This is a genomic window from Leptotrichia massiliensis, from assembly GCF_900104625.1.
GTDB classification, from domain to species: Bacteria; Fusobacteriota; Fusobacteriia; order Fusobacteriales; family Leptotrichiaceae; genus Leptotrichia; species Leptotrichia massiliensis.
In genome coordinates this window covers 57,672-115,342 of the sequence record NZ_FNVZ01000003.1, presented here as the reverse complement: position 1 = coordinate 115,342, position 57,671 = coordinate 57,672, and the positions used below count along the sequence as shown (strand labels likewise).

Below are 57,671 nucleotides of genomic sequence, written 5' to 3'. Positions count from 1 at the left end.
AAAAACGCTTGCTACAGCTGAAGGATATGAAACTTTTGTTGTACCTGACAATGTTGGAGGAAGATTTTCTGTATTGACTGCAGTAGGACTTTTACCAATTGCTGCGGCTGGAATTAATATTGATGAATTGATGGCTGGAGCAAAAGATGCAATGAATGATTTTGCAAACAAAAATATGGATGAAAATCAGGCTTTACAATATGCGGCTGCGAGAAATATCTTGCATAGAAAAGGAAAAGACTTGGAATTAATGGTAAATTATGAGCCAAGAGTTCACTATTTGGCAGAATGGTGGAAACAATTGTTTGGAGAATCTGAAGGGAAAGATGGAAAAGGATTGTACCCAACTTCGGCAGATTTTTCAGCAGACTTGCATTCATTGGGACAATATATTCAGGAAGGAAAAAGATTATTCTTTGAAACAGTAGTTTCTATTGGAAAACCAGAAGTGGAATTTGTCATTGAAAGTGATAAAGATAACCTTGACGGACTAAACTTTATTGCTGGGAAAACATTGGATTATGTAAATAAAAAAGCAACTGATGGGGTAATTTTGGCACATATTGACGGAAATGTACCTAATTTAGGCGTAAACATTCCTGAAGCTACTCCTTATCATTTAGGGTATACATTCTATTTCTTTGAAAAAGCATGTGGAGTGAGTGGATACCTTTTAGGTGTAAATCCATTTGATCAGCCAGGAGTGGAAGCATACAAGAAAAATATGTTCGCATTGTTAGGAAAACCTGGATACGAAGAAGCTGGAAAAGAATTGGAAAAAAAATTGAACGAAGTTAAATAGTATTTTAACTGGGATATTTCTAAAATATCTTGCATTATGTTTTATCTAGTTTAATTTTGAAAAATTCTAGTAAATTTTAATAAATTTGATAAATTGAAAAGTTAATTTAGTTTGGAAAGAAGGTGGCTGATTTGGGACATTTTTTCAAGTAGCCATCTTTTGTTGTGTATTTTGTGAACTTTGGAAAGGATGTAGAAAATGACAAAGGAAAATTTGTGGAAAAATTATACAGATGAACAAAAAAAAGTGATTTTTGACTTTGCTGAAGACTATAAAAAATATTTGGATTCTGCCAAAACAGAGAGAGAATTTGTGGATTTGACAGAAAAGGAACTTGAAAAAAATGGCTTTGTCAATATTAATGAAAAAAGCGAATTGAAAAAAGGGGATAAAATTTATTTTAACAACAGAAATAAAAATATCATTGCAGTAATTGTCGGAAATGATATAAAAAGCGGAATTAATATGATTGTTTCCCACGTAGATTCTCCAAGACTGGATTTGAAACCAAATCCGATAATGGAAGAAGAAGAGTTTGCACTTTTAAATACACATTATTATGGTGGAATTAAAAAATATCAATGGGCTGCAACTCCGCTTGCATTACATGGTGTTGTTTTCTTAAAAAACGGAGAAAAAGTGACACTTTCTATTGGAGAAAAAGATGACGAGCCTGTATTTAGCATGCCTGATATATTACCGCATCTGTCTTACAATGTGCAGGATGAAAGAAAGGCAAGAGATGTTATTAAAGGTGAGGAACTAAAATTATTATTTGGGAATATGCCTTTAAATGATGAAAATGTAAATAAAAAAATAAAGCAGTTTGTGCTTGATAAATTGAAAAAAGATTACGGAATAGAAGAAGATGACTTCTTTACAGCAGAGCTGGAAGTTGTGCCTACTGGAAAATTGCGGGATGTGGGGCTTGATAAGAGTATGATTGGAGGATATGGTCAAGATGACAGAATTTGTGCATATACTTCGTTAAGAGCCTTGCTTGATGTTAAGGAAACTGAGAAAACTGTTATGATTTATTTGACAGATAAAGAAGAAATTGGAAGTGAAGGTTCTACCAGCTTGAAGTCAACATTGCCTGAATATGTTGTTGGGAAAATGCTTTCACTTACAGAAAAAAATTACAATGATCAGATATTGAGGGAAACTTTGTGGAACTCAAAAGCCTTGTCCTCAGATGTTACGGCTGCGTTAAATCCTGTATTTAAGTCAGTTCATGATGTGGAAAACGCGGCAAGATTATCTTATGGACTGGCATTTGCAAAATATACAGGAAGCCGTGGAAAAGTTATGGCAAACGATGCCGATGCAGAATTTATTCAGGAAATAAGACAAATATTTGACAAAAATGAGATTAAATATCAGTCGGGTGGCTTTGGAAAAGTAGATGAAGGTGGTGGAGGAACTGTTGCTAAGTTCTTGGCTTACTATGGAATCAGAACGGTAGACGCAGGGCCTGCACTTTTATCAATGCACTCTTTATTTGAAATCTCATCAAAAGCAGATTTGTATGAAACATACAGAGCATATAAAGTGTTTTTTGAATTAGATTAAGGAAAGAGCAGATAAATTAGGAGATAAAAATGGGTTATAAAATTATAATTTATAAGGATAATAAATTTTATAAAGAAGAGAACTTGAAACAAAATTGGGAAAATTTTATATATAAATGGGGAAATATCGAATCAGGAAGCTATTTTTTTGAAATAAAAAATGAGGAAACAGATGTTATAAGTGGCGTAACTTATAATCACACAGCTCCATTTGCAAAAAGATTTGAGGCTGTGGTGGATGAAGACTTGCCACCAAAGTCAATAACAGGATTTCAAAAAGGAATAGATATTTATATAGAGTATTATCCTTCTAAAAAGACGATTTCATTCACAAAAATGAAATTTTACAGAATGAACTTGGATATTGCTGATTTTGGATTGGAAAAGGCTGATAAAGTTGAAATTGCAGGGAACTTTAATAACTGGAAGCCTGATACTGAGCCTATTCATCACTTTGAAGGAACAAATTATGAAGTAATATTGGCTTCACCTGAGGGAGTTTATGAATATAAATACCTGATTGACGGTAAATGGTATCCTGAGAATGAAAATAAAAAATTAATAGTTGGAGAAAATGGAGCATTGTTTCCACAAGGAGATTTAGGAACTGGAAAATTTGTATATGAAGCCATTGACAAAAATACAAATTTGAAGGCTATCGTACATAATTATGACAGCTTGCAATATTTTAACAAACTTTCAGATAATGAATACGAATTTAAAATAAGAACTCAGATGAATGATGTAGAACGTGCCTATATTAGTGTTGTTTTACATGAAGAAGATAATTATGAAATGATTTATGAGCTGGAAAGGTATCAGGATAAGACAAACGGATTTGATTATTTTGAAAGAATAATAAATTTTGGTAAAGAAGCAAAAAAACTTTTGTATTATTTTATTCTTGAAGATAACGGCTCAAGAGCCTATTTTAATGGAAAAACATTGAGTTACAGCAAGCCAAAAAGATTAATTGTAAACACAACTTCTAAGGATATACAGCTATTTGATGTACCAAACTGGGCAAAAGAGGCAATCTGGTATAATATTTTTCCAGACAGATTTTATAATGGAAACCACTATAACGATCCTATTTTTAATGAATTTGGACCTGAAGCTTTTAAGCCTAACAGACTTCATGAGCAGAACTTTATCGAAGATTATAAATGGGAAAAAAGCAATAATGTGATAAGTCAGTTTGATAGAAATCGTTGGACTGCTGATTTTAGGGAACAGGTAATTTGGGAAAAACTGGGAGAGCGTGAAATTGACTACAGCTTAAAATATGCCAGAATGTATGGTGGAGATTTACAAGGAATAAAAGAAAAAATACCGTACATGAAGGAATTGGGAATTAATGCAGTGTGGCTAAATCCAGTATTTTTCTCATACCAAAATCATAAATATGGGGCAAATGACTTTAGACATATTTCACCAGACTTTGGGACAATAAAGACAAGTGGAAAAACTCATGGCGTGGAAATTAATAAAAAAAATAAATATGGAAATAAGTCGTATGTGGATATACTTGGCAACAAAGCTTCAACAAGCAGTGAGCTAAAACTTCTAGAAGTAAATCTGAATGGTAAAAACCGTGGGAAAAATGGCTATGGGGAAACAGAAGATCCATCAACATGGATCTGGACAGAATCAGACTTGATAATGGTTGATTTGATAAAGGAATTTCATAAAAATGGTATTCGTGTAATATTTGACGGGGTTTTCAATCATAGTAGCAGTGAGCATTGGACATTCAATATGGTGCTTGCGGATGGAGAAAATTCTAAATATAAGGACTGGTATAAATTTACGGATTTTGGACAGCACGTTCCAATAACTGATGAAATGAGTGAGGAACAGGCATACGAAACTCTTATTGCAAATAGAAAAAGAACTATCTACAATGCTTGGGGAGGATTTGATACATTACCTGAATTTAACTCGTTTAATCAAGAATATAAGGAATATATTTTTAATATTACAAGAAAATGGATGTATGGGCCTGATGGAAAAGAAAGTGAAAACTGGATGGAAGATGATGGAATTGATGGATGGCGTCTTGATGTTCCAAACTGTCTTGAAAATCAGAATTTTTGGAATGAATGGCGTGAAGTTGTAAAAGGCAGCAAGAAGGATTCCTACATAACTGCTGAACTTTGGGGAAATGCAGCAGGCGATATTAACGGTGGAAATAAATTTGACACTGTAATGAACTACGAATGGTTAAAAACAGTTATTGGATTTTTTATTAATCAAAGTCCTGAAGGTGGCGTAAGATACAAATTAAAGGCACAGGACTTTTTCAATGAGCTTCGGGAAAAAAGAACTTGGTATCCATATCAGGCATTGCAAGCGAGCCAGAACTTAAACGGTTCGCATGATACCGACAGACTTTATTCTAGAATTGTAAATGATGTGCTTGGAAGAAATCTGGAGGAAGGAAAACAGCTGGAAAAAGGTTATAACGGAATTCGCCCGGATTTAGCTTCAAATTATCATCCAAACACAACAATAGACTGGCGAAACAGCCCAATTAAACCAAAAGACATATTAAAATTAATCTCAGTATTCCAAATGACATACATTGGAGCACCAATGCTATTTTATGGTGATGAAGTAGGAATGTGGGGAGCAACTGATCCATATTGCCGAAAACCGATGTTATGGAAAGAATATTTGTACGATGATGAAAAAAATCCATCACACATTAACCAAAATGAAGTTTACCAGCAAAAAGTTGACAGTGATTTATTTGAATGGTATAAAAAGTTAATCAGAATAAGACTAGAAAATAAAACGCTTGTCTATGGTAAATTTAGAGAAATTATGGCAGATAATGAAAAAGATTTAATTGTTTATGAAAGAGTGATTGAAGATAATTCCATAATAGTTGTTATAAATAATTCTTTTAATGATTGGGAAAATTTGGAATTTGAAACGCATTATCAAGATGAAAGGTTTATAGATCTGGTAACAGAAGGAAGAACATTCAGAACAAGTTCTAACGGGAAAATTAAACTAAATATAAAAGCTAAAGAAGGAATGATTTTGCGAAAAGTTAGAATAGATGGAGATTATGAATAAGAACCTTGTAAAATAATGTGTTGAAAGTACATAAAAAATTAAGGAGCTAAATATATTGGCTCCTTATTTTGTATAAAATTATTTTAATTGAATAGTATTTGTTAAGTTTAATTTTTAATACTTGAAAAAATAGTAAATAAAAAACAGTCCACGAGAAAGAGGTATATGGACTGCCTTTTATGACCAATTTTTTTCTTCGGTTGTGATATATGAAAAGATTAATAATAATATTAACATTGTAATTATAACAAACTTTTTTTGAAAAATCAATACTTTAAAAATAAATTTTTATTTTAAAATTCAATTCTGATTCCAGTTGTAACTATGCTGTTGTTACCTTTTGAATTATCAGTTGAATGTTTGTAGTCATAATTTGCATACCAGCTCATATTTTCAGTAACTTTTGTGTTTATTCCAATTCCTGCTGTTAATTTATTTCTTGAATAATTTATACCTTTTACTTCAAATTTGGCATCTGGCGCAAAATTGTATGAAGCATCAAAAGTCAAGTCTTTTTTATTTAATCCATGAGTATATCCTAAATACCCTGTTATATCTGTATTTCCAACAGTTTTAACTGCTTTTATTCCTGCTGTTGTGTATGGCATGTTATAAGTTTTTTTATTAGCAGTCATTCCAAAGTTTGTATTTTCTTCAGAAAATTTACCACGTGTTACACGGTCTACACCTAATGCAACGTATGGAGTAACTGCGAAATTACCTGCTTTATTTTTTATGTCATATCCTGTTTCAAAATAACCTGCAAATATTTTGTCTCTGTGATTCACTTTTGAATGTTCAATATAGTTATTATTTAGGATGATATCACGCTCAACTTTACTGTCAACAAATCCTATACCTGCACGTCCTGATAAATAACCATTTCCAAGATTTTGTCTACCATAAATAGAAAATCCTGTCATATCAGCTTTGGAAATTCCGTTATATCTATTAAATTTGACTTTTCCTTTACTGTAATCGGCAGCCACACCTAAAATTGTATTTTGATTTATTTTCATATCAAATCCAACTTGTCCACCTTTTACATTTGTCTTACCTTTTGCAAAACCATTTTTTTCAATTTTTCCTTTTGAATAAATTCCAGCAGTCCATACTCCAAAAGTATTGTCATTTTCCAAACTTTTACTTAACATTGTCATTCTATTTGATAAATTTTTATTCACCGTTTCACTTTGTTCAAAAGTCAAAGCCTGTGCAGAAGCATAAATTTGCCCAGACATACTGTCAAGAGTGTTGGAATTTAAAGATTGCAATTTTGCTCCAAGTTTTCCAGCTTCAGTTTTTCCAGCTTCATAATTTGCATCTACATTTTCCAATGCTGTTTCAATTTGTGTTGCGGTATTTAGTTGTTCTGTATCAGCATTTAAGGTTTTGGCATATTCGACTGTATCTGTTCTGGAAGCATTTGCTGATAAATTTCCAGTTTCGGTTTTATTGATAGTCATTAGTCCGTTATCACTCTTAATTTGTGCATTTCCTTTAACATTTCCAGTAATTATATCAATATTTTTACCATTTTTTGTCAAATATTCTCCGTTATTATTTGTAATTGTTACTGTACCGTTTACTTCGGCATTTTCAACCTTTAAGTTAGCATTAATATCAGAATACATTTGAGAGTCAGTTGACATTATAACTGTGTTTGCTGCAGAATTTCCATTATTTATGAAAGTACCATCATTTTGGATATTATTTATATTTGAATCAGATACTTCCACTATAGCAGATTTTCCAATAGAAAGTTTACTTGGAGAAATTACTTTTTTCATTTTTAGATAAACGTTATTTCCTACGTTAGTTTCACCTGTATAAGTTGAAGTTCCATTTAATATGAGTGTTCCTGAGCCACGAAGAACAAGTCCTGCATCTCCCGAAATATCATTGTCAAATTGATAAGTCTTATTACTTCCGTCAAGAGTAATGTAAACATCATCACCAAGTGCAAGCCTCTTGTCAAATAATGCAGGTCCTTTCAAAGCTTTATCAATATTCAAAAGTCCCCATCCATAAACATCGTCTACTCCTTCATCTCCAATATCAGTCGCAGTTGAAAGAATCGTTTGTCTTAATAAATCTCCTGTCATAAATGGATACTTTTCTTTTATTAAGGCTGCTGTTGCAGTTACACGTGGTGCTGCAAAAGATGTTCCAGTATGAACTCTTCTATCTCCATCCACTTCTATAAAATAATCTGCAATTGTGGTTACAGTCCAGTTTTTTGCTGCTCCTGCTCCTGCTAAAGGTTTTAAATTATCCCAACTTAAATCACCTTTTTTACTACTGCTTTTAGAAGTAAGACCATTTACATTAATCCAGCCTTCCTCTAGTTCAGGAACCCAGTATGGAAGTGTTGCAAGAACTCCAGAAGTTCTATATTCTTTATTTCCAGCAGAAAATACAAATAATGCTCCGTTATGTACTGCCTTTTTATAAAAATCCTCTACACCATCATTAAGCTGATCTTTGTAAAAATTGTAGGATTTATTAGAATAAGTTTCAATTGTATATCCAAAAGATTGATTAAATATTCTTACTCCTCTTGAATAAAGAGCTTCGTATAAATCAACAGTATCTTTAACTGATCCGCTTGAATAAGGATGTGTTCCGTCAATTACATACATATTGGCGTCTCGTGCAATACCTTCTTTTCCAGCGATAAGACTTGTTACCATATAAGCATGATCTTCATCTTGTGGGTCTCTTTGGCTGTAAATCCGTGTTATATTTTTGACTTCGTTGTACAAATCATTGTAGTAGTTCCCATTAAAACCACTATCAATAACCCCAACTTTTACTCCGTATCCAGTATAATAAGTTTCTGAATTTTTCTGTGGATTGTGTCTATTATAGAAAAAATTTCCATGCCATTCAATATTTCCGTCATATCCAAACTTATAGTCTTCTCCTCCATCTATATTTGTCAAATTTCTCACATAAGGCTTGTTATAAGTGTAGGAATTTTCAGCATCTATAACTTCTCCATTATAAGTTTTGTAGCCAGCGACAACCGAAGAACTATTGTTACTAGTTGAACCACTATTTCCAGTATTACTATTTCCGCTGCTGCTATTATTGTTAGTACCACTGTTGTTATTATAGGATGGCGTTGTTGAAGGAGTTGGATTATTCGTAGAACTTCCACCACCTGATCCACCTCCACCACCGCAAGATACAAGTGCAAACAAGGAAACTAAAATAAATACAAATTTTTTCATTTTTCATCTCTCCTTTTTATTTTCACGTTCTAATTATTATATATTTTTAATTTTTGTATATTTTAACAGTAACTTTATTTCTGTTATAATTATACAACATATATTTACTAATATCAAGTTATTTTTTCAAAAAAATAAAAAAATTTGATCATTACACTATATTTAGTTCTAGTTATTTTTTTAAATTATTCGATTTTTATGTTTTTTTAAGGTATAATTATATTAAAGTTGCTTAAAATAAAACATAAAATATATGACTATCTAAATAAATATAATTTTTTAATAGTTTGATTTTTAGTATGATTAAAAAAATAGAAAGTATTTAAAATTATATAAAGGAGGAAAATAAAATGTCAGGTTTACTTTTGTTTGCATGGATTATGGTATTGGCAGTTATAATTGCTACTATAGTAATTTTTTTTAAAAACAGAAAAGAAAAGAATGAGTTTGATGATTTTTCGTGGGAAAGTGAAAAGAGAAAAGAAAAGAAACTTTTTGATAGAACAAATGATGAGACGAGATATCAAGTAAGGGATTCTAACTATGAGGAACAGCAATACAGTAATTCAGATGTTGAAAATAAATTGAATGATGATAAAAAATATAAAAATAATGACTTTAACCATGAAGATGAAAATAATTTACATAATCAAAATAATGAAATAAATAATCCTAGTAATAATTGGGAAAATAGAAATAATACGTATGTAACTAAGGAGAAGTTAAAATATCAAATTAAGAAGAATCAATATGATCAACCAAAAAAAATAAAAGAAAATGATTGGATGATAAAACCCAAAAGAAAGAAATCTCCATGGTGGGTAGTGTTTGGAATTATTGTTGCACTTTTTCGTTTTTGTAACAGTATAGATAATGCAAATAGGAAATCTTATACATCAAATCAGGAAATAGCTAGTCAAAGCATAACAAGTTTATATGGAGAGTGGATGGAAAAAGCTGAAGAATACGAAAATAATGGAGATTATGAAAAAGCTGAGGAGTATTACCAAAAAGCTGCTGAATATAATAAAGAGATTTATGCGGTTATAGGTACGATGTATTACGATAGCGGAGATAAGGAAAAAGGAATAGAGAAATTAAATGAAGCCTATGAAAAAGGTGCTTATTCAGCAACTGGTATGCTCGGAAGAGCTGAGGAAGAAAAAGGGAACATAGATAAAGCGAAGGAATGGTATGCAAAAGGAATTGAAAAACAAGATATTTTTTCACAACTTTCGATGGCTTTTTTATACAAAAAAGAAAAAAAGTGGGATGAAGCAGAAAAACTGATTCTTAAAGGAGCCGAGAAGGATGATAAAAGTTCAATATATCAGTTAATTTTGTTGTATTTTGAAACAAATAAGGAAACGGAAATGCAAAAATGGAAGGAAAAACTTTTTGACATGCCTCAGATAGGAAATCTTTCAGTTAATGAAAGAGATATGGTATTGTATGCTACGGGAAATGAAAATGACAGGAAATATGTAAAACTTTTATTAGAAGCAGGTTATTTGAAAGATGAGGGAAAATATAAAGAAGCAGAAAAATTATACAACGAAGCAATAAAATATAATAAAAGAGCATACAATGACTTAGGAGATTTGTATTATCTATATTATAACAAGGAAGACAAGGCAATAGAAATATACAGAAAAGGCCATGCTGAAGGTTCTTCACATGCTACGTATTCACTTGCAATATTAGAAAATAATAAAGGTAACAAGAAAGAGGCAGAAAAATTATTAAAGATGTGTGCAGAAAAAGGAAATTTAGAATGTCAGGAATCTTACGGTGAAATACTAACTGAAAATAATCAAAAGGAAGAAGGATTAGAATGGTTTAAAAAAGCTGCTGAACAGAAAGATAGTATTTCAATGTTTAAAGCAATGTATTACTATTATGAAAAGAATGACGAAGTAGAAGTTAAGAAATGGGCTAGAAAGATACTGAATGAAAAAGGAATATTGAACCTAAATTATAAAATACAAAATTATGCAGAAGAAATTATGAAGTCATAATTTTTTATAAAAAATATTATAATAAAAAGATCCTACTCAACTAAGAATGGGATCTTTTTTATGTGTTAAAATAATCTTGTGTTGATTGTTTTTGTTCAAATTTGTTGTAGTATTTTGTTTTAATTTTTTAAAGAATATTTTTTGATTAACTTATACAAATTTTAAGAAGAATATTTGTATATGCTATTTTCCTCTTTTTTTTACATCATTTTCTATTTCTTTTTTCCAGTTTTCATTAAGTTTACTGTTGGATCTAAACTCTTTTACTGCGTTATTTATTGAATCATAGTTTAGTTGAGTTCCAATGCTGTCAGATTTATATTGGGCGGCTCTTGATTCGTCTATTCCAAAACTTCCAGCTGTTTTTATTGCATCTATGTTTGCTCCTAAAAACAGGAATTCCCAATTTTCTTTTTCTTTTTGTTCACTAATTAGTTTTTTTACTGAATTTACTGTGTACTCTTTACTTGCATTTTCCATTCCGTCAGTAATTATTACAAATAGAACTTTACCAGATTTTTCCTTGGTATCCAATTTGTTTTGTTCAGATTTTACTTGGGAAATAGTTTTTCCAATGGCATCTAAAAGAGCTGTAGTACCTCTTACAAAGTATTCTTTTTCAGTCAAAGGTTTTATCATTTGTATTGGGATTTTGTTGTGCAGCAATTCATATTCGTTGTCAAATAAAGCAGTTGTTACGTTTATTTGTCCATTTTGATTTTTGTCTTTTCTTTGTTTTTCCAGAACAGAATTAAAACCTCCGATAGTATCAGACTCCAGTCCACTCATTGAACCGCTTCTATCTAAAATAAATACCAGTTCCATTTTGTTTGAATTTTTATTTTTTTTAATAAGAGGTTTTTTAGTTTTTGAAGCTGGAAAAATAATTAAACTTAATAAAAGAAAAACATATAAGTAAAAAACTTTTTTCATAAAAAATCACATCCTTATCTTTTTAATAAAATTAATGTTTCCAATTAAAGTATATCCAATTAAACAAAAAAGTCAATAAAATATTATTACAATATAAAATAAAAAGATTTAAGAAAATAAGATTTAGTTAACAGAAAAGGTAAAAAAAGATAATAGAGATGTATCAAATTTTTTCTCAAACTACAAGAAAATAATCAAATTTTTGTAGATATGATAAAATTATAGAAAAATATTACTATATTTCCTTTTTTTTTATAAATTTTTGTACTATACTATTGTTGTAGATACAAAAATATTTAAATATAAATCAGGAGGCGGTTTTATGAAATCTAGAAGTCTACTATTATTTTTAATACTATCTTTAGCTTTATTTTCAGTAGTATTATCAAATAAAAATAAAAATCGTAAAAACAGAAATGAAAATAAACCGAAAAAAGAAAATATGATTCAGACAGGAAACGAAAACATCAGGGAAATCTATCTTGCTGGTGGCTGTTTCTGGGGACTTGAGGCATATATGGAAAGAATCGACGGGGTAAAGGATGCTACAGTTGGCTATGCGAACGGTAAAACTGAAAAAACGAGTTACAACATTGTCGCATCAACGGATCACGCAGAAACAGTTCACGTAAAATATGACGCAAACAAAATTTCTTTGAGCAAACTGCTTAAATATTATTTTCAAGTTGTAGATCCTACTAGCATTAATCAGCAGGGAAATGATAGAGGCAGACAATACAGAACAGGGATTTATTATACTAATCCCAAAGATAAAGAAATTATTTTACAGGAAATTGAAGAAGAGCAGAAAAAATATACAGATAAAATTCAAGTTGAAGTTCAGCCTTTGAAAAATTATATACTCGCAGAAGAATACCATCAGGACTATTTAAGAAAAAATCCTAACGGATATTGCCACATTGATATTACTAAAGCAGATGAAGTTATCATTGATCCAAAAGATTATCCAAAACCAAGTGATGAAGAATTGAAAAAACGGCTTACTCCACTTCAATACAGCGTTACACAGAAAAAAAATACTGAACATTCTTTTTCAAATGAGTACTGGGACAATCATGAAGCTGGAATTTATGTGGATATAACGACAGGAGAGCCATTATTTTCCTCAAAGGATAAATATGATTCTGGCTGTGGCTGGCCAAGTTTTACAAAACCTATTTCAAAAGATGTTGTAACTTATGCAAATGATACAAGTTTTAATATGGTAAGGACAGAAGTGCTTAGCCGAAGTGGAAAAGCCCACTTGGGACATGTTTTTGATGATGGACCTAAAGACAAAGGCGGGCTTCGTTATTGCATAAACAGTGCTTCAATTAAATTTATCCCATTAAAAGATATGGAAAAAGAACATTACGGATATTTAATAAAATTAGTTCAATAAAATGAACAGGATAGGAGATAATTTATGTTTAATCAGCCATTACTGGTAGGAAGCGTATTCTTAGGAGGAGTAGCAAGTTTTCTATCTCCATGTATTCTTCCCATTGTTCCTGTATATTTGGGAATTTTAAGCAAAGGAAAAAAAACTGTACTTAATACCTTTTTATTTATTTTAGGACTTTCGCTTACTTTTGTAAGCATAGGCTTTAGTTTTAGTTTCCTTACGGGAATTTTCTTTAATGACACTATAAAAGTTTTGGCAGGAATAATTGTAATAATACTGGGATTACACCAGACAGGTATTTTAAAATTTAACTTTTTAGAAAAAAATAAATCTGTAAATTTGGATTTAATTGGGAAAAATTCTTCATTGCAGGCTTTTTTGCTAGGACTGACATTTAGTCTAGGGTGGACTCCATGTGTAGGCCCTATTCTTGCCTCAGTGCTTGCTCTTGCAGGGGAAAAAGGATCTGCAGTCTATGGAGGGTTAATGATGTTTATATACGTCTTAGGGCTTGCCACTCCATTTGTTCTATTTTCCTTTTTCTCTCAGGAATTACTAAAAAAAGTACGAGCTTTAAATCAATACACAAATTATTTTAAAATCTTTGGAGGATTTCTAATTATATTTATGGGAATTTTGCTAATAATGAATAAGTTTTAATAATTTTATTTTTTAAATTTTATAAAACAATTAGTAATCAAAATAACTAAAAAAAATAATTACAAAAAATATTTTAAATTTGATATAATACAGAAAGGAAGTAATTTTTATGAAAAAATTAATTGCAGCAATTGCAACTTTATTGAGTTTTGGAGCGATTTCATTCGGAAATACACTGCAGGGAGTTCAGTTAAAGGACATTAATAATAAACCTGTTTCCCTTAACAAGTACAAAGGTAAGAAAATATATATTAAAATGTGGGCTTCATGGTGTCCTATCTGTCTTTCAGGATTAAGCGAAATTAATTCTTTGAGTGCAGATAAAAGTAAGAATTTTACAGTTATAACAATTGCTTCTCCAGGGCAAAAGGGAGAAAAACCTACAGCCAAATTTATTCAGTGGTATAAAGGGCTCAATTACAAAAATACTACTGTTTTGCTGGATGAAAAGGGGGAAGTGCTAAAAAGGGCAAAAGTTTTGGGATATCCTTCAAACATTGTATTGGATGGGAACTTAAATATTGTTAAAACTTTGCCGGGACATCTGACAGCCGCACAAATCAAAGGAGCTGTTAAATAAGTGTATAGTATTTTAATAATTGATGATGAACCGATTATAAGAAGAGGTATTAAAACCTTTATTGATTTTGAAAAATATAAGATAAGTGATGTTTATGAGGCAGAAGATGGTAATTCTGCCTTTAAGACTTTTTCTGAAGTCTTGCCTGACCTTGTCTTGCTGGATATAAATATTCCCTTTAAAAATGGGCTAACTCTTGCCGAGGAGATGAAAGAGCTGAAAAGTGATGTTAAAATAGCCATTATTTCTGGATATGACTATTTTGAATATGCTCAAAAGGCTTTAAAAATCGGAGTTGAAGACTATATTTTAAAACCTGTTTCAAAGACAGATATAAATGAGATAATTTCAAAACTTATCTATAAGCTGGAAGAAGATAAAAAATATAACGAAGCAAGAAAAATTATTAATAAAATTAGTCAAGCTGAGAAATCTGATAAAAATATTTCTCATAGCAAGTATAAAGATATTTTAACAAAAAAAATTGAAGAAAAATACAGCGATATTTCCTTTAACTTAAATTCTCTGGCGGACGAAATGAATTTGTCTTCTGGATATTTGAGTTCACTTTTTAAAAATTTGTTTGGCATTCCTTTTCAGGACTATTTGAATAATATGCGGATGGAAAAGGCAAAGCTACTGCTTTTGACAACAGATCTGAAAAATTATCAAATTGGAGAGCTTGTAGGAATGGAAAACTTTAATTATTTCAATTCAAAATTTAAAAAAACTTTTGGAATGACACCGAAAGAATTTAAGAAAAGTGTGTTGGAGAAACTATGAAATTAAAAAGAACTATGAAAAACTCGATGCTGCTTCAGCTGTTTTTTTACTATATTATTGGAAATCTTCTGTTTGTACTTTTTTTAAGCAGTATTTTTTACTATACTTCAAAATACATCATAATGAACAAGGAAATTGAATATACTAACGAAAATGTTATAAGCACATCCCGTTATATTACACTCTATGCAGATAAATTGAAAAATATAATTAATCTCTTATCTGTTGATGCCGATGTTAGAAATTTTTTAATATCAGGAAATGAAGATTCAAAAAAGAGCATTGAAAAAATGATTTATTCTATTCTTGATAGTAATAAAGGAATTAAAAATATTACTGTAATCGGAAAAAATGGTAACATTGTATCCAGTGACAAAAATAATGATATGAAAATATCAGAAAATATGATGAAGGAGAAATGGTATGTCGATGCTATAAACAATTCCGATATGCCCGTTTTTAATCCCAGCAGAAAAAATTCCACCTCCTCTATGAATTCAGCTCTCTGGTTTCTTTCAATCAGTCGGGACATAAAAAATTCAAAGGGAGAAAATCTTGGTGTTATTGTTTTTGACATTAAATATGAAACTCTTGAAAGATATTTAAATTCTATTTCTTTTGGAAAACAAATCGACAATATTATAGTAGACAAAAACAACAATATTATTTACTACAAAGATGTGAAATGCTTTGCTGATAAAAAGTGTCTTGCAAAATTTTCAGAAAAGAATAAAAATAAAGATACATATTTATACGAAACACAGATTGAAAATACAAACTGGAATTTAAGAAGCCTTGCAAACACAAATGACCTAGTTACCTTAAAGAAAAATTTTTCCCACATAGTTATTATCATTTTCCTAGTTTCACTAGCTTTTTCATCCATTATTACATTTATCGTAATAACAAAGATTCTAAGACCTTTAATAAAACTGGAAAATCATATGCAAAACTTTGAAAATAATCTACGGGAATTTCATTTAAGCGAAAAAACAGGCTATGAAGTTCAGAACCTTGTAGAACATTTTAATGTAATGGTTGAAAAGATAAAATATTTGCGAGAATATGAAATAAAGGCTCTTCACAGCCAGATTAATCCACATTTTCTTTATAACACGCTAGATACAATCATTTGGATGGCAGAATTTGAAGACAATGAAAAAGTAATCAGCATTACAAAATCACTTGCAAACTATTTTAGGCTTTCCCTTAGCAACGGTCACGAAAAAATACCGTTAAAAGATGAAATTATGCACACTAAAGAATATTTATTCATACAAAAGCAGAGATACGAAGACAAACTTTCCTATTTTTTCAACATAGAAGATGAAAGGCTTCTTTCCATCGAAGTTCCAAAAATCATAATCCAGCCAATTGTAGAAAACTCCATCTATCACGGAATAAAAAACCTTTCTGGAAACGGAATTATCACAATCGACGTTTACAGAGAAAATAGCACTGTCAATATCTCAGTCAAAGACAACGGAATAGGCTTTGAAAAAGCCAAACAGTTCAAAAAAAGCAAGACAGGCGGTGTAGGATTTCAAAATGTCGACAAAAGAATAAAATTCTATTACGGCAAAAATTATGGCGTATTTATAAATAAAGACAACAAAACCGAAGGAGCAGAAGTAATTATAAAAATTCCTTTTAAATCAAGTTTGTAATGTATTCTCCTACTAAACTTCATTTAAAAAATAACAATAAAATCCTATAATAATTAATTTGATTCTTGTTAAAAAAATTAAAATCTAATTTTAAAGTATTCATCTCAAAGACTTTTATAATATTTATAAATAAAATTAATGCTTAAATAATTAAATTTAATTAAAGATTATTCCGATTGTATAACAGTACAATCTTATAAAAAAGGATTTAATTCCATTAGTTTTCTAGTTTTTACTATTTAGACAGGAAATAGTATAAATCCCTTTTAAAATCAAAAAAATTAAACTCTTGTTTAAAAACAGTTTTTTATAATGTTATTCTAATTTCAAAAAAAAAAAAAAAGACAATTATCATAAAAATGTGTTATAATGTAAAAAAAGAAAATACGGAGATGATAAATATGAAAAAATTGATTTTACTTGTAATTTTTGCTCTGACTACAGTAAGTTGCGAACTGTTCAGTCCTTCAAGATGGGCAGAATATGAAAAAGATAGAACTGAAAAAGGAGTAAAATGTTATAGACAATATGGAAATGTTTATTGTGAAGATAAATATGGAAATCGTTATTAATAAATCATTATGTGGAGAAGTGGAATTTTTGAGATTCTGCTTCTTTTTTTGCTTTTTGAAGAAAAGAAAAAACATTATTATACTAAACCTCGGTTAAATAAGAAATTTATTACAAACTTTTCTAATAAAGAATAACAACCCAATATTTTTAAATAATTAAAATATAATTTTTACTCTTTAAAATCCGTCGGAGCATTTTTCTGTGCTGACAAAACTGTTTGAGCATAGCGAGTTTTTTGTCAGTTCAGAAAAATGTCGTAGACTAGCCATAGGTTGTAGGATTTGCGGCAATGAGCAATCCTACAGAAATAAAAAAGAAAAAACATAGTAATATGGAAAAATATTTATTAATCAAAATATACAAAAAATACCCTAATTATTTTAATTAGAGCATTTTCCTAAAAAATCCATTTTACTATTTTGTTCCAAATATTCTATCTCCCGCATCTCCCAATCCTGGATAGATATATGCATGTTCATTGAGTCCAGTATCAATTGCCGCAATGTACAAATCTACATCAGGATGTTTTTCAGTAAATTTATTTATTCCTTCAGGGGCTCCAATAATGCTTAATACCGTTATATTTTTTACACCTCTGTCTTTTAGATAATCAATTGTGTAAATCATTGAACCACCTGTTGCAAGCATTGGATCTGCCACGAAAACTTGACTTTCGACAACATTTGTAGGCATTTTTGCGTAATAGTAGACTGGCTCTAAAGTTTCTTCGTTTCTGTAAACTCCCAGATGCCCTACTTTTGCGTTTGGAAGAAGCTGCAATATTCCATCTATCATTCCAAGTCCTGCTCTTAGGATGGGAACTAATGTTATTGGTTTATCCAGAACTTTTGTAGTGGTTTTTTGAATAGGAGTTTCTGTTTCAATCTCCTTGAGCGGCAAATGTTTTGTTGCTTCATAAACCATAAGTCCTGCTATTTCGTTTAAGCTTTCCCTAAAAAGTTTAGTGTCTGTATCTTTATTTCTCAAATTTGAAAGTTTATGTTCAATTAGTGGATGTTTCAATTCAAAAACTGCCATTAATAATCACTCCGTTCTTTTTTATACTGAAACTGTTTTTTCTTTAAAATTCATATTTTTTACAAAATAATATCGTCTACTGGTAAAAGTGCCGCTCCCATTGAGATTGACTTTCCTAAATCGATTTTCATAATTTTAATAAGCCGCATAATTTCCTTTGCCTGATTATCTTCCAGATACGTTACAAGAACGCTGTCAGTTCCAGGCCAGACGTGGCTATTAAAATGTTTTAACGTTTTGCTCCAACGACTGTAAACTTGTGGAATTATTATATATTGCTCAATTCCATATTCACGCATTTCCTCCTTTATTTTATCCATAAAGTAGGAATCAAAATATATTTCTATCCTCTTCAAGAAAACACCTCCTTTTCTTTAAAGTTTATTATTATTTATTTTGTGATCTTTCAGCCATTTTTTTTGCTTTTCTTGCTTCCTCTTTTGCCTTTTGTCTTCTTTCTTTTCTTTCCTCAACTATAGAATAAGCCACGGGTATAAAGAATAATGTCAGCAATGTACAGAACGAAAGTCCAAACATAACTGCTACCGCCATTCCTTGATAATAACCCGAACTTCCCTTGCTTGAAAATACCATTGGAATCCATCCAAGCACCGTTGTAAGTGTTGTCATAAGTATCGGACGAAGCCGTGAACCTGCCGCTTCCACAAGGGCCTCTCTAATTTCCATCCCCTTTTGCCGTAAACTTGATACGAAATCCAGTAACACAATCGCATTATTAACCGCCATACCAAACAGCATTAGAATACCAATCATAACAAACATGCTCAGCTGTATTCTTGTTACAGCCAGTCCAAACATTACTCCAATCATCGACAGTGGCAAAGCCAGCATCATTATTATCGGTAAAACAAATGATTCTAGCTGTACTGCCAGTACGACGTAAATAAGCGCTACTGAAATCATAAGGGCATTCATAATTTCTCCACCCATTTCCTGTTGGCTTTGAGCATTTCCTGCTGGAGCTATTCTATATCCTGAGGCAGGATTTGTTTTCTGGAATGACTGGTTTACAAATTTTGATGCATCATTTAGACCTTTTGATTTATCCAGATTTGCTCCTACTGTTACAATTTGAGAACCATTGTAAGTTTCTATAGAGGCTGCCCCTTCCACTTGTTTCATTGTGGCGATGTCTCCTAATCTTACAAATTGTCCTCCATTTGTTTTTATCATTATATTCAGTATTTTGTCAAGCGAATTTTTATACTGCTCTTCAAATTCCATATAAACTTTTAATGTTTCTGTGTTTTCAGTAATTTCTATCGGATCTACTCCCAATACAGTCTGATTTAACATTCTAGTTATGTCTGTAACACTTAGTCCATAACTTTCTGCTTTCACTCTGTTTACTTCAAGCTGTGCCTGAGGGTATCCACCTTCTGATGATGATTTTACATCTTTAAACCATGTCTGCTGTTTCATATCTGCCATAATCGCGTTGGCAATTCTGTTAATTTCTTCAGCATTATCCCCTTCCACTTGGAATGAATAATCTTTTGAAACAGAACGTCCTCCAGCTTTTGATGGGGAAACAGCGATTGTAACATTTGGAATATCGCTCATTTTTTGACGCATTCTTTCCATTGCTTTCATCGTGTCTTTTTTTACATCAACATTGATTATTGCTGATTGAGCATTTACTATAGTAGTATAATTTTTTGTAACAGGATCTTCTTTTACAATCTGTTCCATCTGCTTAGAAATTTCGTGTGCCACTTCCACATCAAGTCCTGTCGAAAGCTGTGCAACTACCGAATACTCGTCATTGTCAATCATTGGGAAAAATGCCGTTTTTACAGTTTTTCCAAGTCCAAAGACAACTATAAAAAATAGTACAATTACTCCGATTATAACTGCTTTTCTATGTTCCAAAGCTTGCTTTACAAGCTCTTTATATTTATCTCTAAACGCATTAAATCTATGTGCTTTCCCTGCCGCTCCTGATATTTTTTCAATATTTAAGAAAAGGCTTGATGCCATTGGAATAAACAGCATTGCTACAACAATCGAAGTTGACAGCGCAAACATCATTGAGAGCGAAATTCCCGCAAATACTTCCTTTGCAAACCCTGGAAATAATACAATTGGCAAAAATACGCAAACTGATGTTGCCGTTGAAGCGATCATTGGAACTATTACTTCATTTGTTCCACGTACCGCCGCAACAAGTGCTGGCTCTTTATTAATCTGAATATGATCAAATATGTTATCCAGTGTAACGACTGCATTATCAACCAGCGATCCTATCGCAAGCGCCAGACCCATAAGTGAAATTAAGTTTAGTGAGATTCCCTGTGTATTTAAAAGGAAGAAAGTAAATGCAGCTGATATTGGAATTGACATTCCAACTACAAGCGAAGCTCTTAAATCCTTTAGGAACACCAATAAGACAAGTACTGCTATTACTAATGCCTGTAAACCATTATTTGTTACGTTGGAAATCGCGTCTTTTACTTTTATACTGTTATCAACTATTATTTCATACTTTGAACCTGATGGAAATAACGGTTTCATATTTTCCAATTCTTTTTTTGCAATATTTGCAATTTCAACTAGATTTCCATCCTTACTTTTTTGAATTACAACAGAAACCATGTCTTGACCATCATATTTTGAATAAGAAGTTTTATCTTTAGTTCCATATTCAACAATAGCAATATCGCTTAATCTTACTGTCTGATTATCATTGTTTGAAATAATGATATTTTGTATTTGCTCTAGCTGTTTTAATTCTCCATCAACTCTTAGGATAAATTCTTTTGAACCATCCTTTACTGTTCCGCCTGGCACAATTGTATGAGCCGCTTTAATTTTAGCGTATATTTCACTTGGAGATAAATTGTATGCCTGCAGTTTATATGGATCCAGCTTTACTTTTACCTGCCTTGTGGCATTTCCGAATACTGATATATTTCCGACTCCCCTATTTCTTTTCAGCCTTGGTTCCAGCGTTTCTTCTATAAATGAAGTGATTGTCGATTCATCTGCTCCTCTTATCGCAATCATCATCGCCATATCCGAATTTCCCCCAGCTGTATTCAATTTTGAAACTACTGGATCATTGGCATCAGACGGCAAATCCTGTTTTATTTTATCAATTTCAGATTGAATCTGTACTTGCTTTATATCCGTATCTGTACCAAAGTTAAATTCTATCATTACACTTGAACTTCCATAAGTTGAACTTGTAGAAATATTTTTAATACCGTCAACATTAAGTGCCGCATCTTCTATTTTTTTTGAAATTTGAGTCTTAACATCCTCGGAAGCTGCTCCAGTCCAAGTCGTATTAACAGCTACTAGCGGAAAGTTAAAGTCTGGTATCAATTCCTGCTTCATTGACCGCATAGCTACAACACCTGAAAAAACCATGAATATCAGTATCATAGTTGTAGAAACGACCCTTTTCGTTGCGAAATCTGCTACTGTCATTTTTTCATTTCTCCTTAATCTTTTTGCTTTATAAAACAGCCAAACAAATTCAGAAAGTATAAAATTTTCAAAATTTGCCTGACTGATTATATTTAAAATATTAATTTTCTGTTTTTTGAGTTATAATCAATAATTTACTGTACTTTTCTAACGGTTTCGTTAGCCTGTACAACATTTTGTCCATCTATTATAAGTTCTGCACCTGCAGTAAGACCATTTCCAGTAACTGCCGCCATTTCCTGATTTTGATTTGTAATTTTTATTGGTATTGCGATTGCTTTACCATTCTGAACTATATAGACCACTTGTTCCACTCCTCTTACAACAATGGCTTTTTTAGGAATTATTAATCCATTTTCTGCTCCAGTGTCTATGCTTGCTGTTCCATACATTCCGCTTTTTAGCCTTCTTTCAGGATTAGGAATTTTGATTTTTACAATAAACTGTCTTGTTGCTGAATTTGCTGCAGCTGATACTTCATATACTGTTCCTACCATCTCTTCCCCTTGCAGCTCATCAATTTTTACTTTTGCCTGTGTTCCTACATGGATTTTATTTATTACTTCTGCTGAAACTCCCACTTCCAGTTGCATTTCCGATTCATTTACCACAGTAAACAAAGCACTTCCAGCTGATGTTTGCTGATGAAGTTCCAGCTTCATATTTGCAATAGTTCCCGTTGTATTTGTCTTTATTACAGATTTTCTATTTGTGTCATTTGCCGAATCCAGTGCTGCCCGTGCTGAGCTTAGGCTGTTTTTTGATGCATTTAACTGGGCTCTTGCAGCATCATAATTAGTTTTTGCTTTTAAATAATCTGTTTCAGTTACTAGCCTTTTATTATAAAGCATATTGTATTTTTCGTAATTTATTCTAGCTTCTTCAAGTGCGGCAGCGGCTGAGCTGATATTTGATGAGGCGGTATTCACATTTGAAGTTGCACTTGCAACATTTGATCTTGCAGCCTGATTGTCAATTGATACAATTACCTGTCCTGCTCTTACACTATCCCCATTTTTTGCATTTATTACAACTATTTCTCCAGAAGAAGTCGCTGTATAAGGAACTTCCTCGATACCTTTCAAAGTTCCGCTCGCTGTATAGCCCAAAGAAATTGAGTTTTGTCCAATAACTTGGACTTTTACTGGTCTTGCATTATTTGTTGCAGCTTGTTTCTTCTTTCCGCAAGATATGGTAAACATCGCAAGTATTGCCAATGCTACTACGATTTTTTTATTATATAATTTCATTGTTTATTTCCTCCTGTTTTCATATTTTCAAATCCGATTAATCAAGAAAAGCTCCATATTGTGATACAAGATAGTAGTATTTAAGTCTTGAAGTTGCATAATTTACACGGCTCTGGCGTAATTTTGCCTCTGCATCAAGTAAATTATTCATTGTTATCAAGTTATAATTGTATCTTTCTTTTTCCAGTTCGTACGTTTCTTCTGCACTTTCCACTGCAATTTTCAATGCTTCTAGACTTTTTTCAAGCGCTTGCAGCTTATAATATGTTTTTCTCATATTCGCCTTAACCTGCTCCAATGTCTGCTCTGATTTTACTTCTGCGATTTCTTCAGTTTTTTTAGCATATTTTACATCTTCTTTTCTTTTGCCCCAGTCAAAAATATTCCAAGTAAATGTCACTCCAGCAGCCGATGAAAAATCCTTCACTTCAAATACATCCTTTAATTTATTTCTCGAATCTAATGCCCCGTAATTTAGAGTTCCATTAATTGTTGGAAAAAAACTGGCTCTTTCCAGTTTTGTATTTTTTCTGCTTATATCAATTTGTTTTTGTGCAATTTTATACTCAGTATTTTGTGTTGTTAATTTTTCCATATCCTTTGCCAAATCAATTGTCTTGGTAAAATTGTCTTCCACTCCAAACGGCACTATTTCAATGCTGCTTGGATTTGGCACTCCAATTAATATTCCTAAAGATTCTTTTGCTATTTCAATGTTTCCTTGCTGTTCTACAATTTGGGCTTCCATAGCCTTTAGACTTCTTTCTGCTTCTTTGTATTCAGGCTGTGTAACCATTCTCAAGTTATATTTTTCAGTCTGAATTTTATAGTTTTCATCCAATGCTTCCTTTGATTTTTGCAGTACCCCAAGCGTACTGACTGCCTCATATACGTCAATATATGCCTGAACAGTACTTAATACTGTATCTTTCTTTGTTTTATCCAATTTCAGCTCAGTTAATTTTAAGCTGTCTTTGCTTATTTCGTTTCCTAATTTTAGTTTCCCGCCTGTGAAAAGTGGCTGTGACAGTGACAGATATTGCTGGTACGCTTCCCCTGTCTTTTTCGAAATAATATCTTTAAAATAAGCATTTGCCGAAGCATTATAGCTTACTGTAAAAAATTTTTGTTTCCAAGTTCTGCTTACATCAATTTGCCCTCTATCCATTTCTAACATTCCTATTTTTATGTCTTTGTTGTTTTTCACAGCCATTTCAGCAGCTTCTTGAATTGTTATTTTTTGTGCAAAATTGGGAATTGCAATTAATAACAGCAATATTGACACTGCTATTTTATTTCTGTTTTTTTCCATTTTCCCTTCTTCCTTCCTGAACTTATTTTAACGCATTATTTATAAATTTTATTATTTCCTTCAACGAATTTTCGACTTTTCTTGTATTTTGGATATTAATCAGGTCATCATCTTTCATCTTTTGCAAATTTTTCAAGACAAATTCATCATATAAAAATTCCTCTATTGAAATTAATATAAATTCTGATATAACATCTGTATTATATTTATTGCCATTTTTACTGTTAAATTTTTCAACAATATTTATTTTTATAAAATCAGTTGATTTTTCTTTCAATTCTTCAAAAAAGTTTCTTAATTTCGGGTCAATTGAATATTTTTCAACACTGTTTAATCGCATATTATTCAAAATTTTAACAACATAATTCATTTTAGCCTTTACGTAGTCTTCTAGAACTTTTTCTGGTACTTGATTAACATTTATATTTTCAAGATTTCTATTAATTTCTTTTTTTATTTTTCCTAGAACTTCGTAAAGTAGTTCATCCTTAGTTGCAAAATATGTATAAAAACTCCCTTTAGATATTCCTAGGTCCTTCGTAATATCCTCAACTTTAGTTTCCTTATACCCATTTTTTGCAAACAGTTCCCACGCTTTATCTACTATTTTTTTTCTTTTCTGACTTCTTGCACCCTTCTTCTTTTCCAAGCGTCTCCCACCTAACAAATAAAATTGACCTGTAAGTCATTTTTATATAATATACTGTTTTTTCTATTTTGTCAATTAATTTTGTATTTGAAATTATATAGTAAAATTTTGTTATTTTTCTAGGTTAAGACAGGAAGAAAAAAATTTTTTAGAGTTAATATATTATGGATTTAAAGACATTACATGTGTAGCTACTTTTGTTAATACATATTTTACTGCTAAAAACAAGTCTTTTCCTGTTAACTCATTTTTTGAATATGTAATTTCCAATTTTGAATTTCCTAAAAATTTATCTGAAGTTAAAAATTCTTTAGTCGAAGTTAATACAGGGTATTTTATTTTTAAATTATCAAATCTAAGTTCTTCAAAACATTCAATTGCACCTAATAATATGTTTAATGATATTTCTTTAAATTTAATTGTCTTAATATTTGTTTTGATTGAAGTATTTGCACTATCGTTATGAAATAAATCAATTAAATTTCCGTTTCCAGTAAGAACTTTATAGTGGTAAATTTTATTTCTCATGTTGGATTCAATAGTATCGATATTTTTTCTATCTTTAAGTAACTTTTTATTTGAAAAAGCAAGACTTTTTTTATAAAAATCATTTTCTTTTGATTTATTTTTAATCTTTTGTTCAGGTATAGCAGGAGTTTCTGATTGAAGTCCTGTTTTAATAAGTGCTTGTTTTAATTCAGAAATATATTTTGAATCATTTTTACTATGAAAATACATTGTTTCTAAAATACGATTTTTATTTGATACATCATTATCATATTTTCGCTTAAATTTTAACTCTTCATCTTCTATTACAAATGGACAGTATCTTGCTCCTCGTCCTATAAGTTGTGCTTCTTTAATTGTGTAAGAACCAATTTTACCTGATTTTCCACTAGATTGCCTTGTGTCATATAATCGTACAATATCAAATAAATTTAATACATCCCATCCTTCGTTTAGCATGTCTACAGCAAACACGATTCTTATAGGATTAGAAATATCTTCCAAAGAATTTACCAAAATTTGTTTTTCTTTGTTATCATCACTTGTACCATTTATAATTAAAGCAGTGTCTTGTGAAAATCCATTTTTAATAGAATGTAATAAAATTTCTAAATTTTCATCTTTTTGTTTAAAATAATGAATTGCTTTACTTAAAATATCAATTCCAATTGATTCTAAATTTGAAAGTTCATAACTAGTTAGATTTTTTATTTTCTTAAAAAAATTATTATAAAATGATTTTGATTCTGTAATTTTTCGTGATTTTAAAAGAATTACAGGTTTAATATTTAATTTCAAATCAGCAAATAAAAATTTACGATATTCACTTAGTACAAGTGCTATTACCGTTCTAGTCCACAAATCTGTATCTGTTGCGAAATTTTGAAAATCTTTTGTGTATTTGCTTTCTCTAAAGGAAACAAGTGAGTAATTAAATACTGTTTTGTCTTTATATTTATTATTTACATTAGCATCTTTAAGATCGCAAGTCGCTGTAAATTCGAGCATAATATTATTTTTATTTTGTATTAGTGCATTCATTACTGAATATTCCCATTTTCTATTTGATTCTTCTTCATTTTTAGTAGTTTTTTTGGTTAATGAATTTACATGATGACTTTCATCTGAAATAAATACAATTCTGTTATTTTCAAAATCGTCATATGTCAATGAATTTTCCTTAGCTTCAAACAAATCAATATGAAGTTTTTGGATAGTTGTAAATAAAATTTCTATATCTTCAGTCTTGTTGTCACTAAAATTATCTACTTTTTTTATATTAATTTTATTACCCAAATATTCAATAACGTCATTAAATAAATATTTACTTGATAAAGGGTTAGTAAAATTTTCTATTGTTTTTTCCAGAATATTCGTTTGATTTACAAAAAACAAAAATTTTCTATATCCTTTTGTGTATAAGTATAGTATAAGTCCTGCCATAATAACAGTTTTTCCACTGCCTGTTGCCATATGAAATAAAGTATGTACTTGTTTATTTTTCTTTAGCTTATCATTTTCATAATACACTAAAAAGCTTTTAAATGCTTCTATTTGATATTCTCTAAGTATAATTTTTTTAGATAAACCTTTTGTAATAATTTCAGGTATATCAATGGAAATAGCTTCTTCTTTTAAAATATCTACTTTTTGGTATAAAAATTGTTCATTCATTTACTTAACCTCTATTTTATTTTTTATATAACTTAATAAATCTTTGTAATTTTTTAATTCTGTTATATAATTATTAATTTGGCTTTCTGTATCGAATCTTGTACAAGTTCCCTTTTTTTGAATTTTTGAATTTTTAATTTCTCGATAATCAATAGCACCCATAATATAAGCTTTAGTGTAAACTTTGTCGATATCATTTTTAATTATATATGTTAAAACTACAAAATAATCATCAGACTTATTTGCCTGGATAACTGGATATAAGAAATTCCAATTTTTATTTGGAGTATAAATAGTTTCAGCAGTTTTTACATCTAAATAAAAAGTTTTGTTCTTATTATTTATCGCAATATCATATTTATCATAAAAATATTCTCTAATTACATTTATTTCTTCTGTAGTAGGTTTAACTTTTTTTAAAATATTTTCTATTTTTGAAAAATTGAATTGTTCTTTCCAATGATTAATATTGAATTTAGAAAGATCTAAGTTATTTTTTAAATAATTCAATACAATTTGCTCAGATATATATCCTAATTCACTATCATGTTCTACAACTGTAAATTTATTATGATTTATTCCATTATTTTTTAAAAATTCCTTACATCTTTGTCTAAAATTTGAAAATTTTTTAGCATTTAAAATTATATTTTTATACTTATTTTCCTTTAAATCAAAATTAATATACATATTATATTTTCCCCCTAATTAAATTTTATAAAATGATTCTGAGAATTTTTTGTCATTCTTAGTTATCTCAAAAGTTTCATCTTCTATATCTGAGTAATTTACATACAGTTTATTTTTATCCACTATATTAATAAGAACCATTTTTTTCTCTTCCAATGATAAGTATCTAAAATTTTCATCTGCTTTTTTTAGTTCTTCCCTTGTAACGTATGGAATAATTCTTTCATCACTGTATACTTCTTCTTTTACTTCTAAAATATTATTTTCAGTTGCTAAGTTTATTTTATTTATAATTAAATTTGCATTTTCAAGAAGTTCACAATATACAAATGAACCTCCACCCTTCCAATTTAAAGCTTTAGAAATACCTGTCTGCTCACCTTCGATAACTTTAGATAATCTTTTCACAGATATATCTTCCACATAATTCATTTGTTCGATTCCTATATATCTACGCCCCATTTTGTGGGCAACAGCACAAGTTGTTCCCGAACCAAGGTGATAGTCTAGTACTATATCATTTTCTTTTGTGGAAATTTCAATTATTTTTTTTATCAAATCTTCAGATTTTGGATAATCAAAAATATTTTTGCCAAATAATTCTTTCAAATCTTTATTAGCATCTTGATTTGTAGCGACATCATCCCACCAAGAATTAACAATAACCCCTTTTAAATTTTTTTCTGATAAAAATAACTTGTATCTAGGTTTTCCTTCTCCTTTTTTAGGGAAAACAATTCTATTATCATTTAAAAGTTCATAAAATGTTTCTTCTTTAAATCTCCATTCGTCTGTTATTTGTTTTCCAGTAGGAGTTGTGATAGTATATAAAGAACCGCCTTTATTAGTGCACGGCATTGTCTTATACGCACCTCTAATATCATTATCTGGGTTTTTATAATCTTTAGAGTCTGTATTGTTTAGTATATTATTAAGAGTTGCTAGTTCGCTTTTTTTATAAATTAGTATATATTCATGGATAATTGATAAATTTTTACTTAAATTAGCCTGCGACTTTCTTCTTCTGTAAACAATTGTTCCAATAAATTTTTCTCTACCAAAAATCTCATCCATCAAAACTTTTAAATATGCCTGTTCATTATCATCAATTTGAACAAAAATAAAACCATCATTACTTAGCAGTTTTTTAGCCAATTCTAATCGATTTTTCATGAATGTTAGCCAAGCTGAATGGTTAAATTTATCGTTATATTTAAAACTATCAGAACCTGTATTGTAGGGTGGGTCTATGTAGATACATTTAATTTTTTCGCCGTATCTTTTTAACAGACTAGACAATACAATTAAATTATTACCTTTAATTATTAAATTATCATTATCATTAAAAATTATATTTTTTTCTATTCCATTTTTTGTATATCTTTTAGCATTTGTTAATATTTTTGGATTAAGCATACGAGTTATTTCATCACTTGCAATTATTTCATTATGAAAAATTTCGTTATTTTTTTGATCCTCTTTATTTTGACCTCCTTGAAGGACACAATCTTTATATGGAAAATTCAATACTACATCATTGGATTTAGAAATAAATTCTTCATTTTTAGTTAAACCAATTTTATTTATATATCTTGTGTATGAGTTTGCCAAAAATTCTTTTGATTCTATAAACCAAGCAAATTTTTGCTTATCAAAAACAAGTGTACCGTTTACTTCTTGAAAAAATCTTTCTTTAATTTTGGGGTTAGAAATAAGTACAAAAAGCAAGTCTTTATCCATGTTTATTATATCCTGATAAACACTAGCTTTAAGTAATTTTCCATCTTCTGATACGTACTTTTTTAATGTTAATAGTACATCAATTACTATTTCAAAAATATTTTTATTCATTTTTTGCCTCCCAGTTAGAATATATAATGTTTTCCAAATTCATATTTTAAATTTTTATTATTGTATTTATCAATTTTAATAATTTAGTAATTATTGCTACTAAATAATGTTAAATTTATTATAAAATTATGTTTGTTTCTTGTTTTGATTATACTATTTCAAAAAAATTATTTCAAGAAAAATCATTTTAAGAAATTTTATTATAAATTATTTTGCGTTTGAAACAACTGATTTAGTGAGAATTTTAGATATTTATAAGTTAAAATTTACATAGTTTTAAAATAAAAAATAAAAATAATAGTTTTTAAAATGAAAAACAAAGATTTGTATGCTATACTTCAAAGCTGCATATAATAAAAAAAGAAAGACTTTTGTAGTAAGATTATTTGGGAGGATAGGACAATGTGGGACATTGCCGAAAATGTTGAAGAAAGAAGGGATATTGAGCAAAAAACGTTAAATGGGGTAAAAATAAAAATTATAGGAATAGGGAAAATAGGGAACAATGTAATAAATAAAATGGCAGTAAGAGATGATATAAAAGCTAATTTTATAGCAGTGGATGCTGAAAAAATTAATCTAGATAATTCAAAAGCTGATACAAAAATATTTGTATCTTCGATGATTTCTTATGAAGCCGTAGAGGGTTTAAAAAAACAAATTAAAAAAGACCTAGAAAAGACAGATATGGCATTTATTATAGCTGAAATGGGTGAAAAAACTGGAACACCTGCCTCAGCTATTATTGCAGAAATTGCAAAATCAATGGATGTATTAACTGTTGCTATTGTATCAAAACCCTTTAAATTTGAAGCTCCTAATAAAATAAAACTTGCTAAAAAAGGAAAGAAAAGATTAAAACATTTCGCTGATACTGTAATAGTTATTCCATATCAAAAATTAAATGATTTATACGCAAACTTTTCATTGGCAAATATCTATGAAAAAGGAGAAAAAGCCTTTGTAACAATTGTAAAAGGAATATTGGACTTAATAAAAAAACAAGGAATTGTAAATTTAGACTTTGCAGATATTAAATCTATATTGCAAAATTCAGGCAAAACAGTATTGGGCTTTGGGAAAGCAGACGGAGAGGATAGAGCAAAAAAGGCAGTAGAACAAGCACTAAATCCCCCACTTCTAGAACGTTCAATAAAAGGTGCAGGAAAAATACTAATGAACATAACCTCAGGAAATGACATACGCCTCGAAGAAATTAGCCAAATTGCCACAGCAGTAGCCAAAAGTTCCGAAAATCCAGAATTATTTCTCGCATGGGGAACAGTCTTTGAAGAAACTAAATTTGAAAATTCTGAAGATTTTGAACAAAAAGGGAGCTGTGTAAAGGTATATTTGATTGCAACAAATTTTTCGGATTAATAAAAAAATTAAAAATTTATAAATAAAAAAAGAAAAAACATTGACTAATTAATTAGATATGATATAATTACATTGAAAGAAAAGTTTAAAAACAGGTGTTACACTACCTTAAAATGAAGCAACTTTAAATGCAAAGCTACCAATTATGGTAGCTTTTTGTTATTATTAGAAGAAAAAGCGAAATTGTATAAAAAATAGTAAAAAGTTCTAATATATTTGATAAAAATATGTTAAAATCTAGAAAAGAAAACTTTATATATAAAGGAGAAGAAAAATGGACGGTGTTGGAATAAAAGTTGTCGGAATCGGTACAGTGGGAAATAATGTATTGAATAAAATAATGGAGAAAAAGATTGCAGAAGTTGAACTTGTGGGAATTGATGCAAATCAACGGAATTTGGATAAACTGAATGTAGGAACAAAAATATTGGCTTCTGAAGATTTAAGTGAAAAAGTGCAGAGTGCATTGAAAAATACTAATTTAGTATTTATTTTGACAGAAATGTCGGAAAAGAAAAATAACGAGATAGCCTGCATTGTTTCAGAAGTTGCCAAAACAATGGGAATATTGACAGTAGTTGTAGTTGCTACATCAATTAATTCAAATGGAGAAAATAATGAAATCAAAAAATTAGAAGAAGTTTCTGATACTGTTATAGTTTTGCCTCTTAAAAAATTAGTGGAAGCAGATTCTAGTGCAGCTTTTGATAAATTATTTGAAAAAAGAGATGAAATTTTTATAAAAAATGTAGAATTTATAACAAATCTAATAAAAAAACAAGGGATAGTGAATCTTGATTTTGATGATGTAAAAATAATGCTAGAAAATTCAGGGGAAGGCATAACAGCATTTGGTAAAGGTGAAGGGCAGGATAAGGTAAAACTTGCTACAGAACAAATAATAAACAGCCCTTTTATAAAAAATCTTCCAAAAGCGAAAAAGATACTGTTAAGCGTTACAGCAGGACCAGACATTGGATTAACGGATTTACAGGAAATAACTATGATTATAAATGAAAAAATTGGAGCAGACCAAACAAATATACTATGGGGATACATTATGGATGTTAAGCTTGAAGATAAAATTGAAGTGGAAATGTTGATAACGGATTTTTCTAAATAAATGTATATAAAATAATACTAAAGTTGAAGTGTGTATTATAGAAAAAAGTAAATATGAAAAATTAGAAGTTATAGAGGTAAAAGTGTGATAAGAGAGATTAATATACTAGATGCGAAGGATATACAAGAAATTTGTAAAGATGAGTTAGGATATAATGTTGATATTAAGACTGTCAAGACACAAATTGAAAAATTATCTATTGATTATGAACATCATATTATCGCAGTATATGAAGATAAAGAAACAAGTAAGGTTGTTGGTTTTGTTCATGCAGAGATGTATGAAAGTTTATACAGTGATATTGGATTAAATATATTAGGATTAGCAGTAAGTTCCAATTTTCAAGGCAAGGGTATAGGAAAAAAACTGATGGTTTTTGTTGAAGAGTATGCTTTAAACAATAATATTAATTTCATTAGATTAAATTCTGGTTCTCATCGTTTAGAAGCACATAAATTTTATGAAAATATTGGTTATACTTGTAATAAAACTCAAAAACGTTTTATAAAAATATTTCGATAAAGAGGTGCTAATAATAAAATTTTAAAATTTAAGAGAAGTAAAAGCAGTAAGCTTATGCTTCTTTTTCTTTTTTGATAAAAAAATTGTGAGAATATGCTTAAAACTTCTTAAAATACAATTGTTAAAATTAGAAAAAATAAAAGTTGAAAAAAAATAGAAAAATTTTCTTTTTTTGGAAAAAATGTGGTATAATTTGATGTATGCTCAAACCTTTTTAAAATTAAATAAACTTAGGGATTGAGTAAATTATGAATTAAAAACATTATAATGATAAATAGAATAGATGAATATATTGGAGAGAAAATTGGAAAAAAGTTTTAAGGATAATTTGCTGACTGCTGATGAAATGAGAAATGAAATAGTGAGATTGCAGAAGGCTGGAAAAAAGGTAGTTTTTACTAACGGGGTTTTTGATATTTTACATGTTGGGCATTTGACTTATCTGGAGGAAGCCAGAAATTTAGGCGATATTTTGGTTGTAGGTGTAAATAGCGATGCTTCAGTTAAAGTGAACAAGGGAGATAAAAGACCTATAAATAGTGAAACAAATAGAGCATTTGTGCTTTTGGGTACAAAATTTGTAGATTATACAGTAATTTTTAATGAAAAAACACCAGAAAAACTGCTGGATATTTTAAAGCCAGATATTCACGTAAAAGGCGGAGATTACAAAAAAGAAGACTTGCCAGAAACAAAAGTTGTTGAAAAAAATGGAGGAGAAGTAAAGATTTTATCCTTCGTGGATAATATTTCCACAACTGAAATTATTAATAAAATTATTGAAGTGTATAAAAAATAAAAAATTTTAAAAATTATAGAAGAAATATTTGTTAATGAAATATATTTTTATTTAATACTAAATTTCATTTAAAAATAAAAATTTATTTTTATAATAAGGTTGTTTAATAACTAATTTATAATCATTCAACTAAATTATTTTTATATTTTGATTAATAGATATTTTTCATATTACTATGTTTTTTCTTTTTTTATTTTTGTAGGATTGCTCATTGCCGCAAATCCTACGACCTATGGCTAGTCTACGACATTTTCCTGCACTGACAAAAAACTCGCTATGCTCAAACAGTTTTGTCAGCACAGAAAAATGCTCCGACAGATTAGCTAAATTAGACTATATTAAAAAAATGAAAATTATATTTTAATTATTTGAAAATATTAGGTTTATATCCTTTAATTAGAAAAGTTTTTAATAAATTCGTTATTTAAATGGACTTTAGTATAAAAATATAATTTAATTGAAATTTAGAAGTGAGAAAAATTATGAAAAAGAAAATATTGACATTTGATAAGATAGATGAATTAGCAAAAAAATTAGCAGAAAAGTTAAAAAACGGAGGTTGTCTAGGACTTATTGGAGATTTGGGAGCGGGGAAGACTACGTTTACTAAGAAGATTTGTGAATGTTACAATGTTACAGAGAATGTGAAGAGTCCGACGTTTACTTATGTGATTGAGTATAGTTCTGGAGATATGCCTGTGTATCATTTTGATGTTTACAGGATTAATGATTCTGAAGAGATTTATGATATTGGGTTTGAAGATTATATTGGGGAAGATGGAAGTGTTGTGATTATTGAGTGGGCGGACAAGATTTTGGATGAGATGCCTGAGGATGCGGTGTTTGTTGAGATAAATCATTATTCTGATACGGCTCGTGAAGTTTCTGTTTATACGCTTAAAAATGATAAAAAAATAGATTTTGAAATTGAATAATTTAATTTTTAATAGTTTAATTTTAAATGGGTTTGAGCAAGTGAATAAAAATGAAAATGGAGAAAAATATGTTGATATTTGCGATAACGACTACAACTAAGCTGGCTGGATTGTCGCTTTATGAGAAAGATAAATTGCTGGGGGAAATACATGTGGAAATGGCAAAAACACATTCTACTACGATTTTGGAGCAGATTGACAGCCTTTTGAAATGGACAGGGAAAAAGCTAGATGAAATTGAAGATGTAATTGTTTCGATAGGACCAGGTTCGTTTACAGGGGTTAGAATAGCAATTTCAGTTGTAAAGGGGCTTTTTTTTGGACGGAATGTGAATTTTTATGAAGTGAATGAGCTGGATGCACTTGGATTTCAGGGGTATTATAATTTGAAAACAAGTTTGGGAAATGATGAAGATGTGAAAATATATTCGATGATTGATTCACGAAAGGAAAAGATTTATTGTGCGGGTTATGAAACTTCAAGTGAAAATAAACTAAAATTGGTAAAAAATTATGAAGTTACAAAACTTGACAATGTAATTGATGAAATAATTGAAAATAAGGGAAATAATAAAAAAGTTTATCTAATTGGGGACGCAGTTTTTAATTATAAGGCTAAGATATTGGATAAATTGGGAAATTGTGTAAAAATATTTGAAGATAAGAATTTGACAATTAATACAACGACATTTGTGCAGATGTTTTTGGATAAAAATTTGGAAAATGCTGGTGTGATAAGAAAGACTGATATTTTTAATCTGAAACCAGATTATCTGGAGAAATCACAGGCGGAAAGGGATAAGAAATAATGCTGAAAAATTTTTTTAAATTTGGAAAAAAGAAAAAAGATGAAGACCAGAAGGACACTTTGGAAAATCAGATAGAAAAAGAAATTGAGGAAAGCCAAAGTGAAATAGATAAAATTAAAGCTGAAACTGAAAAGGAAATAAAAGAAACAGCTGAAGAAATTTTAGGAAAAAATGCTAAAAAAACTGAAAATAATGAAAAAAGCTTTGAAACTGAAACAGAAAAAATTGAAGGTACAAAAATAGAAAAAATAGAAGAAACATCAGATGAAAAAACAAAAATCAAACCTAAATTAAAGCCTTTAAAAGATAGGCTGGCAACTCCAAAAAAAGGATTTTTTGGAAAATTGAAGGAAATGCTTTTGGGTAAAGCGATAGATGACGATTTGTACGAGGAACTGGAGGAGTTGCTTATTCAATCAGATATTGGAATGAATATGACAATGCAGCTTGTGCAAGAGCTGGAAAAATCAGTTTCACGAAAAAAACTGAAAACGTCGGAGCAAATTTACGATGAATTAAAGGAATTGCTTAAAGCAAAACTTATTTACAATGATGAAAACAGCACAAAATTAAAATTACAGGATGGAAAGCTTAATATTCTTTTAGTTGTGGGAGTAAATGGTGTTGGAAAGACTACGTCCATTGGGAAAATAGCGAAAAAATTGAAGGATAGCGGGAAAAAGGTTATTATTGGGGCTGGAGATACGTTTAGAGCCGCTGCGATTGAGCAAGTTGAGGAATGGGGAAAACGGACTGGAGTGGAAGTTGTAAAGCAGGCACATGGGAGCGATCCTGCAGCTGTAATTTTTGATACAGTAAAAACTGCTAAAAATCGTGGATTTGATGTGGCAATACTGGATACGGCTGGAAGACTTCATAATAAACGTGATTTGATGAAGGAACTTGAAAAAATAAATAAAATTATACGTGAACAGTCTGGAGAAACGGATTTTGAAACTTTGCTTGTAATTGACAGCACAACTGGGCAGAATGGATTAGAGCAGGCTAGAATATTTAATGAAATCGTAGATTTAACAGGAATTATTTTGACAAAATTTGATGGGACAGCAAAAGGAGGGATTATTTTTCCAATTACAGAAGAGCTGAAAAAACCGATTAAATTTATAGGTGTCGGAGAAGGAATCGAGGATTTAAGGGAATTTGATACAAAGGAATTTGTTGAAGCTATGTTTGATTAATAAAAAAAGAAAATTGAAAAGGAGAGGAAATTATGAACACATTAGCAAATGAATTAAAAGAAAAAGCAAAAAAATTGAACAAGACAATCATTTTACCTGAAACAGAAGATGAGAGAGTTTTGCGGGCAACAGAAAAAATCATTAATGAAGGAATTGCAAAAATAGCGCTGGTCGGAGATGAGAAAAAGTTAAAGGAAAAAGCAGCTGAACTGGGCGTTTCGTTGGAAGGAGCGATTTTCTATAATCCTGATTCGTGTGCAACAATTGACGCTATGTCGGAACTTTTGAGAAAAAGAAGAGAGAAAAAAGGTATGACATTAGAAACTGCAAAAGCAACACTTATGTCAGATCCAAGATATTTTGCGGCAATGCTTGTACATCAAGGAAGAGTTGATGGAATGGTAGCAGGTTCAGCTTCACCAACAGCCCATGTTTTAAGAGCGGCAATTCACATAATTGGACCAAAGGAAGGACTAAAGACAGTATCGAGTTCTTTTATTATGATAACAAATACGCCTGAATTTGGCTACAATGGGACATTTGTATACTCAGATGGTGGGGTAATCCCTGATCCTACGGCTATGCAGCTTGCGGATATCGCTATTTCTGCAGCGGAAAAAGCTAAATTCACTGCTGGAATAAAAGAGCCAAAAGTAGCCTTTTTATCATATTCTACAAAGGGAAGTGCAGATGGAGTGTCTGTAAGCAAAGTTAGGGAAGCTATCGAAATTTTAAAAGTTAGAAATGTTGATTTTGAATTTGATGGGGAATTACAGCTGGATGCTGCGATTATTCCTGAAGTAGCTGCTGCAAAAGCACCTGGATCAAAAGTGGCAGGGCAGGCAAATGTATTGATTTTCCCTGACTTGGATTCAGGAAATATCGGTTATAAATTAACACAGAGATTGGCCAAAGCAAAAGCATTAGGACCTTTAATTCAAGGATTGGCACGTCCAGTTCACGATCTTTCAAGAGGATGCAGCGTGGAAGATATTGTGGAAGTCGTGGCAATTACTGCCGTTGAATCAGAAATGTAAAATAAAAATATAAATAAAAAATTTGGAGGGAAAATTATGAAAGTTTTGGTAATAAATTGTGGGAGTTCATCAGCAAAGTTTGAACTTATTGACATGACAAATGAGCAATCGCTAGCTAAAGGAAATTGTGAAAGAATAGGAATTGCAAATCCTATTTTCAGTTACAAAAATTTATTGACTGGGGAAAAAATTGACAAAATGGAAGTTCCTATGGAAAATCACACAATTGCGGTGGAACTAATTTTACAGACATTACAGGATGAAAAAATAGGAGTAATTTCAAGCGTGGATGAAATTGATTCGATAGGACATAGAATTGTCCATGGTGGAGAATATTATGAAAAATCGGTAATTGTAGATGACGAAGTTATGAAAAATCTTGAAGAAATAGCACCACTTGCACCTTTACATAACCCAGCGCATATAATGGGAATAAAAGTTGTTCAAAAATTGCTTCCAGGTAAAAAGAATGTAGTTGTATTTGACACGGCTTTCCATCAAACAATGCCAGGAAAAGCATATATGTATCCATATCCTTATGAAGACTATACTGATTTGAAAGTTAGAAAATATGGATTTCACGGGACTTCTCACAGATATGTAAGTGAAGTGGCAAGAGAAATGTTAGGAAAAGAAGATTCTAAAATTATAGTTTGCCACCTTGGAAATGGAGCGAGCATTTCAGCAGTTCAGAATGGTAAAGTTGTAGATACATCAATGGGAATGACCCCGCTTGCAGGAGTTATGATGGGAACAAGAACTGGAGATGCAGATCCCGCGTCTGTCATTTATATAATGAGAAAAAGAGGTCTTTCTTTGGATGAAATGAATACGAGAATGAATAAGCAGTCTGGAATTTTGGGAATATTTGGAGAAAGTTCAGATTTTCGTGATTTAGATACAGCAAGAAGATCAGGTAATGAGAAGGCTATTTTAGCTTATGAAATGTTCTGTTACAGAATACAACTTTATATCGGAGCTTATGTTGCAGCGATGAACGGAATTGACGCAATCGCATTTACAGGTGGAATAGGGGAAAATTCAGTTGGAGTAAAACAGCATATTTGTGAATCGCTTTCATATTTTGGAATTGAACTGGATGAAGAAAAAAATGCACAAAGATTGCCAGGAAATGTTGAATTGTCAACAAAAGATTCAAAAGTTAAAATTTATAAGATTGAAACAGCAGAAGAACTTGTAATTGCAAGGGATACTTACAGATTAACAAAATAAAAAAACAGCCAGACTTTATAGTTTGGCTTTAAATAATTTTTAAATTATAAAGAAAAGAGGAAAATAATGGCAACATTAAATATAATTTATTATACAGGTACTGGAAATACTGAAGATATGGCAAAATACATTGGCGAAGGAGCAGAAAATGCTGGAGCTGTTGTAAAACTAATAAATGTGGAAGAAGCTGATGAAAGTGCAGTAAATGCTGATTTTGTAGCATTTGGTTCGCCAGCTGGAGGAGCTGAAGAAGTTGCACCTGAAATGGTAGAATTTATCGAAGGAATAAAAGACAAAATTTTTGGAAAAACAGTTGGACTTTTTGGATCTTATGACTGGGGACAAGGCGGCTGGATGGAAACTTGGCGTGAAGAAATGATTGCTGAAAATCTTTCAGTTGTAAATGACGGATTGATAATTCATTTGTCTGTTGATGATGATGAAAAAATTGAAAAATGTAGAGAATACGGAAGAGCAATTGTTGGATAATATAAAAACATAAAATACTATAACCTTTGAGCAAAAGTTTATAATAATTTTTTGTGAATTATAAATTTGGAGGAAAAATTGGGAAATATATTAATACAACTTGGTATAATGGTTTTTGTTGGAACATTAATAGGATGGTTTACAAATTATTTGGCAATAAAGCTATTATTTAGACCTTATAAGGAAGTAAACTTTCTGTTTTTTAAAATACAAGGATTAATTCCTAAAAATCGAGACAGAATATCAGAAAACCTTGCTGAAACAATTGAAAAGGAGCTTATTTCAGTAGAACATATTACAGCAAAGCTAAAAGACAGTGATGTTATCAATGATGAAGTTTTAAATAAGCTATTGGATAAAATTATAGGAGAAAAGCTTAAAAACAGTGTGTTAGAAAAAAATCCTCTATTAAAAATGTTTTTAAATGATTCATTAATTGAAAAAATAAAATCATATTTTAAAAAGTCGATTTTGGAAAACAAAGAGGAAATAGTGGAAGAAATAATAAAAATAGCAGAAGACAAAATAGACTTCAAAGAAATTATGCTGGAAAAAATGAAAAATTTTTCATTAGAAGAAATGGAAAAAATCATTTTGTCTGTGTCTAAAAATGAATTGAAACATATTGAGATTATTGGTGGAATATTAGGAGGAGTAATTGCATTATTTCAGTTTTTCATAATGTTATTACTAAAACAGATATAAAATTTTTAACGTAAGGGCATCAGTCGCCATGCCCTTACAACCCAGCTCGTCTAAGCATTTTTTGAAAATAAAAATTAAACTCGCTTCGCTCAAACAGTAATTTTTATTTCCAAAAAATCACGACACTTTATGTTTAATCATAACAATTATTTTGATAAAGATTCAATAGATAAATTTATTATTTTAATAATCATAAAAATTTTTGTTATAAGATTAAAATTCGATAAGCAGAGAGAGTTCGTGGAACTTTTGTCATTAGTATTAGGTTATAACTAGTTAATCGTATTAAATTAATCATTATTGTGAAAAAAGGATATATCCTTGTAATTTAGAAAAAGAAATAACATGTAAAATATCTATTAACAAGAATTCTTTTTATAAAATTTAAATAAAAATAACTAAACTAGAGTATTTAAGAAATTAATTTATAAATAAAAAAAATTAGATAAAGAAATAAAGAAGAAATATTGAGGAGAAGGAATGAATGAGGAAAGAATATTGGAACCTAAGGAATTAGGGGAGGACAATATTCAAAGAAGTTTACGGCCAAAAACTTTTAAGGAATATATTGGCCAGAAAGATTTGAAAGAAAAAATGAATATATTTATAAAAGCTGCTAAAATGAGGAATGAATCGCTTGATCATATTTTATTGTATGGGCCTCCAGGATTGGGAAAAACCACGCTTGCAGGAGTTATTGCCACAGAAATGGGAGTGAACTTGAAGATAACGACAGGGCCTGTACTGGAGAAAGCGGGAGATTTAGCGGCTATTTTGACGTCTTTGGAGGAAAATGATATTTTGTTTATTGACGAGATTCATAGATTGAATACATCAGTAGAGGAAATTTTGTATCCTGCAATGGAAGATGGGGAACTGGATATTCTTATTGGAAAAGGTCCATCTGCGAGAAGTATACGTGTGGAATTGCCACAATTTACGCTAATCGGTGCGACAACAAGGGCAGGACAGTTAAGTACGCCGCTTCGTGACAGATTTGGAGTTACTCATAGGATGGAATATTACCAATTGGAAGACTTGAAGGAAATTATACGAAGAGGGGCAAATATTCTGAATATTTCCTATGATGAAGACGGAATTACAGAAATCGCCAAAAGAAGCCGAGGAACTCCTAGAATAGCAAATAGATTATTGAAAAGAGCAAGGGACTTTGCATTGGTGGAAGGTTCAGGTATTTTGGAAAAAGAAAGCGTTGATGGGATTTTGAGGCTTTTGGGAGTAGATGATAACGGACTTGATGAATTAGATAGAAATATTTTGCTTTCAATTATAAATGTGTACAACGGAGGACCTGTTGGAATTGAGACATTGTCACTTTTACTTGGGGAAGACAGACGAACGATAGAGGAAGTTTATGAGCCATATTTGGTAAAAATAGGGTTTATAAAAAGAACGCCACGTGGTAGAGTTGTGACAGAATTTGGATATAAACATTTAGGAATTGAAAAAATATTTAGTAAAAAAGAATAAAATGTGGTAATATTATTTTGAAACAAGACTTATAAAGTTATGATTATTTTTGTACGCTCTAAATCTTTGAAATTTTTATGTAGATAAGAATTGGAGATTTTAAAATACGATAGAAAGTAAAAAAATGAGGTGAAAAACTGTTGTTGACAGTAATAGCGGAAAAAGAAAATATTGATGAAAATAATAGAAAGATTCTGATAAGAGATAAATCAGACTGCAATCATATCCAAAATGTTTATCGTCTAAATATAGACGATGAATTACGGATAATTGATGGTGAATATGAATATTTTACGAAAATTATTGAAATTTCAAAAAAGGAAATCGCTGTAAGAATATTGGAAAAAAAAGAAGACAGCTACTCTTTAAATGTAAATATTGATGTTGCAATGGGAATTTTGAAAAATGATAAAATGAATCTGGCAATACAGAAACTGACGGAAATTGGTGTAAATAGCATAATTCCCTTAAAAACTGAACGAGTTGTTGTAAAAATTAATGAAAAAAAAGAAAAATGGGATGTAGTTGTAAGGGAAACACTAAAACAATGCAGAGGAATAAAATTTACTGAAATTACACCTGTGAAAAAACTTGCAGAAATTGATTATTCTAAATATGATAAAATAATATTTGCTTATGAAAATAGTGATGAGTCAAAATCCTTATCAGAAATAATAGAAAAAGAAGATAAAAATATTTTATATATAATTGGTCCAGAAGGCGGAATCACACAAGAGGAAGTTGATTTTTTAAAAAATAATAAGGCGATAGAAATTAGTTTGGGAAAACGTATTTTAAGGGCAGAAACTGCGGCAATTGTGGTGTGTGGCATTATTGCCAATTTTTATGTGTAATTTTTTATTTTGATAAAATGTAAGAAATAAATTGAAAATTAGTCAAATATATAATATAATATACCTTAGTAGTGGTATAGTAATAATTTTTTATAAATATATCCAAATAAGATTTCTTACATATAAAAGTTTAAAATAAGAATAGGTTTAATAAATGAAAATAATGCTAAAAAAGAAAGGAAATTTAGAGGATGAGTGAAGTAAATAATAATTATGAAAAGGAAGTTCAAGAGATAATTGATATTATGGAGGACAAAAAGGCACAGGATATAAAGGTTTATGACATGAGAAGAAAATCGCCATTTTTTGATTATTCGATTTTGTGTACAGGAAGTTCTTCTAGAAATATTGAAGCAATAGCAACTGATATAAAGAAAAGTCTTGAGAATGTCAAAAGTGTGGAAGGGCTTGAAGAGGCAAACTGGGTTTTGATTGATGCAGGAGATTTAATTGTTAGTGTATTTAGCAAAGATGCTAGAGAATATTATAGATTAGATGATTTTTATAATGGTGTAAATGAAGAAAATACTGAAGAATAGATGATAATCAATGAAGAGGAAATTTATGAGAGAATTAGATAAAGAAGAAAAAAATATACGGTTTATAGTCTTTCTTGTTCTTGTAGCAGTGGTTTTTTTACTGTTAGTAGCAAGATTATTTACATTACAAATATTAAATGCTTCTGAGTATGCAGAACAAGCATTACAAAATAGAATTAGAACAAATGTAATAAAGGCTACACGTGGAGAAATTTACGATAGGGAAGGAAAATTACTTGCAAAAAACACAACAGGTTATCAAGTAATACATTCTCATACGCAACCATTAAGCCCTAAAGATGTAGCATTATTAAAAGAAATAAAGAATATGACGCAAGAACAGATAGATGCGAGACTTTCTCAAGAACGAAAAGCGGTTGCAGAACGTATAAAGGAAACAATAGGCGATATAAAGAAAATAAGTCAGATAACAGGTTATCAAGTTGATTATTTGATTGACAGATTTTTTAAGCAGCAAAGAATGGGAACAGATAAAAAAATTCTTGTTATTGAAGATTTAGAAAAACAAGTTGCATTAAGAGCAATTGAAAAAATTGATAATGATAGAATTGATATTGTAGAGTATAACAAGAGATATTATCCTGAAGACTCTCTAGCTTCGCATGTGATTGGGTATGTAAAGCCAATCAGTGAAAAGGAATTTAAGGATTTGGAAAAAGAAGGTTACAGAAATAGTGACTTGATTGGGAAAAAAGGTGTAGAGCGTTCATATGATAAGGAAATGAAAGGTCAGGATGGAAAGGAAAATGTCGAAGTTGATGCCAAAGGAAATGTTATAAGACAAATGGAAACAACTGAAAGTGTCGCTGGAAAAAATGTCTATTTATCACTTGACTTGGAATTGCAAAAATATATGACAGATGCCTTTACAGGAAAAAGTGGAGTATTTATTGCAATGGAGGCAAAAACTGGGAAAATTATTGCATTTGTAAGTAATCCTGAAATCAGTTTGAATTTATTGAGTTCAAGAATACCTGACAATCAGTGGAATGAACTAGTAAATTCAAAAGCTAAGCCACTTGTAAATAAAGGTATTGCTGGACTTTATCCTCCAGGATCTACTTTTAAAGCGATAATTGGAATGGGTATCTTAGAATCAGGTATTTCACCATATGCAACAGTAACTTCAACAGGACAATACCGATATGGGAAATTAATATTTAGAGATTCTCATAAATATGGACATGGAGTAACTAACTTTGCAAAATCTATTGAACAATCTGTAAATACATATTATTATGTTTTCTCTCAAAAAGCTGGAGTAGAGAAGATAGTAAAATATGCAAAAGAATTTGGAATAGGGTCTAAAACTGGAATTGATATTCCGGGAGAACTAGCTGGAACTTTACCAAGCCCTGAATGGAAGAAAAAAAGATTTAAGAAGAAACAGGATCAGCGATGGCTACCTGGAGATTTGATAAATATGTCGATAGGACAAGGTTATGTGCTTGCAACTCCTATTCAAATTGCTTCTGCCTATCAGGCTATCGCAAATAATGGAGTTCAGTTAAAACCTACAGTTGTGGACAGATTTGTAACTTATTCAGGAAAAGTTGAAAATAATGCGCCAAAAGTTGTTAGAAAACTAAATGTAAGTTCAAAAAACTTAAAATTAATGCAAAATGCCTTAAGATTACCTGTAAGCGGTTATGGAGGAACTGCAAAACTGTTAAGAATTGGAGGCTATCCAGTTTCTGCAAAAACAGGAACTGCACAAAATACAGGATTTGTAGATAATCACTCATGGATTGTGGGATATTTTCCATCAGATAATCCTCAAATTGTATTTTTGTCCATTGTAGAAGGTGGAGGATATGGAGGAGTGGCTTCTGGAAATATGGCACTTAAATTTATTTTGAAATATAGAGATAAATATGTGATAAAAAAAGCACAACAGGAAATATTGAAAAAACAAGAAGAAGAAAAGAAAAAACAACAGGAAGCAAATAATAATAAGAATTTAGCAAAAAGATAAAGTATGAAAATAAAAAATATAAAAAAGAAGGAGGTGTTTACTAAATGTCAGAAAAAGAAAAAGCTGAGTTTGGTAATCAAACTTTTAAAAGAAATTTTTCAAAAAAAGAAGATATTAATAAAATAAAATCAGGAATGAAAAGATTTAGAAAAAAAAGTACGAACAGAAGACATTTAGATGAAAAAAATGAAACACGTTATATTCCAAGAGTAAATGACAGGAATAGACACATAGACAGAAAAGTTGATGGAAAAGAAAAAGAAGAGAAAATGTATGTAATCCCACTTGGAGGAATTGAGGAAGTTGGGAAAAATATGACAGCTTTTCAATATAAGGATGAAATTATTGTAGTGGATGCAGGTTTAACTTTTCCTGAGGATGAGCATTTAGGGATAGATGTTATCATTCCAGATTTTTCATATCTGGAATCAAATAGACATAAAATAAAAGGTCTACTTTTGACTCATGGACACGAAGATCACATAGGGGCAATTCCTTATTTTTACCAAAAATTAGGGACAGAAAATATTCCGATGTATGGTGGAAGATTGACACTTGCACTTGCAAAGGCAAAATTTGAGAAAAAAGATGCAAAACTTCCAAAAGAAAAAGTAATTAGCGGTAGAACAATCTTAAAAGTATCAAAATACTTTACAGTAGAATTTATAAGTGTAACACACAGTATTGCAGACTGTTATGCGATTTGTATAAAAACTCCTGCAGCAACGATTTTGCATTCTGGAGATTTTAAAGTAGATTTAACGCCAGTTGATGGAGAAGGATTTGATTTTGGAAGATTGGCTCAATTAGGTGAGGAAGGTGTTGATTTACTGCTTTCAGACAGTACAAATGCACAAGTGCCTGGATTTACACCATCAGAAAGAACAGTTGGGGAAAGTCTGAAAGATGAGTTTGTAAAGGCTAACGGAAGAATTATTTTGGCGGCATTTGCTTCGCATGTGCATAGATTGCAGCAAATTGTAAATATTGCAGAAAAAAATGGAAGAAAAATCGCAATTGATGGAAGAAGCATGGTAAAAATATTTGAAATCTGTTCAAATCTTGGGTATTTGAAGATACCAAAAGATATAATGATTGATATTGATAAAGTTGAAACTTATCCAGCTGATAAAGTACTTATTTTGTGTACAGGAACACAAGGAGAACCACTTGCAGCACTTTCAAGAATAGCTAATGGCACACACAAATATATCTCATTAAGGGAAGGGGATACAGTTGTAATTTCAGCAACACCTATTCCAGGAAATGAAAAGGCTGCGACTAAAAATATAAATCAGCTTATGAAACGTGAAGCAAACGTTGTATTTGAAAAAGGAATCGGGATACACGTATCAGGCCATGGTTGCCAAGAAGAGCAAAAATTAATGATAAATCTTGTAAAACCTAAGTTCTTTTTGCCTGTACATGGTGAATATGCAATGATAAAAAAACATAAGGAACTGGCAATGGCTGTTGGAGTACCTGAAAAAAATGTTATTTTGTCAGAAAATGGTGCAAAATTAGAATTATCTAAGAGTCAATTTAGAAACGTTGGAAAGGTACCTAGTGGTGCAACATTTATTGATGGATTTGGAATCGGAGATATTGGAAATGCTGTGTTGAAAGATAGACAAAATTTGGCAGATGATGGAATAGTAATCATTTCAATTTCTCAATATAAAAATGGGAAATTTAATAAACAAGTTGAGCTTGTAACACGAGGTTTTGTGTATAATAAAGATGCAGAAAGTTTATTGTCTGAAACAAAAGAACTAGTTAAGATGGAACTTAGCAGTATGGAAAACGAAGGAATAAAAGAGATTGGTAAGATTAAACAGAGAATAAGAGCAAAAATAGGAGAGTTCCTAAATAAAGAAACAGATAGAGAGCCTATTATTTTACCAATTATAATGGAGGTTTAGAATGATACAGCTTTCAAGTAAAGAGAGAGCTTTTTTAAAGAAATTAGCACATAATCTGGATCCAATTGTAAGAATTGGGAAAGATGGAATTGATGAAAATGTATTAAAATCAATTTCTGAAGTTGTGAAAAAAAGAGAATTGATAAAGGTAAAAATCTTGCAAAATTCATCAGTTGAATTTGACAGGGAAATGGCAACTGAAATTGCTCAAAAAACAAAATCAGTATTTGTAGATAAAATAGGAAGTGTGTTAATATTTTTCAAGCCTAAAACTACAAAGGATGCAAAAATTACGCCTGAATTTAATGAATTTAGAAAAAGTAAAAAAAATAAAAAGTAAATTTTTTAAGGAAAATAGAGAGGAAAAAGTAAATGAGTGGAGGAATACTGTTTGGAAATAGACTTCTTGATGTTGCGGCGATTTCATGCTTTTCAGCACAGTTTTACAAAGTTTTTTTTCCTGTATTCAAGGGACAGAAACCCCAGTGGGCAAGACTTATCCAGACAGGTGGAATGCCAAGTTCCCACGCCTCAACGGTTGTTTCCCTTGTGACAGGTGTATTTTTACTAAAAGGATTTAGTTCAATTGAATTTGCAATTTCTATGGTATTTGCAGGAATTGTACTATACGATGCAACAGGAGTAAGACAGCAGGCTGGGAAACATGCAAGAGCTTTAAATACATTGGTGCAAGCTATTGAACATCATGAAGGTATAGAAATAATTAATGAAAAATTTAAAGAGCTTCTTGGACATACACCAGTAGAAGTATTTTGGGGAAGTATTCTTGGAATTGTTATAGGACTTTTATTCAAAGGATATATATTAGGGTAAAAAAAATTTGGAATAAATCGCAGTTATATTGGCTGTGATTTTTTCTTTTTCTTTTTACTTAAAAATTTGAAAAATGCCTTAAAATGTGGTAAAATGAATAAGTTTATAAATTATTTTTTATAAATATGATTTTAGTAATAAAAAATAAATAGAAAAATAAGGGATATGATTTATTATAAGTTATCTTTTATTTATAAAAAACTGGAAAGAGAAAACGATGAAAAAAAGACTGGATTTAATCCTAGTAGAACGAGAGTTTTTTGAAACAAGAGAAAAAGCTAAACGTGAAATAATGGTTGGAAACGTTATTGTAAATGAGCAAGTTGTAACAAAAGCTGGAACAATGTTTAAGGACAATGATGATCTTAATATTCGTATTAAAGACAAATTAAAATATGTTAGCCGTGGTGGTCTAAAGCTGGAAAAAGCAATAAAGACTTGGGATTTGAATTTTAAAGATAAATTGGTACTTGATATTGGAGCATCTACTGGCGGATTTACAGATTGTGCATTGCAAAATGGAGCAAAATGTGTATACAGTGTTGATGTTGGAAAAAATCAGCTTGATTGGAAATTTAGAAATGATGAAAGAGTTGTATCAATTGAGGAAATGCACATAAAAGATTTGAAGGAAAAGGATATTGGGGATGAAAAAGTTGACTACATTGTAATTGATGTTTCTTTTATTTCTTTAACAAAAGTTATTCCATATTTTGAAAAATTTCTTGCAAAAAATGCAAAAATTGTAATGTTAGTTAAGCCACAATTTGAAGTTGGAAGGGAAAAGATTGGTAAAAATGGTGTTGTAGAAAATGAAGAATATCATGATGAAGCCATAAAAAAAATAATTTCTTTTTCAAAGGAATGTGGATATGAACTGATTGGTGTAGAAGATTCACCAATAAAAGGAGCAAAAGGTAATAAGGAATTTTTAATGTTGCTAACATTTTCATAAAAATAAATAGTTCAAATTTCTAAAAAAATAAAACTAAATTAATTTTGAAGTTTGGTAGTATAATTTTAATTTTTATATTTAGTTTTAAAACAGTTTTATCATAACAAAATATTTAAAAGAGTTAATTTAAATATAATAGCTAATTGTAAAGTCTGTTTTTGAAAAATGGCAATTACAAATTAATTAAATAGTAATGTTAATCTAGATTTTAGATTTTTACATTTAGTTATTTTAAGTATATTTAGGAGGAAAAATGAAAAGAAACAAAATCGTACAGGCAGTATTGGGATTAGTATTAGTGAGTATGCCTTTATTTGCGGCAACTACTATAATAAAAACATCAAGAAATGACAAAAATACAAGTGCTGGATATTCCAAAGATGCAACAGAATTAAACAGAATTGTGGATGTAATAAATATTATTGAAAATAATTATGTTGGAAAGGAAGAAACTCCAAGTAAAAAGGAACTTTATGAAGGAGCAGTGGCAGGAGTTGTAAACAGACTTAAAGATCCTTATTCAGAATATTTGACTAAAGCTGATTTAGCAGATTTTTCTGAGGATATGGAAGGTGAATATGTTGGAGTTGGAATGAGTATCAGTAAGAAAAAAGGAGAATCTCTTGAAGTTATTTCACCATTTATCGGAAGTCCAGCTGAAAAAGTCGGAATAAAAATAAAAGATAAAATTATAAAAGTTGATGGGAAAGATATTTTGCCACTTACAGCAAATGAAACTGTAAAACTTCTGAAAGGTAAGGAAGGAACAAAAGTTGATGTAGAAGTAGTTAGGGAAGGTAAAAAGGAACCCATGAAATTTACATTGACAAGAGCTAAAATTAAACTGGAAATGGTTGAAAGCAAAATGCTTGAAAATAACATTGGTTACGTGAGTCTTTTAAGATTTGGAAATCACGTTGGAGCAGAAGTTGAAAAAGCAATTAAGGATTTACAATCTAAAGGAATGAAAGGATTAATATTAGATTTACGTTCTAATCCAGGAGGTTCGCTACAAGAAGCACAAGATATTTCTTCACTTTTTGTAAAAGAAGATTTAATTGTTTACTTAAAATATAAAAATGGACAACAGAGAAATTATAACAGAACTTCAAAAAATCTAGGTAATTTCCCATTAATCGTATTAACAAATAAAGCAAGTGCAAGTGCTTCTGAAATTGTTACAGGTGCAATTAAAGATTACAAACGTGGTACAATCATCGGAGAAAAAACATTTGGAAAAGGAATCGTTCAGCAAGTTATACCTTTGAGAACAGAGGATGCCATAAAACTTACTATTGCCCAATACTTTACACCAAAAGGGAACTACATTCATGAAAAGGGAATTGAGCCTGATATAGAAGTAAAAATGGAAGAACTGCTTGCATTAAAAGGGTATGCAAACGACAGCGAACAAGCTAGAAAAAATAGAGAAAAAGAAATAGAAGATATTATTATAAAAGATAAAGGTAAAGAAGAAGCAGCTAAAATTATTTCAGCTGGAGACGTTCAGTTAAAAAGAGCAATTGAAGAAATGAATAAAAAAATAAGTGGAACAGGAAAAAGAAAATAACCATTATCAAAATTAATAAAAGAAATTAAAATTAGGAGAAATATATGTTTTATGTTGTTGGTACGCCAATTGGAAATTTAGAAGACATAACTTTTAGAGCAATAAAAGTTTTGAAGGAAGTTGATTATATTTTTGCAGAAGATACAAGAGTTACTAAAAAGCTTCTTTCTCATTATGAAATTGAAAAAACGGTGTACCAGTATCATGAACATAACAAGCTTCATCAAATTACAAATATTATTAATCTTCTAAAAGATGAAAAAAAAATCGCACTTGTAACAGACGCTGGAACGCCGTGTATTTCAGATCCAGGCTTTGAACTAGTAAATGAAATTTTAAAAGCAGGAATAAAAGTCGTTGGAATACCAGGAGCTTCATCAATTGTAACAGGTGCAAGTATTTCAGGACTGGATATGCGAAGAATGGCATACGAAGGCTTTTTACCAAAGAAAAAAGGTAGACAGACACTTTTCAATAAATTAAAGGAAGAAGAGCGTACAATCGTAATTTTAGAATCCCCCAACAGAATTTTAAAAACTTTAAAAGATATAAAAGAATATCTGGGAGAACGTTACGTTGTAATCACAAGAGAACTTACCAAAATTTATGAAGAAATAATACGTGGAAATGTTTCTGAAATTATAGAAAAGTTGCAAGAAAAGCCAATTAAGGGAGAAATTGTTTTATTTATAAGGGCTATAAATGATGATGGTATTTATTTAAAAAATCAATAAAAATATATTTTTTTAACGAATTGTCGTTAATAAATATTTTTTTTATAATTTATATGTTTTTTCTTTTTTATAAAGCAAAGGGGAACAGTCGCCATCCCCTTTTATTTCGTAATATTAGTTATTTCAATTTCTTCAAATTATAATATTTGAAGATTTTAGCGAAAGTGCTACGCACTATCCCTGGCTTGTCTAAGCATTTTTTGAAAATATTTTCAAATTTATTTGGGAAAGTAGTCTAAACATTTATTATTTGGATAAACTTAAGTTACTACGAAAATTAAACTCGCTTCGCTCAGACAGTAATTTTTATTTCCAAAAAATCACGACATCTTTAATTTAAGATAGATTGTAAAATAAACTGTAACAAATTTGAAATAAATTGTGAGTTTTTATCTTTAATTTTAAAATTAACCTTAATTTTAGGATTAAAAATAAAAATTTAGAGAGAAAATGGAGAGAATGAAAGAATGAATATAAACTGGTATCCGGGGCATATGAAGAAGACAAAGGATTTAATTATCGAAAATCTCAAAATAATTGATATTGTGATTGAGATTTTGGATGCAAGAATTCCGATTTCTAGTAAAAATCCAGATATTTCAAAGTTGGCAAATAATAAGAAAAAGATTATTGTACTGAATAAGGTTGATTTAATTGACAATAAGGAATTGAAGGTTTGGGAAGATTATTTTCTGGAAAATAATTTTTCTGATTATTTTGTAGCTTTGAGTGTGGAAAAAGGGACTAATTTTAATGAACTGCGAAAAATTACAGATAAGATTTATGCAGAAAAATTGGAAAAAATGAAAAAAAAAGGGCTTCGTAAAACTGAAGTAAGAGCCATGATTGTTGGGATTCCTAATATTGGGAAGTCTAAATTTATTAATAAATTTGTGAATAAAAATAAGGCAAGAGTGGGTAATACACCAGGATTTACACGTGGAAAGCAATGGATAAAAATTGATGAGAAATTAGAGTTGCTAGATACGCCAGGAGTTTTATGGCCAAAGTTTGAAGATGATGAAGTGGCTTATAATTTAGCAATTACTGGTTCAATAAAGGATAATGTATTGCAGCTAGAACAAGTTGCTATGAAGTTTTTGGATAAATTAAAGGATTTGGGGAAAATTCAAAATCTAGTAAAAGTGTATAATCTGGAAGAATATACAACTGATGAGGAAATTTTTACAATGGAAAATCATAAGATACTGGAAATTTTGGAAAAGAGATTAGGAGTATCTAAAAATGATGAACATAACTATGAGATTATTTCGAGAAGATTATTGAGAGATTATAGAATGGGGAAAATTGGAAAATTCTTTTTAGAAATTCCTAAAAATTAGAATAAGATCATGAAAATTATCAAAGGGAAGAAATAGAATTTGAAAGAGGGTTTTGCTATAGAAGGAGAAGTGTAAAATGAGAATAGGAATATTTACAGATACATACAGACCTCAGGTAAATGGGGTTGTGAGTTCGATTATGACGCTTGAAAAGGAGCTTAGAAAGTTGGGGCATAAGGTGTATATTATTACTACAACTGATCCTGATGCACCTCAAGTCGAGCCAAATGTTTTACGAATACCAAGTATGGAATTCAAGCCGTTGCCTCAGTATCGGCTAGGAATGATATATTCTTCAAAAATAATAAAAAAAATAAAAAGACTGGAGTTAGATATTATTCATTCACAGACAGAATGGGGTGTAGGAACATTTGCGAGATTCGCTGCAATTAATCTTGAAATACCACTTGTTCATACGTACCATACATTATATGAATATTATACACATTATATTTTTGGTTCGAGATTTGTTTCAGCGGGGAAAAAGATTGCAGCTGCGATTAGTAAATTTTATTGTGAAAAATGTAATGGACTGATTGTGCCAACAAGGAAAGTTGAAGATATCTTGTATTCTTATGGTGTTGACCAGACAATGAATATTATTCCAACTGGGCTGGAACTGGATAAATTTTATCGTGGAAATTATTCCGATGAAGATTTGGAATTTATGAGAGAAAATTTTGGAATAGAGAAAAGTGATTTTCTTTGTGTGTATATTGGACGGATTGCTGAAGAAAAAAGTATTGATTTATTAATTGATATGTTTTCTAAAATTAAGGATGAAAACTTTAAATTTATGATTGTTGGGCGTGGGAGAATTTTGGAGGACTTGAAAAAACAAGCTGAAGATCTTGGTATTTCAGATAGAGTTATTTTTACAGGGGAAGTGCCACATGATAAAGTTGCTGCTTATTATCAAATGGGAGATGTATTTTTGAATGCGAGCATATCAGAAACGCAAGGACTTACATTTGTTGAGGCAATGGCTGCTAAAACACCTGTTGTGGCAAGATATGACTTAAATCTGGAAGACTTGCTTGTAAAGAACGAAGCAGGGCTTGTTTACCGAACAGAAGAAGAATTTATTAATTCTATAATGCTTTTAAAAGAAGATAAGGAATTTAGAGAAAAAATTATCGAAAATGCTTTTGTCGCTTCACAAGATTACACAGCACAGAAATTTGGAGAACGAGTAGAAGCAGTTTACAAAAAAACAATAGAGGAGTATGATAGTCGTGAAAGTTTTACTATATTCAGAGGGGAAAAGTTCTTTCAGCAAATCCGGCGTTGGACAAGCCTTAAATCATCAGGTAGAAGCCCTTGGAGCAAATAATATTGAAGTTACGCAGGATCCTGAAGATGATTATGATTTGGCACATATAAATACTGTTGCGTTAAAATCTTATGAAGTGTTGAAACAGGCAAAGAAAAAAGGGAAACCTGTAATTTATCACACGCATACAACTTATGAAGATTTTCGTGGAAGTATAAAAGGAAGTTATGTTTTATCGCCAATTATAAAATTCTGGACAAAGAAATTATACAATGAAGCAGATTATTTAATTTCTCCGTCAGAATACACTAAGAACTTGATAAAATCAAAATATTTGGAAAAGGACAAAGAAATTAGGGTAATTTCAAACGGTGTAAACATAAATAAATTTAATAAAAATGAAGTTTTAAAAGAAAAATTTTTAAATGAATACAAATCAGTGTATGACATAAATAAACCCTTAATTATAACAGCTGGACTGCCTTTTGAAAGAAAAGGGATAAAAGATTTTGTAAAAGTGGCACAGGAATGCAGTGACTATCAATTTCTTTGGTTCGGCTCATCAAGCGTAAAATCAATGCTTCCTGACAAAATACAGAAAATCATTGAAAATCCGCCAAAAAATCTAATTTTTCCAGGATATGTCGATAAAGATATTCTAATTGGAGCATTTAGTGCTGCAAAAGCCTTTTTATTTATGACTTACGAAGAAAACGAAGGAATTGTGGTGCTGGAATCACTTTCAGCTAAATTACCATTAGTAGTAAGGGATATTCCTGTTTATAATGATTGGTTGGAAGATGGAAAAACTTGCTTTAAGGCTAGAAATAATGAGGAATTTTGCCAAAAAATAAGAGATATTGTGGAAAACAATGTGGAAAATTTGGATGAAATTACAGAAACTGCTTATAATATTGCAAAAGAACGGGATTTATTAAATGTCGGGAAAAAATACAAGGAATATTATGAGTACATATTAAATCAAAAAAATAAGTAACTTTTCATAAAAAATTAAAAACAAACAATTTCAATAAATTAAAAAGAGAAAACCAGTAATTATAAAATTAAAAAATGGTTTTCTCTCTGATACACATTTCAATTTCGATTTAATCATTTCAAGTTATTAAATTAAAAACATCTATTAATCTTCTTCTACATAGCGATAATAAAAATCAATTTTTTATATTTATTTTTTATATAATAATTTTATAAATACCTTGAAAAATAATGATTTGGCTGTTATAATTATAGCAATAATATTTTTGAAAAAATGTAAAAAATATCTTGAGAGGGATGTATGGATAGAGATGAATTGGTGATTCCTAAGCATATTGCTGTTATTATGGATGGAAATGGGCGTTGGGCTAAGGAGCGTGGAAAAATTCGGCTGGAAGGTCATAGGGCAGGAGCTAACAGTCTTGAAAAAATATTGACATATGCAGGAGATATTGGTGTAAAATATTTAACCGTGTATGCATTTTCTACTGAAAATTGGAAGAGGCCTGAAAAGGAAGTAAAAGGACTTATGGACTTGTTTGCAAAATATCTCGATAAAGAGAAGAAAAATTTGAAAAAACAGGGTGTGAGATTGCTTGTTACAGGGGCAAAGGAAAATATTTCACAAAAATTATTAAAGAAAATTGAAGAAACTGAAAATTATTTGGCAGATTGTGAAAAGATTGTTTTTAATATAGCGTTTAATTATGGTGGCCGACGGGAAATTGTTGACGCTGTAAATAAAATTTTGGAAACTAAACTTTTGAATGAAATAAGTGGAGTAGTGTCTGAACAGTTTAATAATGAAAATAATGGATTGAACGTTACGGAAAAAGTGGTAAATGGGTTTGTGGATAAAAGGAAAAAATTGGAAAATATGAAAATTACAGAAGAAGAATTTTCTAAATTTATGTATCGTCCAGAAATTCCAGATCCAGAGCTTGTGATTAGAACAAGTGGAGAATTTAGAATAAGTAATTTTTTACTTTGGGAAGTTGCTTATTCAGAGTTTTACATAACAGATGTTTACTGGCCTGATTTTGATGAAAATGAATTAGATAAAGCGATTTTATCCTTTAATAAAAGGGATAGAAGATACGGAGGACTGAATGTTAAGTAGATTATTTATTATTTTGTTATTTGTACCTTTCCTTTTATGGATATTTTTAAAGGGAAATGTGATGTTTCTAGTATTTACTCTTGTAATAATTGGAATGTCACTGTTTGAATTTTATAAAATGTTAAAGGATAAAGGCTTTGAGGTGGCAAGCAGGATTGGAATGGGACTTGGTCTGTTTTTACCTCTAGCAATATATTTTCAGGAAAATTCAAAAAATATATTTTCATATTTTAAATTTGCTTTTTTTAAACAAATTAACTTTGATATGGGTGGATTTATTGTATTTGCAATAATGTTACTGGCTTTAAGACAGGTTTTAAAGGTAAAAATTCAAAATGCAATGGCAGAAATTTCCTACACGTTGTTTGGAATAATCTATGTTTCATATTTATTTTCACATATTTTGCTTATAAAATATGAATTTCCAAATGGGAATATTTTAGTTGTAATGACATTTATGCTAATTTGGGCATGTGATATTTCTGCTTACCTAGTTGGAATGGCAATTGGTGGAAAAATATTTAAGCACAGGCTTGCACCAAAAATCAGTCCGAAAAAATCAATTGAAGGTGCAATAGCAGGAATTTTGGGAGTATTTTTAGTAATTTTATTTTTTGACAAAATATATTTATTTATAGCAAATTTTGTATGCGGAATATCCTTTTTGTCACCAAACTGTTCAGTAAATTATGATTATGTGGCGATTAGCGGAGGAAAAGCCTTTATTTTAGCACTCGCAATAGGAATTTTTGCAGAATTGGGAGATTTAGTGGAATCTAAGATAAAAAGAGAACTTGAAGTAAAGGATTCTGGGAATTTGCTTTTGGGACATGGTGGATTTTTAGATAGATTTGACAGTGCGTTATTCGTATTGCCAATTGTGTATTATTTTATGAAGTATGTGGCATATTTATAAAAGTTAAGCGTAACTTTAAAACTGTTACAGAAGTTTTTATTTCCAAAAAATCACGACAATTTTTAGTGTAATTACAATACTTTTGCGTTAAAAAACTAATATAATAAAAATAATTAAAGAAATAGATATTAATTAAAATCAGGATATTTAAAGGAAAATTATAAAATCAAGTTATTGAATGGATAAAAAATAAAACAGAAGAAGGAGAAAAAATAAAAATGAGTATAGATAGAAATAATGAAATAGAAGTAAAAAATGAAGTAGAAAGACAATTTAATATTTTGAGTCGTGGGTGCGATGAAATAATTAATGAAAATGAATTTAAGAAAAAGTTGGAAAAATCAATTTCAACTAATACTCCTCTACGGGTTAAATTGGGGATAGATCCGACAGGTTCGGAGCTGCATTTGGGACATGCTGTACCTTTGAGAAAATTGAAGCAGTTTCAGGATTTGGGGCATGAAGTGCTGTTTTTGATTGGGACTTTTACTGGGAGAATTGGGGATCCAACTGGAAAATCTGAAACTAGGAAGATGTTGTCAGAGGAGCAAGTAAATGAAAATATAAAAACATATTTAGATCAAGTAAAATTGATATTGGACTTGGATAAGATAAAAGTTGTTTACAATGCTGACTGGCTGGAAAAATTATCACTTTCAGATGCATTGAATTTATTGTCACAGTTTACTGTATCGCAAATGATTTCGAGAGAGGATTTTTCAAAAAGGCTGGCTGAAAATAAACCAGTTTCATTGATTGAATTTATGTATCCAATTTTACAAGGATATGATTCAGTTGAACTGAAGGCTGATGTGGAATTGGGAGCAACAGAACAAAAATTTAATTTGCTAAGAGGAAGAGATTTACAGAAAAACTTTGGACAGGAGCAGCAAGTCTGTATGATAATGCCAATTCTGGTAGGACTTGATGGAGTGGAAAAAATGTCTAAATCACTTGGAAATTACATTGGTGTAAAAGACACTCCAAATGATATGTTTGGTAAAGTTATGTCAATTTCAGATGAATTAATGGAAAATTACTATACAATGATAACAGATGTTCCTTTTGAAAAAATTGAAGAAATCAAGGTTCAAATCGCAAATGGAAGTTTACATCCAATGGAAGCCAAAAAGCAATTAGGAGCTGAAGTTGTAAAAATTT

General features: G+C 30.2%; 48 protein-coding genes (2 of these 48 cut by a window edge). 37 read left to right on the top strand and 11 right to left on the bottom strand.

The features are described 5' to 3' along the window. From BQ5344_RS01330 to BQ5344_RS01320, 3 genes are all read left to right on the top strand, one after another. Positions 1 to 802 carry the 3' portion of a glucose-6-phosphate isomerase gene (locus BQ5344_RS01330; RefSeq protein ID WP_071123861.1) on the top strand. Its footprint begins 557 nt before the window's first position, so 802 of the gene's 1,359 nt are visible here — the last part of the coding sequence; its start codon lies beyond the left edge, outside the window; its stop codon occupies positions 800 to 802. A 198-nt stretch (positions 803 to 1,000) separates the two neighbouring features. Beyond that, positions 1,001 to 2,374, top strand: a complete 1,374-nt coding sequence (locus BQ5344_RS01325) for an aminopeptidase (protein ID WP_021769266.1) — start codon at positions 1,001 to 1,003, stop codon at positions 2,372 to 2,374. Between the two features lie 29 nt (positions 2,375 to 2,403). Further along, entirely contained in the window at positions 2,404 to 5,457 is a 3,054-nt protein-coding gene (locus tag BQ5344_RS01320; RefSeq protein WP_071123860.1) for an alpha-amylase family glycosyl hydrolase, read from the top strand. A gap of 293 nt (positions 5,458 to 5,750) precedes the next feature. Here BQ5344_RS01320 and BQ5344_RS01315 read toward each other — a convergent pair whose 3' ends face one another. Further along, positions 5,751 to 8,693 carry an autotransporter domain-containing protein gene (locus tag BQ5344_RS01315; RefSeq protein WP_071123859.1) on the bottom strand — a complete coding sequence of 981 codons (2,943 nt, stop codon included), beginning with the start codon at positions 8,691 to 8,693 and terminating at the stop codon, positions 5,751 to 5,753. 350 nt (positions 8,694 to 9,043) lie between these two features. Between BQ5344_RS01315 and BQ5344_RS01310 the strand changes: the two genes are divergently transcribed. Continuing rightward, entirely contained in the window at positions 9,044 to 10,711 is a 1,668-nt protein-coding gene (locus tag BQ5344_RS01310) for a tetratricopeptide repeat protein (protein WP_071123858.1), read from the top strand. 183 nt (positions 10,712 to 10,894) lie between these two features. Here BQ5344_RS01310 and BQ5344_RS01305 read toward each other — a convergent pair whose 3' ends face one another. Continuing rightward, positions 10,895 to 11,644 carry a vWA domain-containing protein gene (locus BQ5344_RS01305; protein ID WP_071123857.1) on the bottom strand — a complete coding sequence of 250 codons (750 nt, stop codon included), beginning with the start codon at positions 11,642 to 11,644 and terminating at the stop codon, positions 10,895 to 10,897. A gap of 322 nt (positions 11,645 to 11,966) precedes the next feature. On the opposite strand from BQ5344_RS01305, the gene msrB reads away from it, so the two are divergent. From msrB to BQ5344_RS12260, 6 genes are all read left to right on the top strand, one after another. Continuing rightward, on the top strand, positions 11,967 to 13,046 hold the full coding sequence (gene msrB / locus BQ5344_RS01300) for a peptide-methionine (R)-S-oxide reductase MsrB (RefSeq protein WP_071123856.1): 1,080 nt from the start codon (positions 11,967 to 11,969) through the stop codon (positions 13,044 to 13,046). Between the two features lie 24 nt (positions 13,047 to 13,070). Next, positions 13,071 to 13,709, top strand: a complete 639-nt coding sequence (locus BQ5344_RS01295) for a cytochrome c biogenesis protein CcdA (RefSeq protein ID WP_071123855.1) — start codon at positions 13,071 to 13,073, stop codon at positions 13,707 to 13,709. 109 nt (positions 13,710 to 13,818) lie between these two features. Beyond that, positions 13,819 to 14,289 (top strand): redoxin family protein, encoded by a 471-nt coding sequence (locus tag BQ5344_RS01290; protein ID WP_021743702.1) that lies wholly within the window; start codon positions 13,819 to 13,821, stop codon positions 14,287 to 14,289. Next, a complete protein-coding gene (locus BQ5344_RS01285; RefSeq protein ID WP_021743703.1) occupies positions 14,290 to 15,072 on the top strand; it encodes a response regulator transcription factor in 783 nt (260 codons plus the stop codon). It abuts the gene before it with no gap. Next, complete coding sequence (locus tag BQ5344_RS01280) at positions 15,069 to 16,739, top strand: sensor histidine kinase (protein WP_071123854.1); 1,671 nt, start codon at positions 15,069 to 15,071, stop codon at positions 16,737 to 16,739. The genes BQ5344_RS01285 and BQ5344_RS01280 overlap by 4 nt, the downstream gene beginning before the upstream one ends. A 401-nt stretch (positions 16,740 to 17,140) precedes the next feature. After that, complete coding sequence (locus BQ5344_RS12260; RefSeq protein WP_162840179.1) at positions 17,141 to 17,311, top strand: hypothetical protein; 171 nt, start codon at positions 17,141 to 17,143, stop codon at positions 17,309 to 17,311. Positions 17,312 to 17,726: 415 nt separating this feature from the next. On the opposite strand, the gene upp is transcribed toward BQ5344_RS12260, so the two are convergent. From upp to BQ5344_RS01235, 9 genes are all read right to left on the bottom strand, one after another. Continuing rightward, a complete protein-coding gene (upp, locus tag BQ5344_RS01275; RefSeq protein ID WP_071123853.1) occupies positions 17,727 to 18,350 on the bottom strand; it encodes a uracil phosphoribosyltransferase in 624 nt (207 codons plus the stop codon). Between the two features lie 59 nt (positions 18,351 to 18,409). Next, positions 18,410 to 18,706, bottom strand: a complete 297-nt coding sequence (locus BQ5344_RS01270) for a PG0541 family transporter-associated protein (RefSeq protein ID WP_071123852.1) — start codon at positions 18,704 to 18,706, stop codon at positions 18,410 to 18,412. A gap of 31 nt (positions 18,707 to 18,737) precedes the next feature. After that, on the bottom strand, positions 18,738 to 21,803 hold the full coding sequence (locus BQ5344_RS01265) for an efflux RND transporter permease subunit (protein WP_071123851.1): 3,066 nt from the start codon (positions 21,801 to 21,803) through the stop codon (positions 18,738 to 18,740). A 134-nt stretch (positions 21,804 to 21,937) separates the two neighbouring features. Beyond that, positions 21,938 to 23,053, bottom strand: a complete 1,116-nt coding sequence (locus BQ5344_RS01260; RefSeq protein WP_071123850.1) for an efflux RND transporter periplasmic adaptor subunit — start codon at positions 23,051 to 23,053, stop codon at positions 21,938 to 21,940. Between the two features lie 37 nt (positions 23,054 to 23,090). Beyond that, on the bottom strand, positions 23,091 to 24,365 hold the full coding sequence (locus BQ5344_RS01255; RefSeq protein WP_071123849.1) for a TolC family protein: 1,275 nt from the start codon (positions 24,363 to 24,365) through the stop codon (positions 23,091 to 23,093). A 22-nt stretch (positions 24,366 to 24,387) separates the two neighbouring features. Further along, positions 24,388 to 25,014 (bottom strand): TetR/AcrR family transcriptional regulator, encoded by a 627-nt coding sequence (locus BQ5344_RS01250; protein WP_071123848.1) that lies wholly within the window; start codon positions 25,012 to 25,014, stop codon positions 24,388 to 24,390. Between the two features lie 162 nt (positions 25,015 to 25,176). Next, the gene (locus tag BQ5344_RS01245) at positions 25,177 to 27,195 is read right to left on the bottom strand and encodes a DEAD/DEAH box helicase family protein (RefSeq protein ID WP_071123847.1); all 2,019 of its coding nucleotides are present in this window, start codon (positions 27,193 to 27,195) and stop codon (positions 25,177 to 25,179) included. Continuing rightward, complete coding sequence (locus BQ5344_RS01240; protein ID WP_071123846.1) at positions 27,196 to 27,885, bottom strand: hypothetical protein; 690 nt, start codon at positions 27,883 to 27,885, stop codon at positions 27,196 to 27,198. Between the two features lie 18 nt (positions 27,886 to 27,903). Further along, positions 27,904 to 29,736, bottom strand: coding sequence for a DNA methyltransferase (locus BQ5344_RS01235; RefSeq protein ID WP_071123845.1), 1,833 nt, complete (start codon positions 29,734 to 29,736; stop codon positions 27,904 to 27,906). 402 nt (positions 29,737 to 30,138) lie between these two features. On the opposite strand from BQ5344_RS01235, the gene BQ5344_RS01230 reads away from it, so the two are divergent. The 27 genes from BQ5344_RS01230 to tyrS all read left to right on the top strand — a co-directional run. Beyond that, a complete protein-coding gene (locus BQ5344_RS01230) occupies positions 30,139 to 31,116 on the top strand; it encodes a cell division protein FtsZ (protein ID WP_071123844.1) in 978 nt (325 codons plus the stop codon). 274 nt (positions 31,117 to 31,390) lie between these two features. Further along, positions 31,391 to 32,239 carry an FtsZ/tubulin family protein gene (locus tag BQ5344_RS01225; protein ID WP_071123843.1) on the top strand — a complete coding sequence of 283 codons (849 nt, stop codon included), beginning with the start codon at positions 31,391 to 31,393 and terminating at the stop codon, positions 32,237 to 32,239. Between the two features lie 84 nt (positions 32,240 to 32,323). Continuing rightward, positions 32,324 to 32,761 (top strand): GNAT family N-acetyltransferase, encoded by a 438-nt coding sequence (locus tag BQ5344_RS01220; RefSeq protein ID WP_071123842.1) that lies wholly within the window; start codon positions 32,324 to 32,326, stop codon positions 32,759 to 32,761. A 346-nt stretch (positions 32,762 to 33,107) separates the two neighbouring features. Then, positions 33,108 to 33,560, top strand: coding sequence for a D-glycero-beta-D-manno-heptose 1-phosphate adenylyltransferase (rfaE2, locus tag BQ5344_RS01215; RefSeq protein ID WP_205407985.1), 453 nt, complete (start codon positions 33,108 to 33,110; stop codon positions 33,558 to 33,560). 482 nt (positions 33,561 to 34,042) lie between these two features. After that, positions 34,043 to 34,495: a tRNA (adenosine(37)-N6)-threonylcarbamoyltransferase complex ATPase subunit type 1 TsaE gene (gene tsaE / locus BQ5344_RS01210; RefSeq protein ID WP_071123840.1), complete on the top strand. Its 453-nt coding sequence runs from the start codon at positions 34,043 to 34,045 to the stop codon at positions 34,493 to 34,495. Positions 34,496 to 34,545: 50 nt separating this feature from the next. Next, positions 34,546 to 35,304 carry a tRNA (adenosine(37)-N6)-threonylcarbamoyltransferase complex dimerization subunit type 1 TsaB gene (tsaB, locus tag BQ5344_RS01205; RefSeq protein WP_235846085.1) on the top strand — a complete coding sequence of 253 codons (759 nt, stop codon included), beginning with the start codon at positions 34,546 to 34,548 and terminating at the stop codon, positions 35,302 to 35,304. Continuing rightward, on the top strand, positions 35,304 to 36,503 hold the full coding sequence (gene ftsY, locus BQ5344_RS01200; RefSeq protein WP_071123838.1) for a signal recognition particle-docking protein FtsY: 1,200 nt from the start codon (positions 35,304 to 35,306) through the stop codon (positions 36,501 to 36,503). Before tsaB ends, ftsY begins: the two co-directional genes overlap by 1 nt. Positions 36,504 to 36,535: 32 nt before the next feature. Next, complete coding sequence (pta, locus tag BQ5344_RS01195; RefSeq protein ID WP_071123837.1) at positions 36,536 to 37,540, top strand: phosphate acetyltransferase; 1,005 nt, start codon at positions 36,536 to 36,538, stop codon at positions 37,538 to 37,540. Positions 37,541 to 37,576: 36 nt separating this feature from the next. Beyond that, positions 37,577 to 38,773 carry an acetate/propionate family kinase gene (locus BQ5344_RS01190; protein WP_071123836.1) on the top strand — a complete coding sequence of 399 codons (1,197 nt, stop codon included), beginning with the start codon at positions 37,577 to 37,579 and terminating at the stop codon, positions 38,771 to 38,773. A 66-nt stretch (positions 38,774 to 38,839) separates the two neighbouring features. After that, entirely contained in the window at positions 38,840 to 39,262 is a 423-nt protein-coding gene (locus tag BQ5344_RS01185; protein ID WP_071123835.1) for a flavodoxin domain-containing protein, read from the top strand. Between the two features lie 78 nt (positions 39,263 to 39,340). Then, the gene (locus tag BQ5344_RS01180; RefSeq protein ID WP_036069890.1) at positions 39,341 to 39,967 is read left to right on the top strand and encodes a DUF445 domain-containing protein; all 627 of its coding nucleotides are present in this window, start codon (positions 39,341 to 39,343) and stop codon (positions 39,965 to 39,967) included. A gap of 480 nt (positions 39,968 to 40,447) precedes the next feature. After that, positions 40,448 to 41,458 carry a Holliday junction branch migration DNA helicase RuvB gene (gene ruvB / locus BQ5344_RS01175; protein WP_071123834.1) on the top strand — a complete coding sequence of 337 codons (1,011 nt, stop codon included), beginning with the start codon at positions 40,448 to 40,450 and terminating at the stop codon, positions 41,456 to 41,458. 140 nt (positions 41,459 to 41,598) lie between these two features. Beyond that, positions 41,599 to 42,312, top strand: a complete 714-nt coding sequence (locus BQ5344_RS01170) for an RsmE family RNA methyltransferase (protein ID WP_071123833.1) — start codon at positions 41,599 to 41,601, stop codon at positions 42,310 to 42,312. Positions 42,313 to 42,503: 191 nt separating this feature from the next. Then, positions 42,504 to 42,851: a ribosome silencing factor gene (gene rsfS, locus BQ5344_RS01165; RefSeq protein ID WP_071123832.1), complete on the top strand. Its 348-nt coding sequence runs from the start codon at positions 42,504 to 42,506 to the stop codon at positions 42,849 to 42,851. A gap of 25 nt (positions 42,852 to 42,876) precedes the next feature. Continuing rightward, positions 42,877 to 44,847, top strand: a complete 1,971-nt coding sequence (gene mrdA, locus BQ5344_RS01160; protein WP_071123831.1) for a penicillin-binding protein 2 — start codon at positions 42,877 to 42,879, stop codon at positions 44,845 to 44,847. A gap of 44 nt (positions 44,848 to 44,891) precedes the next feature. Then, positions 44,892 to 46,769, top strand: coding sequence for a ribonuclease J (locus BQ5344_RS01155; protein ID WP_071123830.1), 1,878 nt, complete (start codon positions 44,892 to 44,894; stop codon positions 46,767 to 46,769). A gap of 1 nt (position 46,770) precedes the next feature. After that, entirely contained in the window at positions 46,771 to 47,109 is a 339-nt protein-coding gene (gene yhbY / locus BQ5344_RS01150; RefSeq protein WP_026745188.1) for a ribosome assembly RNA-binding protein YhbY, read from the top strand. Positions 47,110 to 47,141: 32 nt separating this feature from the next. Then, a complete protein-coding gene (locus BQ5344_RS01145) occupies positions 47,142 to 47,603 on the top strand; it encodes a divergent PAP2 family protein (RefSeq protein ID WP_021768768.1) in 462 nt (153 codons plus the stop codon). Positions 47,604 to 47,820: 217 nt separating this feature from the next. After that, positions 47,821 to 48,558 (top strand): TlyA family RNA methyltransferase, encoded by a 738-nt coding sequence (locus tag BQ5344_RS01140; RefSeq protein WP_071123829.1) that lies wholly within the window; start codon positions 47,821 to 47,823, stop codon positions 48,556 to 48,558. A gap of 253 nt (positions 48,559 to 48,811) precedes the next feature. Continuing rightward, entirely contained in the window at positions 48,812 to 50,128 is a 1,317-nt protein-coding gene (locus BQ5344_RS01135; RefSeq protein WP_071123828.1) for a S41 family peptidase, read from the top strand. Between the two features lie 44 nt (positions 50,129 to 50,172). Next, a complete protein-coding gene (gene rsmI / locus BQ5344_RS01130; protein ID WP_071123827.1) occupies positions 50,173 to 50,862 on the top strand; it encodes a 16S rRNA (cytidine(1402)-2'-O)-methyltransferase in 690 nt (229 codons plus the stop codon). Between the two features lie 467 nt (positions 50,863 to 51,329). Further along, positions 51,330 to 52,205 carry a ribosome biogenesis GTPase YlqF gene (gene ylqF, locus BQ5344_RS01125; RefSeq protein WP_071123826.1) on the top strand — a complete coding sequence of 292 codons (876 nt, stop codon included), beginning with the start codon at positions 51,330 to 51,332 and terminating at the stop codon, positions 52,203 to 52,205. 76 nt (positions 52,206 to 52,281) lie between these two features. Then, a complete protein-coding gene (locus BQ5344_RS01120) occupies positions 52,282 to 53,538 on the top strand; it encodes a glycosyltransferase family 4 protein (RefSeq protein ID WP_071123825.1) in 1,257 nt (418 codons plus the stop codon). Next, positions 53,432 to 54,475, top strand: a complete 1,044-nt coding sequence (locus BQ5344_RS01115; RefSeq protein WP_235846084.1) for a glycosyltransferase family 4 protein — start codon at positions 53,432 to 53,434, stop codon at positions 54,473 to 54,475. Before BQ5344_RS01120 ends, BQ5344_RS01115 begins: the two co-directional genes overlap by 107 nt. 300 nt (positions 54,476 to 54,775) lie before the next feature. Next, the gene (gene uppS, locus BQ5344_RS01110; RefSeq protein ID WP_071123823.1) at positions 54,776 to 55,594 is read left to right on the top strand and encodes a polyprenyl diphosphate synthase; all 819 of its coding nucleotides are present in this window, start codon (positions 54,776 to 54,778) and stop codon (positions 55,592 to 55,594) included. After that, the gene (locus BQ5344_RS01105) at positions 55,584 to 56,510 is read left to right on the top strand and encodes a phosphatidate cytidylyltransferase (RefSeq protein WP_071123822.1); all 927 of its coding nucleotides are present in this window, start codon (positions 55,584 to 55,586) and stop codon (positions 56,508 to 56,510) included. Before uppS ends, BQ5344_RS01105 begins: the two co-directional genes overlap by 11 nt. 218 nt (positions 56,511 to 56,728) lie before the next feature. Then, positions 56,729 to 57,671, top strand: the 5' portion of a protein-coding gene (tyrS, locus tag BQ5344_RS01100) for a tyrosine--tRNA ligase (protein ID WP_071123821.1). 296 nt of this gene lie beyond the right edge of the window; 943 of the gene's 1,239 nt are visible here — the first part of the coding sequence; its start codon is at positions 56,729 to 56,731; its stop codon lies off the right edge, out of view.

Coding starts and splice junctions, on each gene's coding strand:
- BQ5344_RS01325 (WP_021769266.1), top strand. CDS start 1,001: ATGACAAAGGAAAATTTGTGGAAAAATTATACAGATGAACAAAAAAAA.
- BQ5344_RS01320 (WP_071123860.1), top strand. CDS start 2,404: ATGGGTTATAAAATTATAATTTATAAGGATAATAAATTTTATAAAGAA.
- BQ5344_RS01315 (WP_071123859.1), bottom strand. CDS start 8,693: ATGAAAAAATTTGTATTTATTTTAGTTTCCTTGTTTGCACTTGTATCT.
- BQ5344_RS01310 (WP_071123858.1), top strand. CDS start 9,044: ATGTCAGGTTTACTTTTGTTTGCATGGATTATGGTATTGGCAGTTATA.
- BQ5344_RS01305 (WP_071123857.1), bottom strand. CDS start 11,644: ATGAAAAAAGTTTTTTACTTATATGTTTTTCTTTTATTAAGTTTAATT.
- msrB (WP_071123856.1), top strand. CDS start 11,967: ATGAAATCTAGAAGTCTACTATTATTTTTAATACTATCTTTAGCTTTA.
- BQ5344_RS01295 (WP_071123855.1), top strand. CDS start 13,071: ATGTTTAATCAGCCATTACTGGTAGGAAGCGTATTCTTAGGAGGAGTA.
- BQ5344_RS01290 (WP_021743702.1), top strand. CDS start 13,819: ATGAAAAAATTAATTGCAGCAATTGCAACTTTATTGAGTTTTGGAGCG.
- BQ5344_RS01280 (WP_071123854.1), top strand. CDS start 15,069: ATGAAATTAAAAAGAACTATGAAAAACTCGATGCTGCTTCAGCTGTTT.
- BQ5344_RS12260 (WP_162840179.1), top strand. CDS start 17,141: ATGAAAAAATTGATTTTACTTGTAATTTTTGCTCTGACTACAGTAAGT.
- upp (WP_071123853.1), bottom strand. CDS start 18,350: ATGGCAGTTTTTGAATTGAAACATCCACTAATTGAACATAAACTTTCA.
- BQ5344_RS01265 (WP_071123851.1), bottom strand. CDS start 21,803: ATGACAGTAGCAGATTTCGCAACGAAAAGGGTCGTTTCTACAACTATG.
- BQ5344_RS01260 (WP_071123850.1), bottom strand. CDS start 23,053: ATGAAATTATATAATAAAAAAATCGTAGTAGCATTGGCAATACTTGCG.
- BQ5344_RS01255 (WP_071123849.1), bottom strand. CDS start 24,365: ATGGAAAAAAACAGAAATAAAATAGCAGTGTCAATATTGCTGTTATTA.
- BQ5344_RS01245 (WP_071123847.1), bottom strand. CDS start 27,195: ATGAATGAACAATTTTTATACCAAAAAGTAGATATTTTAAAAGAAGAA.
- BQ5344_RS01240 (WP_071123846.1), bottom strand. CDS start 27,885: ATGTATATTAATTTTGATTTAAAGGAAAATAAGTATAAAAATATAATT.
- BQ5344_RS01235 (WP_071123845.1), bottom strand. CDS start 29,736: ATGAATAAAAATATTTTTGAAATAGTAATTGATGTACTATTAACATTA.
- BQ5344_RS01230 (WP_071123844.1), top strand. CDS start 30,139: ATGTGGGACATTGCCGAAAATGTTGAAGAAAGAAGGGATATTGAGCAA.
- BQ5344_RS01225 (WP_071123843.1), top strand. CDS start 31,391: ATGGACGGTGTTGGAATAAAAGTTGTCGGAATCGGTACAGTGGGAAAT.
- rfaE2 (WP_205407985.1), top strand. CDS start 33,108: ATGAGAAATGAAATAGTGAGATTGCAGAAGGCTGGAAAAAAGGTAGTT.
- tsaE (WP_071123840.1), top strand. CDS start 34,043: ATGAAAAAGAAAATATTGACATTTGATAAGATAGATGAATTAGCAAAA.
- tsaB (WP_235846085.1), top strand. CDS start 34,546: ATGAAAATGGAGAAAAATATGTTGATATTTGCGATAACGACTACAACT.
- ftsY (WP_071123838.1), top strand. CDS start 35,304: ATGCTGAAAAATTTTTTTAAATTTGGAAAAAAGAAAAAAGATGAAGAC.
- pta (WP_071123837.1), top strand. CDS start 36,536: ATGAACACATTAGCAAATGAATTAAAAGAAAAAGCAAAAAAATTGAAC.
- BQ5344_RS01190 (WP_071123836.1), top strand. CDS start 37,577: ATGAAAGTTTTGGTAATAAATTGTGGGAGTTCATCAGCAAAGTTTGAA.
- BQ5344_RS01185 (WP_071123835.1), top strand. CDS start 38,840: ATGGCAACATTAAATATAATTTATTATACAGGTACTGGAAATACTGAA.
- ruvB (WP_071123834.1), top strand. CDS start 40,448: ATGAATGAGGAAAGAATATTGGAACCTAAGGAATTAGGGGAGGACAAT.
- rsfS (WP_071123832.1), top strand. CDS start 42,504: ATGAGTGAAGTAAATAATAATTATGAAAAGGAAGTTCAAGAGATAATT.
- mrdA (WP_071123831.1), top strand. CDS start 42,877: ATGAGAGAATTAGATAAAGAAGAAAAAAATATACGGTTTATAGTCTTT.
- BQ5344_RS01155 (WP_071123830.1), top strand. CDS start 44,892: ATGTCAGAAAAAGAAAAAGCTGAGTTTGGTAATCAAACTTTTAAAAGA.
- yhbY (WP_026745188.1), top strand. CDS start 46,771: ATGATACAGCTTTCAAGTAAAGAGAGAGCTTTTTTAAAGAAATTAGCA.
- BQ5344_RS01145 (WP_021768768.1), top strand. CDS start 47,142: ATGAGTGGAGGAATACTGTTTGGAAATAGACTTCTTGATGTTGCGGCG.
- BQ5344_RS01140 (WP_071123829.1), top strand. CDS start 47,821: ATGAAAAAAAGACTGGATTTAATCCTAGTAGAACGAGAGTTTTTTGAA.
- BQ5344_RS01135 (WP_071123828.1), top strand. CDS start 48,812: ATGAAAAGAAACAAAATCGTACAGGCAGTATTGGGATTAGTATTAGTG.
- rsmI (WP_071123827.1), top strand. CDS start 50,173: ATGTTTTATGTTGTTGGTACGCCAATTGGAAATTTAGAAGACATAACT.
- ylqF (WP_071123826.1), top strand. CDS start 51,330: ATGAATATAAACTGGTATCCGGGGCATATGAAGAAGACAAAGGATTTA.
- BQ5344_RS01120 (WP_071123825.1), top strand. CDS start 52,282: ATGAGAATAGGAATATTTACAGATACATACAGACCTCAGGTAAATGGG.
- BQ5344_RS01115 (WP_235846084.1), top strand. CDS start 53,432: ATGATAGTCGTGAAAGTTTTACTATATTCAGAGGGGAAAAGTTCTTTC.
- uppS (WP_071123823.1), top strand. CDS start 54,776: ATGGATAGAGATGAATTGGTGATTCCTAAGCATATTGCTGTTATTATG.
- BQ5344_RS01105 (WP_071123822.1), top strand. CDS start 55,584: ATGTTAAGTAGATTATTTATTATTTTGTTATTTGTACCTTTCCTTTTA.